This is a genomic window from Acinetobacter harbinensis, from assembly GCF_000816495.1.
Taxonomy (GTDB): Bacteria; Pseudomonadota; Gammaproteobacteria; order Pseudomonadales; family Moraxellaceae; genus Acinetobacter; species Acinetobacter harbinensis.
Genome location: NZ_JXBK01000001.1, coordinates 1,927,512 through 1,985,182 on the forward strand (window position 1 = coordinate 1,927,512; position 57,671 = coordinate 1,985,182).

The 57,671-nt window shown below is 41.5% G+C and carries 52 protein-coding genes, 3 tRNA genes and 1 pseudogene (1 of these 56 only partly in view); 19 read left to right on the forward strand and 37 right to left on the reverse strand.

The annotated features are described in order from the left end of the window. The 3 genes from ahpF to SE27_RS09030 all read left to right on the forward strand — a co-directional run. Nucleotides 1-1,057: alkyl hydroperoxide reductase subunit F (gene ahpF / locus SE27_RS09020; protein ID WP_039623919.1), on the forward strand; the 1,057-nt coding region annotated here is incomplete at its 5' end. A gap of 200 nt (nt 1,058-1,257) precedes the next feature. Further along, complete coding sequence (locus tag SE27_RS09025; protein WP_039622728.1) at nt 1,258-1,602, forward strand: hypothetical protein; 345 nt, start codon at nt 1,258-1,260, stop codon at nt 1,600-1,602. 785 nt (nt 1,603-2,387) lie between these two features. Further along, nucleotides 2,388-3,599, forward strand: a complete 1,212-nt coding sequence (locus SE27_RS09030; RefSeq protein ID WP_039622729.1) for a YeeE/YedE family protein — start codon at nt 2,388-2,390, stop codon at nt 3,597-3,599. Nucleotides 3,600-3,659: 60 nt separating this feature from the next. Here the strand turns inward: SE27_RS09030 and SE27_RS09035 are convergent, their stop codons facing one another. After that, nucleotides 3,660-4,181: a putative periplasmic lipoprotein gene (locus tag SE27_RS09035; RefSeq protein WP_039623921.1), complete on the reverse strand. Its 522-nt coding sequence runs from the start codon at nt 4,179-4,181 to the stop codon at nt 3,660-3,662. 291 nt (nt 4,182-4,472) lie between these two features. On the opposite strand from SE27_RS09035, the gene SE27_RS09040 reads away from it, so the two are divergent. Then, nucleotides 4,473-5,516 carry an NAD(P)H-dependent flavin oxidoreductase gene (locus tag SE27_RS09040; protein WP_039622730.1) on the forward strand — a complete coding sequence of 348 codons (1,044 nt, stop codon included), beginning with the start codon at nt 4,473-4,475 and terminating at the stop codon, nt 5,514-5,516. A gap of 72 nt (nt 5,517-5,588) precedes the next feature. Here the strand turns inward: SE27_RS09040 and dusB are convergent, their stop codons facing one another. Beyond that, nucleotides 5,589-6,605, reverse strand: coding sequence for a tRNA dihydrouridine synthase DusB (gene dusB, locus SE27_RS09045; RefSeq protein ID WP_039622731.1), 1,017 nt, complete (start codon nt 6,603-6,605; stop codon nt 5,589-5,591). An 82-nt stretch (nt 6,606-6,687) separates the two neighbouring features. Here dusB and SE27_RS09050 point away from each other — a divergent pair, with 82 nt between their 5' ends. From SE27_RS09050 to SE27_RS09060, 3 genes are all read left to right on the forward strand, one after another. After that, entirely contained in the window at nt 6,688-7,896 is a 1,209-nt protein-coding gene (locus tag SE27_RS09050; protein WP_039622732.1) for a DUF1615 family protein, read from the forward strand. After that, nucleotides 7,863-8,513 (forward strand): HAD-IB family hydrolase, encoded by a 651-nt coding sequence (locus SE27_RS09055; protein ID WP_039622733.1) that lies wholly within the window; start codon nt 7,863-7,865, stop codon nt 8,511-8,513. The genes SE27_RS09050 and SE27_RS09055 overlap by 34 nt, the downstream gene beginning before the upstream one ends. Before the next feature lie 180 nt (nt 8,514-8,693). Further along, nucleotides 8,694-8,897, forward strand: a complete 204-nt coding sequence (locus SE27_RS09060) for a hypothetical protein (RefSeq protein ID WP_039622734.1) — start codon at nt 8,694-8,696, stop codon at nt 8,895-8,897. A 42-nt stretch (nt 8,898-8,939) separates the two neighbouring features. Here the strand turns inward: SE27_RS09060 and SE27_RS09065 are convergent, their stop codons facing one another. Together SE27_RS09065 and SE27_RS09070 are read right to left on the reverse strand one after the other, a co-directional pair. Next, complete coding sequence (locus SE27_RS09065) at nt 8,940-10,034, reverse strand: fatty acid desaturase family protein (protein ID WP_039622736.1); 1,095 nt, start codon at nt 10,032-10,034, stop codon at nt 8,940-8,942. Between the two features lie 14 nt (nt 10,035-10,048). Beyond that, nucleotides 10,049-11,113, reverse strand: coding sequence for a ferredoxin reductase (locus tag SE27_RS09070; protein WP_039622738.1), 1,065 nt, complete (start codon nt 11,111-11,113; stop codon nt 10,049-10,051). Between the two features lie 139 nt (nt 11,114-11,252). Here SE27_RS09070 and fabR point away from each other — a divergent pair, with 139 nt between their 5' ends. After that, complete coding sequence (gene fabR / locus SE27_RS09075; RefSeq protein WP_039622740.1) at nt 11,253-11,948, forward strand: HTH-type transcriptional repressor FabR; 696 nt, start codon at nt 11,253-11,255, stop codon at nt 11,946-11,948. Nucleotides 11,949-11,994: 46 nt separating this feature from the next. Here the strand turns inward: fabR and SE27_RS09080 are convergent, their stop codons facing one another. Both SE27_RS09080 and SE27_RS09085 read right to left on the reverse strand, forming a co-directional pair. Beyond that, nucleotides 11,995-12,804, reverse strand: a complete 810-nt coding sequence (locus SE27_RS09080) for an alpha/beta fold hydrolase (RefSeq protein ID WP_039622742.1) — start codon at nt 12,802-12,804, stop codon at nt 11,995-11,997. Nucleotides 12,805-12,956: 152 nt separating this feature from the next. Further along, a complete protein-coding gene (locus SE27_RS09085; RefSeq protein WP_039622744.1) occupies nt 12,957-13,223 on the reverse strand; it encodes a PAAR domain-containing protein in 267 nt (88 codons plus the stop codon). A gap of 250 nt (nt 13,224-13,473) precedes the next feature. Here SE27_RS09085 and SE27_RS09090 point away from each other — a divergent pair, with 250 nt between their 5' ends. Next, nucleotides 13,474-15,021, forward strand: a complete 1,548-nt coding sequence (locus tag SE27_RS09090; RefSeq protein WP_039622747.1) for a PcfJ domain-containing protein — start codon at nt 13,474-13,476, stop codon at nt 15,019-15,021. Nucleotides 15,022-15,078: 57 nt separating this feature from the next. Here the strand turns inward: SE27_RS09090 and rapA are convergent, their stop codons facing one another. The 6 genes from rapA to SE27_RS09120 all read right to left on the reverse strand — a co-directional run bounded on the left by rapA (nt 15,079) and on the right by SE27_RS09120 (nt 23,370). Beyond that, entirely contained in the window at nt 15,079-17,916 is a 2,838-nt protein-coding gene (gene rapA, locus SE27_RS09095; protein WP_039622749.1) for an RNA polymerase-associated protein RapA, read from the reverse strand. Between the two features lie 143 nt (nt 17,917-18,059). Continuing rightward, the gene (locus SE27_RS09100; protein WP_039622751.1) at nt 18,060-18,704 is read right to left on the reverse strand and encodes an RluA family pseudouridine synthase; all 645 of its coding nucleotides are present in this window, start codon (nt 18,702-18,704) and stop codon (nt 18,060-18,062) included. Nucleotides 18,705-19,051: 347 nt separating this feature from the next. Continuing rightward, a complete protein-coding gene (locus tag SE27_RS09105) occupies nt 19,052-20,275 on the reverse strand; it encodes an acyl-CoA dehydrogenase (protein ID WP_039622753.1) in 1,224 nt (407 codons plus the stop codon). Between the two features lie 421 nt (nt 20,276-20,696). Then, nucleotides 20,697-21,998 (reverse strand): glutamate-1-semialdehyde 2,1-aminomutase, encoded by a 1,302-nt coding sequence (hemL, locus tag SE27_RS09110; protein ID WP_039622755.1) that lies wholly within the window; start codon nt 21,996-21,998, stop codon nt 20,697-20,699. Between the two features lie 39 nt (nt 21,999-22,037). Beyond that, on the reverse strand, nt 22,038-22,658 hold the full coding sequence (gene thiE / locus SE27_RS09115; RefSeq protein WP_039622758.1) for a thiamine phosphate synthase: 621 nt from the start codon (nt 22,656-22,658) through the stop codon (nt 22,038-22,040). A gap of 325 nt (nt 22,659-22,983) precedes the next feature. Beyond that, the gene (locus tag SE27_RS09120) at nt 22,984-23,370 is read right to left on the reverse strand and encodes a DUF962 domain-containing protein (protein WP_039622760.1); all 387 of its coding nucleotides are present in this window, start codon (nt 23,368-23,370) and stop codon (nt 22,984-22,986) included. Between the two features lie 259 nt (nt 23,371-23,629). On the opposite strand from SE27_RS09120, the gene SE27_RS09125 reads away from it, so the two are divergent. Both SE27_RS09125 and SE27_RS09130 read left to right on the forward strand, forming a co-directional pair. Further along, nucleotides 23,630-25,090, forward strand: coding sequence for a CYTH domain-containing protein (locus tag SE27_RS09125; RefSeq protein ID WP_039623922.1), 1,461 nt, complete (start codon nt 23,630-23,632; stop codon nt 25,088-25,090). Between the two features lie 164 nt (nt 25,091-25,254). After that, nucleotides 25,255-26,715, forward strand: coding sequence for a CYTH and CHAD domain-containing protein (locus tag SE27_RS09130; RefSeq protein ID WP_039622761.1), 1,461 nt, complete (start codon nt 25,255-25,257; stop codon nt 26,713-26,715). 37 nt (nt 26,716-26,752) lie between these two features. Here the strand turns inward: SE27_RS09130 and SE27_RS09135 are convergent, their stop codons facing one another. Next, nucleotides 26,753-27,385, reverse strand: a complete 633-nt coding sequence (locus tag SE27_RS09135) for a hypothetical protein (RefSeq protein ID WP_039622763.1) — start codon at nt 27,383-27,385, stop codon at nt 26,753-26,755. A 108-nt stretch (nt 27,386-27,493) separates the two neighbouring features. Here SE27_RS09135 and SE27_RS09140 point away from each other — a divergent pair, with 108 nt between their 5' ends. Next, nucleotides 27,494-27,889, forward strand: coding sequence for a DUF3144 domain-containing protein (locus tag SE27_RS09140; protein ID WP_039622765.1), 396 nt, complete (start codon nt 27,494-27,496; stop codon nt 27,887-27,889). A gap of 131 nt (nt 27,890-28,020) precedes the next feature. Then, nucleotides 28,021-29,085, forward strand: coding sequence for an amidohydrolase family protein (locus SE27_RS09145; protein WP_039622767.1), 1,065 nt, complete (start codon nt 28,021-28,023; stop codon nt 29,083-29,085). Nucleotides 29,086-29,228: 143 nt separating this feature from the next. On the opposite strand, the gene SE27_RS09150 is transcribed toward SE27_RS09145, so the two are convergent. The 3 genes from SE27_RS09150 to SE27_RS09160 form a co-directional block, all read right to left on the reverse strand. Next, the gene (locus SE27_RS09150) at nt 29,229-31,994 is read right to left on the reverse strand and encodes a M16 family metallopeptidase (RefSeq protein WP_039622770.1); all 2,766 of its coding nucleotides are present in this window, start codon (nt 31,992-31,994) and stop codon (nt 29,229-29,231) included. 132 nt (nt 31,995-32,126) lie between these two features. Continuing rightward, a complete protein-coding gene (locus tag SE27_RS09155; RefSeq protein ID WP_039623924.1) occupies nt 32,127-32,951 on the reverse strand; it encodes a PhzF family phenazine biosynthesis protein in 825 nt (274 codons plus the stop codon). Between the two features lie 153 nt (nt 32,952-33,104). After that, nucleotides 33,105-34,493 carry an L-cystine transporter gene (locus SE27_RS09160; RefSeq protein WP_039622772.1) on the reverse strand — a complete coding sequence of 463 codons (1,389 nt, stop codon included), beginning with the start codon at nt 34,491-34,493 and terminating at the stop codon, nt 33,105-33,107. Nucleotides 34,494-34,798: 305 nt separating this feature from the next. Here SE27_RS09160 and gloB point away from each other — a divergent pair, with 305 nt between their 5' ends. Next, complete coding sequence (gene gloB / locus SE27_RS09165; RefSeq protein ID WP_039622774.1) at nt 34,799-35,530, forward strand: hydroxyacylglutathione hydrolase; 732 nt, start codon at nt 34,799-34,801, stop codon at nt 35,528-35,530. A gap of 598 nt (nt 35,531-36,128) precedes the next feature. Beyond that, complete coding sequence (locus tag SE27_RS09170) at nt 36,129-36,332, forward strand: hypothetical protein (RefSeq protein ID WP_039622776.1); 204 nt, start codon at nt 36,129-36,131, stop codon at nt 36,330-36,332. A gap of 145 nt (nt 36,333-36,477) precedes the next feature. Here SE27_RS09170 and SE27_RS09175 read toward each other — a convergent pair. The 5 genes from SE27_RS09175 to SE27_RS09195 all read right to left on the reverse strand — a co-directional run bounded on the left by SE27_RS09175 (nt 36,478) and on the right by SE27_RS09195 (nt 39,218). Then, a tRNA-Leu gene (locus tag SE27_RS09175) sits at nt 36,478-36,562 on the reverse strand. 37 nt (nt 36,563-36,599) lie between these two features. After that, nucleotides 36,600-36,673: transfer RNA gene (locus SE27_RS09180), tRNA-Trp, on the reverse strand. A 36-nt stretch (nt 36,674-36,709) separates the two neighbouring features. Continuing rightward, nucleotides 36,710-36,794, reverse strand: a tRNA-Leu gene (locus SE27_RS09185). A gap of 107 nt (nt 36,795-36,901) precedes the next feature. Next, a complete protein-coding gene (locus tag SE27_RS09190; protein WP_081406892.1) occupies nt 36,902-37,747 on the reverse strand; it encodes a serine/threonine protein kinase in 846 nt (281 codons plus the stop codon). Further along, complete coding sequence (locus tag SE27_RS09195) at nt 37,707-39,218, reverse strand: DUF3336 domain-containing protein (RefSeq protein ID WP_039623926.1); 1,512 nt, start codon at nt 39,216-39,218, stop codon at nt 37,707-37,709. Before SE27_RS09195 ends, SE27_RS09190 begins: the two co-directional genes overlap by 41 nt. A 186-nt stretch (nt 39,219-39,404) precedes the next feature. Here SE27_RS09195 and SE27_RS09200 point away from each other — a divergent pair, with 186 nt between their 5' ends. After that, nucleotides 39,405-40,277, forward strand: coding sequence for an ATP-binding protein (locus SE27_RS09200; RefSeq protein WP_039622778.1), 873 nt, complete (start codon nt 39,405-39,407; stop codon nt 40,275-40,277). Between the two features lie 94 nt (nt 40,278-40,371). Here SE27_RS09200 and SE27_RS09205 read toward each other — a convergent pair whose 3' ends face one another. Further along, nucleotides 40,372-41,727 (reverse strand): esterase-like activity of phytase family protein, encoded by a 1,356-nt coding sequence (locus tag SE27_RS09205; protein ID WP_052251722.1) that lies wholly within the window; start codon nt 41,725-41,727, stop codon nt 40,372-40,374. 199 nt (nt 41,728-41,926) lie between these two features. Further along, nucleotides 41,927-42,943, reverse strand: coding sequence for a tRNA (adenosine(37)-N6)-threonylcarbamoyltransferase complex transferase subunit TsaD (gene tsaD / locus SE27_RS09210; RefSeq protein ID WP_039622780.1), 1,017 nt, complete (start codon nt 42,941-42,943; stop codon nt 41,927-41,929). A 146-nt stretch (nt 42,944-43,089) separates the two neighbouring features. Here tsaD and rpsU point away from each other — a divergent pair, with 146 nt between their 5' ends. Together rpsU and SE27_RS09220 are read left to right on the forward strand one after the other, a co-directional pair. Beyond that, complete coding sequence (rpsU, locus tag SE27_RS09215; protein ID WP_001136722.1) at nt 43,090-43,305, forward strand: 30S ribosomal protein S21; 216 nt, start codon at nt 43,090-43,092, stop codon at nt 43,303-43,305. 38 nt (nt 43,306-43,343) lie between these two features. Continuing rightward, nucleotides 43,344-43,790, forward strand: a complete 447-nt coding sequence (locus SE27_RS09220; protein ID WP_039622783.1) for a GatB/YqeY domain-containing protein — start codon at nt 43,344-43,346, stop codon at nt 43,788-43,790. Between the two features lie 75 nt (nt 43,791-43,865). Here SE27_RS09220 and SE27_RS09225 read toward each other — a convergent pair whose 3' ends face one another. The 14 genes and pseudogenes from SE27_RS09225 to SE27_RS09290 form a co-directional block, all read right to left on the reverse strand. Then, nucleotides 43,866-44,228 (reverse strand): hypothetical protein, encoded by a 363-nt coding sequence (locus SE27_RS09225; protein ID WP_039623930.1) that lies wholly within the window; start codon nt 44,226-44,228, stop codon nt 43,866-43,868. An 80-nt stretch (nt 44,229-44,308) separates the two neighbouring features. Then, nucleotides 44,309-44,676: pseudogene (locus SE27_RS09230) on the reverse strand (GFA family protein). Nucleotides 44,677-44,721: 45 nt separating this feature from the next. Then, nucleotides 44,722-46,131: a M48 family metalloprotease gene (locus SE27_RS09235; protein WP_052251723.1), complete on the reverse strand. Its 1,410-nt coding sequence runs from the start codon at nt 46,129-46,131 to the stop codon at nt 44,722-44,724. Nucleotides 46,132-46,251: 120 nt separating this feature from the next. After that, on the reverse strand, nt 46,252-47,220 hold the full coding sequence (locus SE27_RS09240) for a 2-hydroxyacid dehydrogenase (RefSeq protein ID WP_039622788.1): 969 nt from the start codon (nt 47,218-47,220) through the stop codon (nt 46,252-46,254). Next, nucleotides 47,217-47,876 carry a hypothetical protein gene (locus tag SE27_RS09245; RefSeq protein WP_039622790.1) on the reverse strand — a complete coding sequence of 220 codons (660 nt, stop codon included), beginning with the start codon at nt 47,874-47,876 and terminating at the stop codon, nt 47,217-47,219. Before SE27_RS09245 ends, SE27_RS09240 begins: the two co-directional genes overlap by 4 nt. 126 nt (nt 47,877-48,002) lie before the next feature. Then, on the reverse strand, nt 48,003-49,892 hold the full coding sequence (locus tag SE27_RS09250; RefSeq protein ID WP_148308929.1) for a M48 family metalloprotease: 1,890 nt from the start codon (nt 49,890-49,892) through the stop codon (nt 48,003-48,005). A 95-nt stretch (nt 49,893-49,987) separates the two neighbouring features. Then, nucleotides 49,988-51,526, reverse strand: a complete 1,539-nt coding sequence (gene purF / locus SE27_RS09255) for an amidophosphoribosyltransferase (protein ID WP_039622792.1) — start codon at nt 51,524-51,526, stop codon at nt 49,988-49,990. A gap of 24 nt (nt 51,527-51,550) precedes the next feature. Continuing rightward, complete coding sequence (locus SE27_RS09260) at nt 51,551-52,135, reverse strand: CvpA family protein (protein WP_039622793.1); 585 nt, start codon at nt 52,133-52,135, stop codon at nt 51,551-51,553. Further along, nucleotides 52,132-53,142: a quinone-dependent dihydroorotate dehydrogenase gene (locus tag SE27_RS09265; protein WP_039622794.1), complete on the reverse strand. Its 1,011-nt coding sequence runs from the start codon at nt 53,140-53,142 to the stop codon at nt 52,132-52,134. Before SE27_RS09265 ends, SE27_RS09260 begins: the two co-directional genes overlap by 4 nt. A gap of 90 nt (nt 53,143-53,232) precedes the next feature. Further along, nucleotides 53,233-53,712 (reverse strand): type II secretion system protein GspM, encoded by a 480-nt coding sequence (locus tag SE27_RS09270; RefSeq protein WP_039622795.1) that lies wholly within the window; start codon nt 53,710-53,712, stop codon nt 53,233-53,235. Further along, complete coding sequence (gspL, locus tag SE27_RS09275) at nt 53,712-54,851, reverse strand: type II secretion system protein GspL (protein ID WP_039622796.1); 1,140 nt, start codon at nt 54,849-54,851, stop codon at nt 53,712-53,714. The genes SE27_RS09270 and gspL overlap by 1 nt, the downstream gene beginning before the upstream one ends. Before the next feature lie 34 nt (nt 54,852-54,885). Next, entirely contained in the window at nt 54,886-55,341 is a 456-nt protein-coding gene (locus tag SE27_RS09280; protein WP_039622797.1) for a SixA phosphatase family protein, read from the reverse strand. Nucleotides 55,342-55,412: 71 nt separating this feature from the next. Then, a complete protein-coding gene (locus tag SE27_RS09285; protein ID WP_039622799.1) occupies nt 55,413-56,486 on the reverse strand; it encodes an NAD(P)H-dependent glycerol-3-phosphate dehydrogenase in 1,074 nt (357 codons plus the stop codon). 33 nt (nt 56,487-56,519) lie between these two features. Then, the gene (locus SE27_RS09290) at nt 56,520-57,095 is read right to left on the reverse strand and encodes a nitroreductase family protein (protein ID WP_039622801.1); all 576 of its coding nucleotides are present in this window, start codon (nt 57,093-57,095) and stop codon (nt 56,520-56,522) included. A gap of 224 nt (nt 57,096-57,319) precedes the next feature. On the opposite strand from SE27_RS09290, the gene SE27_RS09295 reads away from it, so the two are divergent. Next, nucleotides 57,320-57,671, forward strand: the 5' portion of a protein-coding gene (locus SE27_RS09295; protein WP_039622803.1) for a hypothetical protein. The gene runs 29 nt beyond the window's last position; the window shows 352 of its 381 coding nt (coding positions 1-352); the start codon lies at nt 57,320-57,322; the stop codon falls past the right edge of the window.

Here is a 57,671-nt window from a genome sequence, read left to right on the forward strand (position 1 = left end):
ACCGATGTTGTTCCAAAATGGTGAACATATTGGTCAGGGTCGTATGAGCTTAGAAGAAATCGTGGCCAAACTGGATAGCGGTTCTGCGGCCAAAGATGCCGAGAAACTCAACAACAAAGCAATCTTTGATGTATTGGTGATTGGTGGCGGGCCTGCCGGTAACACCGCAGCGATCTATGCTGCACGTAAAGGGATTCAAACGGGGATTGTGGCAGAACGTTTGGGTGGTCAAGTCATGGACACCATGGACATTGAAAACTATACCTCGGTACAAAAAACCCAAGGGCCAAAATTTGCAGCTGAAATGGAAGCGCATGTTCGTTCATATGATGTTGATATCATGAACCTACAAAAAGTCAGCAGCATTCAAGGCGCCAATGAAACTGCCGATGGTCTGGTTGCAGTGACGTTAGACAATGGCGCACAGTTAAAATCTAAAACCATTGTTTTATCCACCGGTGCGCGTTGGAGAGAAATGAATGTACCGGGTGAGCAAGAATATAAAACCCGTGGCGTGGCCTATTGCCCACACTGTGACGGGCCTTTGTTTAAAGGTAAACGTGTCGCGGTAATTGGTGGCGGTAACTCAGGTGTAGAAGCGGCGATTGATTTGGCGGGTTTGGTTGAGCATGTGACTTTGGTGGAATTTGACACCAAACTGCGTGCCGATCAAGTATTGCAAGACAAACTCAACAGCTTGCCGAACACCACCGTGATTATGAATGCACTGTCGACTGAAGTGATCGGAGATGGTACGCAAGTCACTGCCCTTAAATACCAAGACCGTGCCACGCAAACAGAACACAGCATTACGCTGGCGGGGATCTTTGTACAAATTGGTTTATTGCCCAATACCGAGTTCTTAAGCACCTCCAATATTGAGTTATCAAGCCGCGGTGAAATTGTGATTAACGATCGCAATGAAACCAATGTCAAAGGCGTGTTTGGTGCTGGTGACTGTACCACTGTGCCATATAAGCAAATTATTATTGCCACCGGTGAAGGGGCAAAAGCGGCGCTGTCTGCTTTTGATTACATTATCCGTTCTGGTCAGTAAATACATAAACTTTTGGCTAAAACCAAGTTAGAATAAAATTTGGCTTATATCGCAGCAACGATATAAGCCTTTTTTTCAATAGACTTTTTAATAAAATGTTACACATCATCAACAATTTATGATCTTTATTTAAACGTCTTTTCGCTTATATTCGCACTATCCCATTTATGCGGATCATACAATTAAAAGGAAATATGAGAATGAATAAATTACTTGTTGCTTTAGGACTTGCTGCCACGGTTGCTTTGGTTGGTTGTAACAAAGATAAAGCGCCTGAAACCGGTGCAACCACGGGTGAACATTTAGAAAATGCGGCCAATCAAGCGGGTCATGACATTTCCAATACCACTGCAGAAGCGGCAAATGACACAGCAACTGCGGTCGATCATGCAGCTGAAAGCACCACCAAAATGGCAGATGAAGCAGCTGTACGTGCAGAAGATGCCGCACATGATGCAAAAGAAGCAGCTAAAAAAGCCACAGCAGCCACTGCCGGTGCAGTTGAACAAGGCGCTGCCGATGTAAAAGAACGCGCTCAACAATAATTTAACGTTTAAAGTCAACAAAAGCTCCTGATCAGGAGCTTTTGTCGTTGAATCGCCGCGCCTGTTAACCTAAATTTATTTTATGTTGTATGCATTCAGCCGTTTAAGCACATATTTGAGCGGTCATATTTTCGTTATTCAGAAAGAGATGATGCACATCGTCTAAGATGGCTGCCAGTTCTAGCCGATAAAATCACAGGTTATATTAAAGAAGCCGACTGACCGATGAAAACCTAAAAATGAGATAAAGATTCCACGCGTGAACTGACCGAATTAATCCATATTTCGGTTTTACGTGGTTTAAGGTTTAGATGCGTCATACTTTGCCCATCACGTTGTAGCTCAACTTACAGCACATACTGCTCATGTACGCGATGAGATAGGCGTTGATGAGCATATGTTGCAAACCACCCAATCTTCTGCACTGCGTTTTTCACTGAGCGAAATGTTCCGGCTACTTTCTATTCTGATTAATCCCATCAATATCTGTTTAGCCTGATGATTGTTGATATTTTATGCTTAGCCGAATAAGGCGGATTGTCGAGTTATTTACAGAAAGCTCAATTCTTAAGGTCAAATTAGGCATTGTCCTATGCAGCATTCTTGTTATGGTCTTTTATACATGGACTGATGCACTGTTTAACACTTAAACACATTTATCTATTTTACTGATATAAAGCATCAGTTATTCTCAGCTAAAAAAGCATTTATGCGGCGCTAAAAAAATATTATATGTGAATAATCAATTAAAATATCCCGACTGATTTAATCAACTTTATACATTCATGTCTATTATTGCTGCAAAATCTAATCGTTCTAACCTGTCTGTTTGGGTCGCATTGGTTCTATTGTTCATCGGTACACTGGGCGCTTATCAAGTGGTCGGACTGAATCAAGCACTGTTATTTTTGGTCGGTGGCGCACTGGGTATGACGCTCTATCATGCCTCATTTGGCTTTACCTCTAGCTGGCGGGTTTTTATTAAAGAACAACGCGGCCGTGGCTTACGTGCGCAAATGATTATGCTGGCGTTGGCAGTCTTACTGTTTTTCCCCGCTTTAGGCGCAGGTGAGTTATTTGGTCATCCAGTAGAAGGCTTTGTTAGCCCCCTTTCCACCTCTGTCGTGATTGGTGCTTTTATATTTGGCATTGGCATGCAATTGGGCGGCGGCTGTGCTTCGGGCACACTTTATACTGTCGGCGGCGGTAGCGCCCGTATGTTGGTGACCTTACTATTTTTCTGTTTGGGTTCTTTAATAGCCACCACACATCTAGATTGGTGGTTCAACCTGCCCCATCTTGCGCCAATCTCTATTGTCAGCAGTCTAGGCGTCGTTCCAGCATTAATGGTGAGCTTTGCTTTATTTGCTCTTATTGCCGCAATCACCATTATTTTTGAAAAAAAACGGCATGGCACGCTTGAAGTAGAACCTAAAACGCAAGATATCGGCTTTAAGCGCTTCTTGCGTGGCCCATGGCCGTTAATTTGGGGCGGTATTCTGCTGACCTTACTCAATTTCGCAACATTATCTTTGGCCGGACGACCGTGGGGCGTGACCTCTGCATTGGCAGTTTGGGCTGCGAAAATCGCCAGTAGCGTCGGGGTTGATGTGGCCTCTTGGGCATATTGGCAGCAACCTGCAAACGCCAAAGCATTATCTGAATCATTATGGTTTGACATCACGTCGATGATGAACTTTGGCATTATGCTTGGTGCATTGTTAGCAGCAAGTTTGGCGGGTAAATTTGCACCCAATTTCCACATTGCCAAGCGCTCTTTAATTGCAGCGGTAATTGGCGGATTATTACTGGGCTACGGCGCACGATTGGCTTATGGCTGTAATATCGGTGCTTATTTTAGTGGTATTGCATCAGGCAGTTTACATGGTTGGTTATGGTTGATTTTTGCTTTTATCGGCAATGCGCTTGGGGTTAAATTGCGTCCGATCTTCTTTCCAGATGAGCGCCCAGAAGCTGAAAAACTCACTGGCTGTTAAAAAATTGTTATGTTAATGCTCAACAGCCCATCCCATTGATGGGCTGTTTTGAGTTATCTGTTAACTTTGTACCAAGGCATGCTTTAAATTACAGCCCAGACCCATAATTTCTTGGGCCTGACGATAAGAACTATAACGATTTAACACAAAATCATAAAAGGCTGCCGCGCTACTAAAATCTTTCGCCAAGTTCTGAGCAGCGACATGGGGCAATTGTATCTGCGGCATCAAATCTAAGTTCTGATTGCCCAAATGATACATCTGCACAAAATAGTCATTCATCATTTCACAATAGGCCTGTTTAACCGGTTTTAACGAACTGCGACTGACTGCATGTAAATGCAAGCTCTGTAGCTGATTAACGTCCAGTATCGACTGATCTGAAAAGGCAATATTATTATTTCTCTTAAATAACTGATAATCCTCAGACAACTGCTGATTTAAATGGTTAAAACGCTGTTGTAAAACGCCAGCATCCGCCACTTGATATTGCGTTATATCTAGCTTTACCGCTGCCTGCTCTGAAGATGAACAGGCGACCAACATGCTGCTTAAGATCAAAGTCACTAAAATAAATCGCATCACTAAAAAATTTCCAAGCATCGCAGTGTAATACGGCGATTATGCCAAAAACAGCGCATTAAAGTCATTCTTTGAAAATTTCTTATTTTTTATAGCTCAATACACTGTTTTAGATGTAAGTTTTCGCGAAAGCACATGCCGTGCTCTTTAGATCAAGCAAATTTTATTTTGATGACATTGTTTATTCAATGACAGCAAAAAACAGGTTTTCATGTCGTAATAAAATAATGAATATTATTTGCTTAATGCTAACGCCTTCGGCAAAGTAAGCATGACAAGGAGAAGCCCAACATGACCTTATTAAAACAATTTCAGATTAAACACCCTATTTTTTTGGCCCCCATGGCCGGTGTTTCAACACCAGCATTGGCGGCAGAAGTCTCCAATCAAGGTGGCTTAGGCTCGCTTGGTTTAGGCTCAAGTACTTTACAGGACGCGCGCCAACAAATTTTACAAACACAAGCGCTAACGCAACAGCCCTTTCAAGTAAATTTCTTTTGTCATCAAAGCGCTGCGCTTGATCAAGACGGCGCAAAGCAGTGGATTGAGTATTTAACCCCACAGTTTGAAAAATATCACGCCACAGCGCCCAGCGAATTAAAATGTATTTATCACAGTTTTTTAGACAATGACGATTATTTAAATTTGGTACTGGAAACTCGGCCGAAAGCAGTCAGTTTCCACTTTGGTATACCGCATGCCCATCAAATTCAAGCTTTAAAAGATGCTGGCATCCTGACCATGGTTTCTGCCACCAATTTAACAGAAGCACAAGCAATTGAAGCGGCAGGTATTGATGTCATTATTGCCCAAGGAATTGAAGCCGGTGGCCATCGTGGGATTTTTAATGCCAGCTTGGATAGCGCACTGATGACCGCTGATTTAGTTCAGTTATTCACTCAGCATTGCAATTTACCCATTGTTGCTGCGGGCGGCATCATGGATGGACGACAAGCACAGCGATTAATTAAGCTCGGTGCGGCGGCGGTTCAACTGGGCACTGCATTTGTGCAATGTAAAAGCTCGAATGCCAATGCAGCTTATCGAAAAGCACTGTTTAATAATCCCATTACCCAAATCAGCAGCAGTATTTCTGGTCGTGCTGCGCGCGGCTTAATCAATCACTGGCATCTACAAATTGATCAACCTGAACGTCCGACTGTGGCCACTTATCCGTATTGCTATGACTTAGGCAAGCAGCTTAACGCCGCTGCGCTAGCACAAGGTGATGAGGGTTTTGGCGCATTTTGGGCGGGAAGCAATGTCGTACAAATACGCGACCTAGAAGCAGCAGACTTAATTAATCAATTGGTGTTAGAGATGACCCAACATTAAGTATGTATCCATCATGAGAATTTCATAAAAACCTGTGTTGTTGCAGGTTTTTATAACCGTTTTTTACCGAGGTTACAGCACATCAATTACTTGCGCTTGTACATCACTTAAGATCTGACCTTGGGCCAGTAATTGATCAAAATATGCTTCGACCACTTTAAATTGTTGCGCGGTATTTTCAACTTGATACATACTTTGGCGAAACTCATTACTTGAACGCAAACCTTTGGTATACCAAGCAATGTGTTTACGTGAAATACGGCAACCGGAATACTCGCCATAAAACTCATACAGCTCTAACAAATGCCCCAATAATACTTCTTTTACTTCTAGAATATTCGGTGCAGCCAAATGCTGATTGGTCGCTAAATAATGAGCGATTTCACGAAAAATCCATGGTCGGCCTTGGGCAGCACGTCCAATCATCACCGCATCAGCACCCGTATAATCCAGTACATATTTGGCTTTTTCTGGCGTGTCGATATCGCCATTGGCAATCACAGGAATGCTTAATAATTGTTTAACTTCTTTAATGAGGTCATAACGTGCGGTATTTAAATACATATCTTCACGCGTACGACCATGTAGCGCCAGTGCAGCAATACCTGCCTGCTCTGCGCGCTGTGCCACGCGTAGAATATTTTCATGACCATTTACATAACCCAGCCGTGTTTTCAAGGTGACCGGCACATTGACTGCGGCCACCACCGTATCCAAAATACGCGCCACCAAATCTTCATCTTTTAACAATGCAGAGCCCGCCAATTTATTACAGACTTTTTTGGCTGGACAGCCCATATTGATATCAACAATTTGTGCGCCATTCGCTACTTGATAACGCGCGGCTTCTGCAAGCTCTAAAGGATCAGAGCCCGCAATTTGTGCAGAAATGGGGGCAAGTTCACCATCAAAATTGGCGCGATATAAACTCTTTTTACTCATGCGTAATGTTTGGTCTGAAGTCATCATTTCACTGACCGCATGACCTGCACCAAAGTACTTACACAACGTCCGAAATGGACGATCCGTAACACCTGCCATGGGCGCAACAATTAAATTATTCGACAGCTGATATGGACCAATATACATATAATTTCATCACTTTTTCAACCGGCATAGTATACTGCATCTGCTGTATCGGCTCATCCTTTTGGAATATGTTTTCACCCTCATGAAAAAAAGTCTTTTGCTTTTATCTGCTGTTAAATCCTTCAGTATTTTAACTTTGTCGGTTATTTTGGCGGCATGTGGTGACAATTCTTGGTGGTCAAAAAACAATCAACCCACATTAGATGCCGATCAAATTAAACAGCTATTGCCCCCTCGAATAAATGAGCGCAGCGCATGGGCCAAAGATATTTTTGATATTACCGAGCAACTTGATATTCCCCAAACCAAAGAAAATATTTGCAGTATTGTGGCCGTGGCCGATCAAGAGTCCAACTTCGTGGCCGACCCGCAAGTTGCAGGCTTAGGTGAAAAAGCGGTTAAAGAAGTTGAAGATCGTTTAGATGAAAAATTTAAGGATAAATTAGGCGATGCCATTGGTGGAACATTAGCTGGCTATTTCCAAGAGGTTTTAAAAAACCAACCCAGTCCAGACAATAACTATTTAAGCCAAATGCGTCGGGTTAAAACCGAACGGCAATTAGATGAGTTATATCGTGAAATTTTTAGTTATATGTCGAAGCACTATCATGTCAGTGCATTAACCGGTGCAGCAAAATTAGTCGGACAAGATTTTGCAGAGAAATTAAATCCGGTCACCACATTGGGTTCTATGCAAGTGCATATTGGTTATGCCAAAGAGCATAAACGTCAAAGTGGCAATATTGCCGCATTACGCAGCGATTTATACAGTCGATATGGCGGTTTGTATTACGGTATTCATCGCTTAATGATGTATCCTGCGGATTATAATAAGGCCATTTATCGCTTTGCCGATTATAATTCAGGTATGTATTCCAGTCGAAATGCAGCCTTTCAAAGTATGTTGAATGCGTTAACCAACACCAAACTTGACCTAGATGGTGACTTATTACTTTACACGAAAGATGGCTCAATTCGCTCAACTATCAGTCAATCTGAACGTGAACTTACCAGTGTTTTTGCCAGCAACAATATGTTAGTTACACCACGACAAATCCGCACTGACTTAAAAAAAGAAAAGAAAAAAGACTTTGAAGATACAGCAACTTATCGCGCTGTAACCAAGCTATATCAGGAGAAAATGGCCAAAGAACCAATGTATGCTATCATGCCAGAAGTGGTCATTTCAGGCCCTAAGCTAAGCCGTGACTATAATACCAATTGGTTTGCAACGCGCGTCAATGGAAGATACCAATCATGTATGCAACGAGCAAAAAGAATAAAAATCTAGCCCTGTTCGATTTTGATGGCACTCTGTGCAATAAAGACAGCTTCACGGGGTTTATTTTTCACGCCTTATCTAAACGGCACATTGTTAAACAAGGCATTAAAATTCTGCCGTGGATTCAAGCCTATTATTTAAACGCATACTCAGCGCCTGCTATGCGTTCTAAATTGTTTCGCGCCATGTTTACCGACGCCAATGCGCTGGAACTCAATACTCTGGCACAAGAATATGCAGCGCAGCTGATGAGTCAACTCAATAGCTCATTGTTTAAACAATTAAAGCAGCACCAAACTTTAGGTGATGATGTGGTCTTGGTTTCAGCCTCGATTGATATCTATTTAGAATCTGTGTGTGAATTATTAGAGATTGACTTAATTTGCACGCAGACTGAAACCATCGACCATGTTTATACCGGTCACTATGTCAGTCCAGATTGTAGCTCTGAACAAAAAAGACTGCGGATTTTAGAAAAATATAATCTAGACGAATATGCCAGTATTTATGCGTATGGAAATAGCCATGAAGATAATGAAATGCTAGCGCTCGCTGATTATTGTTATATGGTCGGCCGCGATAAAGCTCTTCCCGAACTGGCTTTGGCCATTCAAATTGCTATTTAACTACACCATAAAAACAATGAAGTTACTTTTGCTAAACACTCATAATATTTAATCGTTATTAAAATTAACGTGCTGTTCTATTGATATAAAATGCAATTTATCAGAAAATAAACCGTGATACACTTCACTAAATTCGCATTTATAGCGGTATTAAAACCGAAAAATTAGGATATCACGTCGATGAATCTTTTTACCCCACCTAAGCTGATCAAAGGTCTGCATATTCGTTTTGGCGAAAATCCTGTCGTATTATTGTCTCTGTTTTCCACCTATGCCACGCAAGATAATTGGTGTCCACACGACATTCTCAATGTCATTGTGCAGGCTAAAAAAGGTAATTATATGAGTTTAATTAAAATTTTAAGAGCGCATATCCAGCATTAAAAAAGCCACCTCATTTGAAGTGGCTTTTGTTTAATCTATAGTCTATTTTTTAAATGGGAACGCAAATTTAACAATACGTTTAATCACGCTACCATACTGCTTAACCAAACTGGCATTGTTGTAGTTCAAACCATATTTCTCACAAACCGCTTGTACTTTCGGTGCGATTGCACGATAGCGGCGGGCTGGAATATCTGGATATAAATGATGTTCAATTTGATGACTTAAATGACCGGTCAAAATATGGAACGCCTCTGAACCGGTTAGATTGGATGAGCCACGGATCTGACGCATATACCAATGTCCACGGCTTTCATCTTTAAGGACATTCTTTGGAAAAACTTCTACATCTTTGGTGAAGTGACCACAAAAAATGATACTAAACGTCCAAAGATTACGAATGCCATTGGCCACCAAATTACCGGTTAAAACCGGTAGCGCAGCAGGGCCGGCAATCAGTGGGAAAAATATATAATCTTTAAAGAGTTTTTTGCCCATTTTTCGCTGTAAAGGCGCCCACTCTTGTTTTAACTCTTGTTTGCTTTTACGTCCCATCCACACTTTGCCCAATTCAAGATTTTGAATGGCAACGCCCCATTGGAATAGCGCAGCAAACGGAATCGCATAAAGTGGTTGTAACAAATAGCCCGCTTTCCAACGTTGCTCAGGGAAAAGGCGCAATAAACCATAGCCAATATCATCATCCATCCCTTTAATATTGGTATAGGTATGATGTTTAAAATTGTGGGTTTCACGCCAATTGTCTGCGGTACCAACAATATCCCACTCATAACTTGGACCATGGAATTTCGGATCGTTCATCCAGTCGTATTGACCGTGCATGACATTATGACCCAACTCCATATTTTCCATAATTTTGGCAAAACTTAATAAACCGGTGCCTAAGACCCATGCCGGTGGAAACCAACCTGCAAATAAACAGGCGCGACCGGCAAGTGAGCTATAACGCACAGTAGAGTAGACACGGCGAATATATTTGGCATCTTTTTCGCCAATATCATCTAATTCTTGTTGTTTAATTTCATCCAACTCGCGCGCTAAACCATCTAATTGAGATGGCGTCAACTCGCCGTTTTTAGGATTTTTAAAATATTGCATTTTAACGGGCATATTCATAATATTTAACTCACTTATAAATCAATGATGAGATCAGACTGCGCTGAATTAACACATATTTTCAACAGGTTGCCCGGCTCTGTATTTTCTCCACCATCGACCAAGTTTTTAGTTGAACCTTCCACTTTATTACATACACATTTATGACAGATTCCCATTCGGCAACCATGTCTTGGTTTTATATTTTGTTGCTCTAAACTGCTTAAAATCGATTGCCCTTTGGGAATGATCAGTACTTTTTTAGATTTAAGCAGGGTCACATTAACAAAACCGCTTTCGGCTGCCGCTAAGCTAGACAAGCTAAAGGCTTCACTCTTGAAATTTTGCGCCGTAGTAAACAACTGTTCAGCTTGAACCACAAATCCTGATGGGCCACACGCATACACGGCACTGTGTTCAAGATTTGAAATTAAGTCAGCATGAGCTCCATTTAAGCGTTCACCAGCATCTTTTTCTTGGGTATAAAAAATCTGATATGAAAAATTTGGATACTGCTGCGCCAACGCTTCAAATTGCGGTTTAAAGGCAGCATCAGCATAACAGCTGACCCAATACAATAACTGTACAGGTGCTTGCGTCATTTGCTCATTTTTTACCAAGGCTTGAAACAAACTCCACATCGGGGTAATACCGCTACCTGCGGCCAGCAATACCAAGGGCTGTGGCTGTTCGGGTAATTGCATATCACCATAGGGCTGCCCGAATTCCAGAATATCACCGACATTTGTGTGGGTTGCTAACCAAGAACTCACTTTACCTTGTGGCACAGCTTTGACTGTCAACATGACATGTTGCGCATCGAGTTGGGTCAAACTGTAACTGCGTTCATAGCGGATACCGTTGATATTGACAAAAATTGGATGATGCTGCCCTGCTTGTCCCATTTTAAAATGGCGATTGCACTGCAAGGTTAAACTGACCATATGCTCAGCACGTTGCTCTTTGGCCACCACTTTGCCTAAGGCTTGATTTAACGACCAAAGGGAATTCATTTTTTGTAGCCAAAAATTAGCCGCATGCTGATCAATATTTTCAGCCAAGGTATTTAAGGGAGATTTCATTTTTTCTAAAACATGCATAGTGATTACCACGCGATTGGACTTTAATTATTATACACATGTATATATATTTGTATATACATGTGTATTATTTCTATTCATTTCCCAAGTGAAGTAGCAAGCGCTATACTATAGGAGTATCTCTAATGCTTTGAAAAATATGAATCCATCTGCAATTGAAAAAAATGTTGATGCCAGTTGTTATGAAAAAAAATCCCTCCAACCCGCCGTTGTAATACGTACTGTGGGTCGAAAAGCCACCATAACCAAAGAAGAATTATTCCAAGCTGCGTTAAGTTTAATTGGCCCGCAAAAAAGTATTTCCTCTTTAAGCTTACGTGAAGTTGCACGCCAAGCAGGGATTGCACCGAATAGTTTTTATCGACATTTTAAAGACATAGATGAACTGGCCATCGAACTGATTGATCGTTCAGGTCATGTATTGCGTCAAATTTTGCATCAAGCACGCTTAAAAGCCTCGAAACAAAACAGTATTATTCGTAGCTCTGTAGAGGTTTTTATTGAACAGCTCGATGCGGATGAGGGCAATTTAAGTTTATTGCTACGAGAAGCCTATACGGGCTCTGCCTCTTATAAATTGGCAGTCGAACGCCAACTTAATTATTTTCAACAAGAGTTACAAGACGACCTGATTCGTTTAGAGCGCTTGAATAACAGCAAGTTATATCATCCAGATTTGGTCGCCAAAGCCATCACCCAGTTGGTGTTTAATATGGGGGCAAAAATGATTGATATTTCTTTAGTTGAACGTAAAGAAACTGCGGAACACACCATGATTATGATCCGCATGATTTTAGAAGGTGCGCGTCACTTAGATGAAGCTCGAATTCGCTAAGCAGTAACCATTAAGATGACGGCTATGGAGAAATCATCCTTCAGCTTTAATCCTGTTTTTGTGCAGCAATGATTTTTTTCACCAACGCGGCCGTCTTATCTGGCTGTTCCAACGGGAACATATGCCCGCCTTGCATCAAACTATAGTCAATTTGATAGGTCTTTTGCATGGCCTGCGGAAAACCTTGCTTATAAAAGGGACTCTGCTCTGCACTGATCAGATGTACTGGCACGTTCGGTGCTTTTCTTGGCGTACGCCACCACCACGCAGGAACGGTACGGAAAATTTCCGCTTCCAGTACTTTAGGCACAGTTAAGGTGAGTCCACCACGGATGGTATCTTCCTTCAATCCACATTCCAAAAAGTCCTGAAAACAGGCTTCATCAAAATGCCGAAATAAGGCATTGTGACGCATAGATTGATAGGCATGATTGTAATCCGGCCAATGATCAGTGCGCTTTAAGGTCAGTCCTGCCGGAGTAAATTGATTAACTGCTTTTAGACCCAGTTTTTGCACCAACTCAAATACGATAGATTTTGAGCCAATCACAAAAGGTGGATCCATAATCACCAATTGAGAAAACAAATCAGGGCGTTTATAGGCACTCATTAAGGTTAACAATGAACCAAAGGAATGCCCCAAGCCCACCACTTTTCGACCATCAAATTGTTGTTCAATATCATCAATTATTTGATCGACCAAATAACGCCAATCGTGATTAATCGGATATTGTGCATCCATCGCAATCATTGGAATGGCTTTTAATTCAAAGTCAGCATTAAAATGCTTAAAAAACTGTTGGTAACTGTGAGCAGGAATACCATTGGCATGGGTAAAATGAAGTGCTGTTTTCATATTATATTCATCTAATGATGCAGCTTAAACGAAATTAAGCCCTTAAGAAGATTCAGCTTACGCAAAAATTGCTTCAAATTAAATGAATAAACTCAAGATAAGCTGACTTAAGCGTCGTTTTTGACTTTTCTTCACTTTATCTTCTGATCGAGTTATTTTTGTGACACCACCAAGGCTTGATTGGCTAAGAAAGTTGCACCGCAAGTGGTTTTATCACCCACAATAACCACAGCACGCCCTTGCACCACAGTAGACTGATCGGCAGCAACCGCTGCAACCATCACTTTACATTTTGGGCAAAAATGTTTCATGCCGTTTAAATGTACCGCAATGCCATTGATGGTAAAGGTATTTTCACACTCTGTGACAATGCCGCCGTGCGAGGTATTGGAGCCTAAAGTAATTAATGCTTTCATCATTCTTATTTCTAGTTATTCAACTTGAGGGAATTTTACACGATCCAGATTCTTTACTCCAATCTGATGCAACTTTTTCTGCTTTACTGACGCAAATGATGTAAAAACACTAAAATTTAAATCTTAACGGCTCATGACTATAAGTAAATATAATCAATCAAAGAATAGAAATGCTTGGATTATTTTAATGTCAAAGTCTGAATTAAAGCGCTAGAATCGTTAAATAATTCAAAAGTATGTGTGCGCGTCTTTTATGGATTCTTTAATCAATAACAAGCAATTGGCACTTTTTAATCAGACCTTACTTGAAGCTTTTCAACACTTCAAGATTCGGCTAGATTCACATTCCAGCGCGCCTGTTGAATTAAAAGTTGAACCATTTTTTGAGCTGACAGCCGATCCGAAACAACAATCGATTTGGTGCATCCACGCCTACTATAAACCGCTCGCCGCGCTGTTGCCTTCTACCGAAATTTATCAGTTTTTATGTCGGCTGTTACAGCATAGAGAGATTACCACGCAAGATCGTCAAGAATTCATCAGCATTGTTTGTCATTACACACAAAATCAGCTGTGTGATGATATGAATCAAGCACAATTGTTTGCCTGTTATCGTGCGGTCATGGCAAGTCTTTCTGGCCAAGCTCGCCAAGAGAATAATCACGAGATATCTCAACCCATCCTCATAGATGCTCAAAATCTACTGGATTATGCCAATCATGCTTGCCTGCAAATACGCCAAGTGCTGCTTGACCATTTTTCTCAAACTGAAATTCTGCGTTGGTATTTTTTAATCTATCATAATTTTACCCCACGAAGTTATTACCTATTTGAACAGTCGTTATTGCCGGTTCTGCCTGAATTACGGCGCTGGGAAATGGAACATCCCAATCGTGCAGTATGGTTCTTATTCTTTAAAGATTTAGATCATATTTCAGATCCGAGCTATTTTAGCTATGTGCATTTAATGAGCTTACAGCATCTGGGTAGCCCTATTTTTCAGCATCAAGGTCATATCAAAAAATTATTTGCTTTGCCAAGCGAACAATTTATTCAAACCTTACAACTGGCTTTTAATAGCAGCGTTGAACGTCCTTATTTAGCGATGATTTTAATCAAAATCACTTTAGAAGCTACGCCTGAGCAATTAGAGCAATTCAGTTCTTTAAGCTATTGCTTGGCGATGGATCATCAATATGATTATCAACCGGCATATATTGAACAATATGTGCATGCTTTAAAGCTCTCCTTGGAATGCTTTATGGCTGCCAATCAAGCATTCGAATTGGAATTCACCCTAAATGACTTTTTCTTTGGCAATCAAATTCAGCATAACATGCAAACCAATCTGCCCAATATTGCCTTGGTACATCCTAAAATGACTTTGAAAAGCGCAGCCAAACACAGCAATGCTTGGCATCGTTTAAGTCAACATTTACAAGTCCAACAACATGCTTTTACTTTTGCACCATATCAACTGGAAATGCATGAAGCACAATTTGAACTGATCCATTTACCTGAGCAATTACAAGCAGAAGCACAGCAGATGCAACACTGCGTACTGAGTTACGCCCAAAGACTAAGTGAGGAACGTTATTATTGTTTCCGCGTTCATTATGCCGATTTTCGAGGCACGCTAGGTGTGGTTTATCATCCTGAACATGCCACATATGAACTGAATCAACTGATGGGCATACGTAACACGCCGGCACCTGAACACCTACTGCGTATTGCCCAAGTCTTTACGCATCACCTAACTGTGGAAGATATCGTGTTTCAAAATCTAGCGGCCAATAGCTAGCGCGGTCTATCTAGGCATAAAAAAAGCACCCGAAGGTGCTTTTTAAGGGCTGATAAATTAAGGTTTAACCACCACCAACACTTGAATGGCTTCAGCCGTCACCGACAAACCATCGAGTAAGCCAATCCCTTGTTTTTGAAGACGCTGTAAACGAGAAATTTCATCTTCACGAATACTTGGATTAAACTGCTTTAAATAGGTTAAACGATCAATTTCATATTGCCATTTGTTGCCATACACTTCTTTCGCTTGTTGCTTAAAGTTCGGCAATGCCGCTTTGGCAATATCGAGCGCTTGATTATAACGCTCTTCAATAAGATCACGGCGCGCTTTAACCACCTGACGGCAACTGTTGCTATCTAAATGATGTAAATACGGCTTTAAAATACTTGAATCAATTTTAGCCGATAAATCTTGCCCTGTTTCACTGAGCAATACACGAATCATTTGCTGCGGTAAGCTAGAAGGTAAGTTTAACGCTTTGGGTGCAATCACATCCACTTTAAACCAAACTTCCAACAAGACCGAACCTTGTTTAAGTGCATTAGATTTTAACAGCGCTACGTTGGTACTGCCAAAACCTTGCGTATTAATCATCTCCATCACACTTTCAGTGAAAGGATGTTCAAGGGTCAAATACTGGGCATCTTCACGTAGTTGTGCTTGATCACGATAAAACGTTGCGGTCATGCCATCTTCATCAAGCGACAAACCTTGCACTTGCATTTGATCGGTAGGCTTAATGATCACTGTGCCATTGCTTTGCTCATCAAAATCAATATTGGTGGCGGCCATGAAACGTTTAATAAACACCGGCAATGGTGAATTATCGTCATAATCTTCAAGTGCTTGTACAATTTCTTGTGCCACAATCGGACGACATGAGTTGTATTCTAGCAAACGGTCACGCCCTGCTTGTAGTTCAGACTCTAAGGCTTCACGCTGTACACCGACATCGTCAAGCAAGTCTTCAAACTGTTGACCTAAGTCGGCCACCAAGCAGTTTTTTAAGGGCACAATAAAGTTTTCTTGTAGCGTTTGCGCAGTTGGCGAGATATTACTAAAGATATTTAAACCTTCGTTATACCAACGGAACATGCGCTCTTGCGCAGTACCAGCCAAATAAGGCACATGAATTTGAATACGATTTTCTTGACCAATCCGGTCTAAACGGCCAATTCGCTGTTCTAAAACGTCAGGGTTGATTGGTAAATCAAACAAGATGAGATCTGAGGCAAACTGGAAGTTACGGCCTTCTGAACCAATTTCAGAACACAATAAGATTTGTGCGCCATAGGAATCTTCAGCAAAATACGCGGCGGCCTGATCGCGTTCAAGCAAGCTCATGCCTTCATGGAACATGGCGGTACGAATACCCGCATGTAAACGTAGGACGTTTTCTAAGGCTTCAACCACCGGGCCACTGCGAGCAATCAGCAATACTTTTTTATGTTTAAGCGCAGTACGCAGCATTTCCATCAACCACATCACACGTGGATCGTTTTCCATCCATGCGCCATCCAGCTGAGCTTCTTCAGGCCACATTTGTTCACGTAATTTACCGTCTTTTGACCATGTTGCAGGTGCAGCTAAAGCCACAGGTTGACAGTCACGTCCCGGGAAACCTTGAATCGCTTCACGGGTATTACGGAATAAAATACGTCCGGTACCATGACGATCTAACAATTCATGAATCGCGCGAAAACGTTGCTCTGGCTCATCTTGAATACTATGCCCAAGCAACGCCTGAATAGCAGATAAATGTTCTGGCTCTAAAGGTAGGTCAGACATCAACACTTCAGCAATTTTAGCGGTGTGATGATACTGCTCTTCTTCATTTAGGAAACGATCAAGTGAACTAAAGCGCTGCGGATCGAGTAATCGTAAACGGGCAAAATGACTTTCTACCCCCAATTGTTCTGGGGTTGCAGTCAGCAATAACACACCCGGAGTTTTTTCAGCCAGCTCTTCAATTAAGTCGTAACGATCGTTGCCGCCCTGTTCTTCACTCCACGTCAAGTGATGCGCTTCATCGACGACCAGTAAATCAAAACCAGCTTCTAAAGCTTGTTCACGTAAATCATCGTGATCGACCATTAAGTCTACACTGGCAATAATACATTGCTCAGTTAAAAATGGATTAAAGTCAGGATCATGTTCTTTGATGGACGCAGTACGGGTTAAATCAAATAAGGAGAATTGCAGATTGAAACGGCGACGCATTTCAATCATCCACTGATATTGCAGTGAATCAGGCACTAAAATCAGAATACGTTCTGAACGACCTGTTTTGAGCTGTTGATGAATAATGAGGCCCGCTTCAATGGTTTTACCCAAACCCACTTCATCGGCCAGTAATACACGCGGTGCAAAGCGTTGACCCACTTCATGGGCAATATACAACTGATGCGGAATAAGGCCGACACGTGCGCCAATCATGCCACGCAGCGGACTTAACTGCATATTGGCTTGCATCAGCAAAGCTTCAATACGCAAGTCATACCATTCTTTATAATCAATTTGACTGGCCAACAAACGATCTAGTGGTCGCGACAATTGAATATGTGCGCCGACACGCGTTTCATTTAATGCCTTACGCTCTTCTGTGCCATCGTCTAAAGTACGCATGACGTTATAACGCACCACACCATTGCGATCTTCAAAAGACTCCACCAACCATTTGGTGCCTTCTTGGTCTTGTAATTCATCTTTAATATTAAACACAATACGCGATAAGGGCGCATTGCTACGTGCATAGACACGCGTTTCATCACTTTTCGGAAATAAGATGCTAACCGATCGTTCATCTACATCAATAAGAACCCCTAAACCCAGCTCCGTTTCTGTATCTGATAACCAACGTTGACCAATAGCAAACTGATGCAATTTTTCCACCTTTATTTAAAAATGAGGACACTTATTTTAAGCTTAATACCTGATGGGTATTTGAGCAAAGAAACAGGCCTTTAAGCAATATATTTTGACATAAAGCGCACTAAAATGTACGCAAATCCGATAATGATTAAAAAGTTTCTGACTTAAAAAGGAACCGGCGCATAAAAGGCAACTTCCTGCTCGGTTTGAGGATGATAAAAACTCAAACGTTCAGCATGTAAACACAAACGCTGCGCCAATTGCTGCTGTGCTGTACTGGCATATAAGGTATCGCCAATAATAGGATGGCCTAGGTATTGCATATGTACACGAAGCTGGTGAGATCGACCAGTGATGGGGGTTAACTCCACACGGGTCACCGCCTGTCCTTGAATTTCGAAATGCTCAGTGGCTTGCCAATGCGTGAAGGCAGGCTTGTGATGGGTCGCGTCGGCAATATGTAATGGCGGGTGCTCAGGATCATAAATCACCGGCACATCGACCGTGCCTTGACCGTCTAGATGCCCCGCCACTACAGCTTGATAGGTTTTTGATGTTTCGCGCTCTTGGAATTGACGAGAAATGGTTTTTTGCCCCCATTTGCTCAAACCAAAAACCAAAATACCGGAAGTATCACGGTCTAAACGATGAATCAGTAAGGTGTTAGGTTCTACTTCTAAGAGTCGATTGATGACGCAATCGCGTAAATCTTCAGTCTTACCGGGAACGGTGAGTACGCCTGCAGGTTTATGGATCACCATAAAATCTTCATCACGATGGATCAGGTGTTCGGTTAGAAAATTACTCAATATTCAATTCCAAGCAGATCACGAAAACAAGCCGGCAATGATAGAAAGCTTGGCACAAAATTACAATGCACAATGCGCTAATTGCCGATGGTTTTTCCGATTTTGATAAAAAATTGTTTTAATACAGTGAAAATGCAATTTTGATCTGTGCTTTAGCCGATAAAAATCCAGCTGGCGTTATATTCAATCAAAGAGGTGCCCTGAGCATTTAGAATAAATGTTGGCTTAAAACAATTGCATAAGCCATGCAGAGTGAGTCTTTGGTGTATCAAATATCCATTTTTAAAAGGCCATACGACCCTAGAATACGCATATATAAGCATTTTAGGGAGGTTAATTATGCCAAGTTAATTACTAAAAGCGGCAATACCGGTCTGTGCACGGCCTAAAATTAAGGCATGGATATCGTGGGTCCCTTCGTAGGTATTCACCACCTCTAAATTGACCAAGTGACGTGCCACGCCAAACTCATCACTGATGCCATTGCCGCCCATCATGTCGCGGGCAACACGAGCAATATCTAAAGCCTTGCCACAGTTATTGCGCTTAATCAGTGAGGTGCCTTCAACCGAAGCAAGGCCTTCATCCTTCATGCGGCCAAAACGTAAAGCGATTTGTAAACCTAAGGCGATTTCAGTCTGCATATCGGCCAGTTTCTTTTGAATGAGTTGATTGGCGGCAAGCGGACGGCCAAACTGCTGACGATCCATGGTATAGCGATGCGCCGTATGCCAACAGAATTCTGCTGCTCCCATGACGCCCCAAGCGATGCCGTAGCGTGCACTATTTAAACAGGTAAAAGGACCGCGCAAACCTCGAATTTCTGGAAAGGCATTTTCTTCAGGAACAAAGACGTTATCCATAACAATCTCACCAGTAATGGACGCACGCAAACCCACTTTGCCGTGAATCGTCGGTGCAGATAGCCCTTGCCAGCCTTTTTCTAAGATAAAACCGCGAATCTCTCCAACATTGCCGGCAGTAGATACTTCTTTTGCCCAGACCACAAAGACGTCTGCAATCGGGCTATTGGTAATCCACATTTTTGCACCGCTTAAACGATAACCACCGTCTACTTTTTTAGCTCGACTCATCATACTGTCAGGGTCAGAGCCGTGATCTGGCTCGGTTAAGCCAAAGCAGCCAATAAATTCACCTGAAGCAAGTTTCGGTAAATATTTTTGTTTCTGCGCTTCTGAACCAAACTCATTAATCGGCACCATCACCAATGAGCTTTGCACACTGGCCATGGAGCGATAGCCTGAATCGACCCGTTCGATTTCGCGAGCAATTAAACCATAGCTGACATAATTTAAACCGGCACCGCCATATTGTTCAGGAATGGTCGGACCTAACAAGCCCAATTCACCCATTTCACGAAAAATTGAAAGATCGGTTTTTTCATGACGGAATTGCTCCAGTACACGCGGCATCAGCTGACCTTGACTATAAGCCGCAGCCGCATCACGAATCATGCGTTCTTCTTCTGTCAATTGACGCTCAATTAAAAAAGGATCTTGCCAATCAAATGGAAAATGTCGTTTCTTAGCTGTATTTGTGATTGGATTCATTGCTTTTCTATCCCTGATTGTCTTCTTAATCCTTCATTCGATGCTAAGCTTAGCGGGTAAAAATTTCAAATGATAAATTCGTACCCAGATATTCCATTTAAGCATCGCTTGCTTTTTATCCTGCTTAAAAACCAAGTTCAGCTATCCATTCAAGTTTAGATAACGCAATTTTTATTTTTGGTTCTGTAGGATCTATTGCTAGTGCAGTCTAAAAACCAGATAAAAATAACTTTCAATTTCGATCAATATTGATTTATACAGTAATTTTAAATGTAACGAGATTGTCTTAACGATTGAATTTTATAATGATTATTTTAGTCGCAGATTAAAATTTAAAGCATAAATTCATATTAAATTTCAATAGTATCAAGGCCGCAAGCACTCAGTCTGGCTAAATGCTTACGGTGTGGATCAATACAGACTACCCTTTCATTTCAGCAAATGTCTCTGCTGCGGCCTGAATAGTAAAGGCAATATCTTCATCACTGTGTGCCGCTGACATAAAACCGGCTTCAAATGCAGAGGGTGCTAAATTGACACCACGTTTAAGCATACCGTGGAAAAACTTACGAAAAGCAGCCACATCGCATTTCAACATCGAGTCAAAACTGGTGATGTCTTGTTGGTCGGTAAAATATAAACCAAACATACCACCGGCTTGCTGCGTTCTAAAGGCAATACCGGCTTCATCTGCTGCGGCTTGTAAACCTGCCAATAATTTTGCCAATTGCGCTGTCAGCTGTTCATAGAAACCATCAACACGTAAATGTTTAAACATTTCAATTCCAGCACGCATCGCCAATGGATTGCCTGACAATGTGCCTGCTTGATACACTTTACCCAGCGGTGCAATACATTCCATCACTTCACGTTTACCACCAAAGGCACCCACCGGTAGACCGGCACCAATAATTTTACCTAAAGTGGTTAAATCTGGAGTCACGCCATAATGCGCTTGCGCACCGCCTAAAGCCACGCGAAAACCGGTCATCACTTCATCAATAATAAACACTGAGCCGTGCTCATCACAAACATCACGTATGGCCTGTAAAAAGCCATCAATCGGTTTCACCAAGTTCATGTTGCCAGCAACCGGCTCTACAATCACACCGGCAATTTCTGAACCAAATTTTGCAAAGCATTCTTTTAGCATTGCAATATCGTTATACGGCAGCGTTAAAGTATGTTTGGCAAAGTCAGCAGGTACACCGGCTGATGTGGCTTCACCTTCACCATTGGTCAACATGCCCGAGCCTGCTTTAACTAAAAGCGAGTCTGAGTGACCGTGATAACAGCCTTCAAATTTTACAATTTTGTCACGCCCCGTATAGCCACGCGCCAAACGAATTGCGGTCATGGTCGCTTCAGTACCGGAGTTGGTCATGCGTACCATTTCAATAGATGGCATGATTTCACAAATAATATCTGCCAACGTGGTTTCATGTACGGTTGGCGCACCAAAGCTTAAACCGTCGACAGCGGCCTCTTGTACCGCTTTGATAATGGCAGGATGCGCGTGGCCTAAAATCATCGGTCCCCATGAACCGACGTAATCGACATAACGCTTACCATCGACATCGTATAAATACGCACCTTTGGCTTTTTCAATAAAGACAGGCGTACCACCCACGCCATTAAAAGCACGTACCGGTGAATTGACCCCACCTGGAATATGTTTACTGGCTTGTTTAAACAATTGTTCTTGCTTTGGAGATAAGCTCATGAAGGTACTCGACTAAAAATTAAATCAATCAAAAATATTTTATGCTGTCGCTTGAAAAAGTGCAGACCATTCATCTAAGCGTTTAGGGATGGCATACATAGGCAGTCCCAATATATCACTAATCACTGCGCAATAATCTGCACCAGATTCAATCACTACTTTTGAATTTTCAACGGTTAAACCGCCAATCGCACAGAGTGGCACGTTCAGTTTTTCTTGGGCAAGTTTCAAGGTTTCTAAGCCAATGTTTCCTGCTTCAGGTTTGCTGTCGGTGGCATAAATTGCACCAAAGGCCACATAATTTGCACCGTCACGAACCGCCTGTGCAGCCAGTTCAAGTGAGTTATTACAGCTGCGACCAATCAACACACCTTGAGGCAAACGCGCAACAGCTTCAACGATTGAACCATCATCTTGACCCAAATGTACCCCTACACCGTATTTAACCGCCATTTCAAGATCGTCATTAATCACAAAAGGTACACCGTATTCAGCACACATGGCTTTCATATACTCAATTTCATAAAGCTGGTCTGCTTTGGCGACTTGTTTACGACGGTATTGCAAGACGGCAATGCCACCGTTCGCCATTGCCCCTTCTAACTTCGCCAATAAAACCTCTGTCGGATCATCATTGGTAATGAGATATAAACCACGCATAAAAAAACTGCCAAAATTTAAACTTGTTCTATTATAGGCCGAACATCTAACAGATTCAGTCTATTTAAAGAACAATAGCGCGCTTACCTCAACTTAACCGTCAACAGGCGCATAAAAAAAGCCTAGAGAAGGTCTCTCTAGGCTTGGAAAACTTTAAAATTGGATAATTACTCAATCAAGCCAAAACTTAATCCAGTAAACAATGATTCTATTAATAGAATATTCACTCTATTAATGCAAGTCTTTGCACAATAAATTTTACTCTTTTTTACCTGACAGTAAATTCTTTCAGCGTAATACGCTGAAAAGGCCATCAATATCGGCTTTATTCAGTCGATATTTTATCTAAATCATGATTTATTAGGCTTAAGTTGCCACGCACCACATCGGAGAACATGCGCCAATCTGAAATAAAACTATACAGCGGTTGTTTAAAACTGGCCGGTTTATTTTTCTCAAAAACAAAGTGTCCAATCCATGCACATGCATAGCCTGACAGTAAGCCATACAGCAGATATTTAGGTTTTTTTTGCCATAGGGCTTTGCTAAAGCAATACAGTCCGACACTACTTCCAAATACATGCAAACGGCGACTGATTAAATGGTGATGTTCAGTTAAATAGAAGCGGTAAAACGCATGATAATTTTGAATAGGCAGCTGCGGTTTTAAGGCTAAATTATGGGCTGTTTTTAGGGTTATCGGGGCATTCATGTGCGTGGCTCATATTATTTTCATTTAACTTAGCGCATATTTCATCCAAATAGAAGTCTAATTTTGCCTTGTACACCAAGTAACGCGCGCACAATCCTTTCGTCAAGTCTTACATGCAAAAGCATTTCCGCTACAATCGCCTATTGAATATTAAAAACACCCTGCCAGTGCGCTAAAGACGAAATTCTATCACCAAGTCGCACGGCAAAATGAGGCATTTCAATGTTGCAGTGTACTCAAAAAATTAGGATGAAAGATGATGGTCGAAGTTGAGTTAAAATTTCAGATTCCTGAAGCACGACGTAATGCGTTACTCAAAGCATTAGATGCTAAAAAATCGCAAATCATCCCACTTAAAGCAAAATATTATGATACGCAAGACGGTCTACTTTCGCAGCACGGCGTGGCTTTACGACAACGTCTTGAAGGTACGCGTTGGGTTCAAACCTTAAAAGCTGCCGGCAAAAGCCATGTACATCGCTTTGAACATAATTATGATTTAGGCGAACTTGAAGATGCACCGGAACTGGATTTAATCATTTACACAGAGCATGCTGAAGCAGAGCAGATTTTAAAGCACGCCTTAGGCGACTCACACGCCGAACTGAAACTACAATTTGAGACGGATATTCAACGTACTTTTCGCGTGATGCACTTTGAAGACACAGAGATTGAAGTCAGTTTAGATGTCGGTGAAGTACGCACTGCAACTGCCCAGCATGCCATGCATGAAGTCGAATTTGAACTTAAAAGCGGTTCGGTACACTCTCTTTTGGCTTTTAGTTTTGAATGGGTGAAAAAATATCAATTGTGGTTAGATGTGCGTAGTAAGGCTGAAATAGGTCATCTGCTGGCGCGTCAGCAAACTGTCAGTCCTGCAAGCATGTGCAAAGAATTTACTTTAAGCAAGAAAGATGCGGCCAATAAAAACTTACGTCTACTGATTGCGCAACAACTGCAACATTTATTGCCTAATATTGCGGCTATTTCTGCACAGGTCGCAGAAAAAGAACACATTCAACAAGCACAACTGGCGTTGGAGCATCTACATTTAACGCTATTGTTGTTTAAAGACTGGAACGCTGCGATTGCAGATAAATGGGCCATGCAAATTGGCGCCTTTAAACAGCAGTTTGAGCATTTGCAGCACTTAGAGCATATGCAAAATACTTTGGGTAAATTTTTACAAAATCCCAATACCGCAGCGAATCTCAGTAGAGACATCTTATATGCCAAAGAAAAGTTATCTCACTTGGTTCGCTCTACGCAAAACGTGCATCATTATTTAGAATTATTGATGTTTAGTTTAGCGCAAGACGATGCCGCTCAAACACATGACCTAAAGTGGTTTGCCCAAAATACATTGCAAAATCAGTATAAAAAACTGCAAGACAGCTTAGTGGCAGCAGAGATTACTGACTTTGAAAGTTTAGATAAATTAGCCAGTAACATTCATGAATTAAAATTTAGCTTTGCTATTTTAACCTCCATTTATGATGTGAAAAATTTGCAAAAATACAGTAAGGCTTTAAATGATGCACAACTTGCGGCCAGTGAGTATCAAATCCTTGCATCTTCGGCCAACTATATTCAGCAAACTGAACTTGAAGCCAGTGACTGGTTTGTATTGGGTTGGCTGACGGCCAAGCAAGAAGTCTATGCACAAAGTTTACGAGAAGCGACTGAACAATTTTTAGTGAGCCGAAAATTCATTAAATAATAGAGACTATTGTAAGCATAAAGCGTATTGCCTGACATTGACGACTGCACAAAATGATCGCGGCTCTACGCTTTATGCTTACAAGCCAACACTGCCCTTTTTTAAGCGCTCGTTTACAATCAAACTCATAATAACAGCGGCGTAAAAGTTGCAGGAGTTTAAGCATGAACGAAATAGAATTAAAATTTCAGATTCCCCTTACTGAGCAAAAAAGACTGTATCAATGGTTTTTGTCTAAAAATGCCCGCTCTGTTGCTTTGTATGCAAAATACTATGACACGCCCGAGCGACATTTAGCCCAACAGCACATATGCTTGCGCCAACGTTTGCAGGGTAAAACGTGGATTCAAACCTTAAAGGCTCCAAGTCAGCATCAACTAAAACGTTTTGAATTAGAAATTAATTTGGGTGAGCTAGATAATCCGGCATTAGATTTAAACATTTATCACGCGCATCCCAAAGCCCAAAAAATACTTAAACACAGCCTAGCCAAGCAAGCCAAAAACTTGACGGTACACTTTGAAACTGAAGTGAATCGCTTGGTGCATTTGGTTCAGTATAAACAAGCAGAAATTGAGATAAGTTTAGATCGCGGTGAGATTCGGCAAGATCTGCGCAGCCTAGCCATTTATGAAATTGAATTTGAGCTAAAACAAGGTTCTGTACACCAACTGATTGAATTTATTCAGCCGTGGATCAAAGAATATCAATTGTGGCTCGATGTTCGAAGTAAAGCACAGCGCGGAGATGCGTTGGCACAGGATTTAGACGTATCCGCCGTGCAATTTGCCATGCCACTGTATTTAAAGCAGCAAGATTCAAGCGCTACGGCTTTTAAAAAAATGCTGAATAATGCGCTACAACATCTACTGCCCAATGCTACAGCGCTGGCGGCCAAGCAGTATAATAGCGAGCATATTCATCAGACCCGTGTTGCCATTCGACGCTTAACAACGATCTTGCGCACTTTTACTGAGGAGGCAAAGGCTGTAGATGCCAACTGGCAAGCTCAGCTAAAGACCCTGTTTCGTCAGCTGAGTTCAACTCGTGATCGTGATGCTTTAACTGAAAGTCTATTGCCAAAACTGCTTGCGGCAGGTGCGCCTTATGTTGAGTTCCCCCAAATTGCTGAACCACAGGCGGTGGTAATTGAAGATATTTTTCGCACTGTAGACACGGTGAATCTTATGTTGGCTTTATTGCAATTCGTGCATCAGCCGGCTGAAAAATCCAAAAAACCAATATTTAAAAAACAACTCAGCAAAAAATTACAGACATTACATCGGCAAATTTGTACCGATGCCGCGCACTTTTTAGAATTAGATGATGCATCACGACATCGCACACGTAAACGAGTCAAACGCTTACGTTATGTGGTGGAATTGCTGGCTGCGCTTTATACAGCAAAACAGGTCAAACAGTATTTAAAAGCCTTAAAAGTCGTACAAGAAAATTTGGGAGAATATAACGACTTAATCGTGGCTGAAACGCTGTTTCAAAGTATTGTGCAACGTAAACAGAAAGTTTGGTTTATCTTAGGTTGGATTGCCAATGAGAAAACCTATGTTTTGCAACAGGCACAGCTACATTTAGCCAAGTTGTCTAAAACCAAGACGTTTTGGTAATGAACCGTTTAGCAGGCATTTACAGTTGACTCATGTATTAGCGATATTTACCAAAAATTTTCCACGTCTCATTGTCCGCTAAAGGGTCGCTATAACTGTCATTACGCTGTTTGCGCGGTTTGTCTCGTGCATCAACCAATTCAAAATGTGGTTCAGTGCTCAATACAATTCCATTGACATAAAATCGCGTTCGTGTGTATTCACTTTGCCCATGCTGAAACACATAGGTACGCAAATCGACAAACTCCCGATGAGCCACCAATACCGCTGTGTCATCACTTTCCAGCCAAGCATGCATTGCTTGAATTTCTGCTGCTGTGTATTGCCCACATTTTTCCACTAGACTGCCTACACCGCGAAAGGTTTTAGACTCTTTGGCACGGGTTTTATTAATACGAATCCGATCGACATGAAAATAAAATAACGGCAAATTTAGATGGCTCGGCAAATGAATCGCATCTAACACTTCATCTTGCATAAAGGGCTGAAATAAATCCTGCGCCCTTTCAATCAAACCACTCCATTGCCGATAATAGTCGTCCACCTCTATTTTCGAGGCATAGTAAATGGGTAATCCTTCGACATTGGCTAAATTTTCCGGTGGCCAAATGGTTTGCCTTAATAAGGCAATGTCACTTTTTAAACGCTGTACCGCAATTGCATCTTGCATTTAATGCTCTCTTACATACTTAGGCTATTTTTAGATTAAGCCAAAGGTTTAGTTTCTGCAAGCCTTTGCCTATAATATGCCATTAGATCGTTTTTGTAGGAAAAGTTCATGGTTCAAAAGATTGAAGCAACAGATGTAACCGAAGAAGAAGCGTTAAATGCTGCTTTTTTTGAACGTGCAGATGAATTTATTAAACAAGCCAATGATTTTTGTCGCGTTGAAAAAGGTTCGCCAGTTAAACCCACGGAAATACGTGGCCAAGTCAGCGCGGCAATGCTGTTTGGTACGGCGCGTTTTAACACGTGGGTAGCCGCCAATAACTTTAAAGATGGCAATGAGATGCGGGATGCCAAAGATCAAGTGATGTCGTATATGATGCAGCAATTCCAAATGATGCTTGAAGACAACTATGATGAATACTGCGAACAGTTTGAAAACTATTTGCGCTTTCGTCATAACGAAGAATTCCATGCCAATAAACACAATCACGATCACAAGCATTAAGTCGTAATAATCGAGTAAAAAGCCTGTCAGGGCTTTTTTTAGCTCTGCTATTTTTTGGATAAGTGGTCATTTAAAGACCTGACACTTTGCAGTATGGTAAAGAATAGACACTTGCGGATTGAAGGATAGAGATGCAATCACTCGACTTTGCCATTATTGATGCACACATCCACCAATGGGATCCTTATCACACGCCACATGCAGCCGCTTTGGCCGTGAAATTATTCGGGAAACATCCTTATCTGCTGGATAAACTCATTCGCTGGGTCAAATCGGATGATTTGATTGAAACCATCGGCCTAACTCAGCACATTAGTGCGCCGTATTTACCTGAAAATTATCTACATGATATTGGCCATTATGCAGTTGAACAAGTGGTACACGTAGAAGCCAGTTGGCATAAAAATAAAGGCAAAGGTGTGATTGGAGAAACCACGTTTATTGAGTCGCTGCCCTTTAATTCAACTACGGTAAAACTGGGCGCAATTGTGGCAACGGCCGATCCACGTGATAAAAATTTCAAGAAAATATTGCAGTTACACCAACAAGCCTCAGCGCGCTTTAAAGGCATTCGCAAAATGGCAGCAGTGCATGATGATAAAGCCATTCATGCTTGGACAGATGAACCACATTTATATCGCAATAAACAGTTTTTAAAAGGTTTTGAAGCTTTGGCGCAATCCAAGCTCAGTTTTGATGCTTGGGTTTATTCCACGCAATTAAATGATGTGATGGCCTTGGCACAACAGTTTCCAGAAACGCCTATTGTACTGGATCACTTTGGTACGCCTGCGGGACTTTTTGCGCCTGTGGGTAAGCTGACTGGACTGACTCAAATTGCGCGTGACAACATTTTAATGCGTTGGCAAGAAGATATGGCGGAATTGGCGCTCTATCCCAATGTGTATACCAAAATGTCAGGTTTATTTATGCCGGTGTTGGGGCACCAATTTCACAAACAAGGTCGCCTTGCCAGTCGACAAGAAGTGTATGATTTAGCCTCGCCCTTGATCAACCATGCACTTAACTGCTTTGGTGCGCAGCGTGTCATGTTTGCCTCTAATTTCCCGATGGATCGGGTCAGTAGCTCATTGGTGAATATCATTGATGCATTTAGTGATGCTGTGGTCGCGCATGACCCGAATGCTTTAGAGCAAGTCTTTCATCACACGGCGAAACAGTTTTATGCCCTTTGAGAAAGCTTTATCTAAAAAGAATATGCATGCTCTTAAACAACTCAATCATCTTTTTCAGTCAGTTTAATTGAAGACCCTTAAAAAATGAGCAGTCAAAGGGAGGCATTCGCCTCCCTATGGTTTAGTGCCTATAAATATTGATGTTACTTTGCTGCTGTACCGTATTGATCTGCCATCACTTCTACCAATTGATCTAGCTTGATGTATTTTTTAATCACCTGATCTACATCGGCTTTAGTGAGTTTTGCCAGCGCTTGATCACGTTTTTCGCGGAACAATAAGTTACGCTTACGCTCTAATTGCGGTAACAGCATCAGATGAATATTGCGCTCATCTTCTAAAGCGGTCACTCGCTTTTTCAGTATATTGGCTTTAGCCGCTTCTAGTTCTTGTTCGGTCACACCTTTACTGAGTAAGTCAGTTAACACTTGATGTACGCCTTGGGAAACTTGTGCTGACTTACCGGCGGTATAATTGGCCTCAATGGTTAAAGCACCAGAGTTAATCCAGTCATCTAAGTCTAGATCACTGCCAAAGCCATAGACCAAAGCATTCTTTTCACGCAACTGCTGCGCCAAACGTGAAGACAACTGCGAGTCACCTAAAATATAACTAAAGACCATTAATGCAGTGGCATCAACGTGATCTGCTCCCACAGGAAAGGTCAAAATAGCCTGATAATTCCCAAATTCACGCTGTTCAGATAACGCATGAACTTTTTGTGCAGCATAGGCTTGGTAATCGGAACTCAGGCGCTGATACGGCATTTTGGCTGTCCAAGCACCAAATTCTTTTTGCAGTAATGCCAGCATGGGTTTGGCTTGATAATCGCCGGTAACCGCAATTTGTGCATGCTGACTGATAAAAAACTGTTGATATAAGCTTTTCACTTGTGCAACGGTGGCTGCTTGCAGTTGTTTCTTGGCCAACTCAGGTTCAAAGTGATAGCGTAAATCGCCCGGTTGGTAGGTTTCAAGTAAGCGAGTCAAGGTCAGTGCCGCGACAGTTTCTGGTTCAGTATAAGGGCGATCCAACATCGATAAACTTTGTGATTTAATTAAATCGAACTGAGACTGTTCAAATTTAGGATGATTCAAGACCGCTAAGATAAACTTAAAATAATCGGCAAATTGATCCTTTTTTGCCACCACTTGAATATTAATACTGTTACCCGATACGCTCGCCACTGCACCACCGCCCACTTCAATGGATTTGTCAGCAATCTCTTGCAGGCTATGTTGCTCTGAACCACGCAACAGCAAATATGCCATCAAGTCTAAAACCTCTCCTTGATTAAATAAGGATTTTTCTGTGCCAAAATCAATTGAAATGGTGGCATAGGTTTTATCATCACGCGTTGACGTCGGATATAACGCATAGGCAATCCCATTTTTTAAACTGCCACGCTGAATTTTTTGTTCGGTATTGACCAAATATTGTTTAGAGCTTTTCACATATTCAGCCACTTCCTGCTGATACACTCGCGTATCTTTGAGCGGTTCTTCAGCAACTGCCGTTTGATCTAAGCTTTTAGGCGTCTCGCCAGACAGCTTTTGCTCTAAAGCTTTTTTCTGATCCTCAGGTGTTGGTCGAATATCGCCAGAGACACGATGTGCCGGAATTAAAAACTCGGTCAAAGTCTGATTAACTTCATTCAGCTTTAATTTTTGAATGCTGTCCAAATCAGTAAAATACTGCGCCCAATTTCCCTGATAAGACACATAATAATCACTTAAGCGCCCACCCAGTGCGGCCGCATTATTGGCAATATTATCTGCTTGGTTCTGTATTAAATTTTTGACCCGTTTTAATTCCACCTCATTAAATGGCTTGCCCTGCTCTACAGCAGAAATCAGGGCCGTTTCTACCTTTTTAGCATCATGATTGGGTGCATACATTGCTCCCATAAAGACCAAATTAAAGTCTCGATCTAGCCAAGTACTCGACTGTACCGCTGTGCTTAAAGCGGTTTCCACCATACTTTGATATAAATGCCCACTCGGTTGCATGGTGTATAAATACGGCACCAGAACCAATGCCGGTTTAATTTTTTCATTTTTACCATTTAGATAGATATTAAATTTGGCTAAATCACTGCCCTTTTGGACCAAAAAATTACGTTGTTTAATTTTTGAAGCATCTAATAGCGCAACTTTCGCCTGCGCCGGAATAGATCGCGCTTGAATTGGACTAAAATTTTGATCAATTTGCTTCAGCACTTGAGCCTTATCAAATTTACCGGAAATAATCATCACCGCATTGTTTGGTGCATACCACTTTCGATAAAACTCATTTAGTTCAGGCATTTTAATTGACTGTAATTCTTTTAAATCGCCAATCGGCAAACGCCCTAATGATTGATTACCATAGGCCGATTTCCAGACCTGATCAATCATCACTGCAAATGGCTGATCCATGCGGATTTCACGCTCACGCTCGACAATGGAGATTTCCGAGGGCACAAATTTATTTTGTAGCACCAACTTATCCATGCGCTCTGCTTCTAAATGAATCACTTCATTAATGGCCGACTGCTCAGGACGAATAATATTGGTGTATTTGGTCGAGTAATAATCGGTGCTGGCATTGGTCATTAAGGTGTATTGATCCAGACGGCGCTGAAATTCATCTCCCTGAATATTTTCTGTGCCTTTAAAAGCCAAATGTTCAAGTAAGTGCGCCAATCCTCCTTTACCTTGCGGATCATTTAACGATCCGGTCAGATAAACGGTATTCATAAACACCTTACTTTCTTTGTCATTTTGCGCCAAAATCACGCGAAAGCCATTGTCTAACTTATATTCTTCAATCTTCTGTTGAGATTTTACCAAAACCGCTTGTGACCAAGCGCTGCTACTTAAACCGATAAACAATAAAGACAGGGTCAGTTTTTTAACCTGTATAAGCATAATTATTCCAATCTATTCGGTTATATTAATGTTGATTCGGATTACATCTTAGAAAATGATTTTACTTTTGAGTAGTGTTGTTTTGAAAAAACAGCCGCTTATTTCAGCGGCTTTGTCGTAGATTTATATTCTTTAATCTAAGTATAATTCTGCTTGCATATACAATTTTGCATAACCTGAAATTTCAATACGTTCGTCATCCAGAATCTTACAGTACAGTTTTCCACCTCGTGCGGAGGCTTGATAAGCTAAAATATCTTGCCGGTTTAATTTTTCTGCCCAAAGCGGCGCAATAGCCGTATGAATTGAACCGGTCACCGGATCTTCATCAATACCATTGGCTGGGGCAAAATAACGCGATACACAATCATAATGCAGATCTGGCGCAGTAATCACCACATCTAGCGGATTAACCTGTGCAGTAATGGCCGTTCGAATTTTTCCCAATTGTTTAAGTAATTCTAAATTTGGCACCTCATCTAGCACATCTTGTACATGGTGATATTCCACAATGTAGGCTTGGCTGTTTAAATAAACATTTTTAAATGGTTTGCTTAGCGCTTTAGTTAAAATTTCCGGATAATCTTCAACTTTCTTGGCACGGCGCACAGGAAAGTTCATTTTTATTTTGCCGTCTGCCTGTTGGCTGACCACAAAAATACCTAAATTTTTCACATGAAATTGAATGGTTGATGCTGTGGTAAAGTCCTTAAACAAGACAAAACTACTGGCCAAGGTGGCATGACCACAAAAATCCACCTCGGTGGTTGGGGTAAACCAACGAATCTCATAATTTTCTGCATCAATGATTTTGACAAAGGCTGTTTCCGAAAGATTATTTTCTAAAGCCAAGTTTTTCATTAAGCCGTCATCTAACCATGATGGCCCGACAATCACTGCCGCAGGATTACCTTTAAATAACGCATTTGTAAACGCATCGACCTGATACATTTTAATTTTCATTTCGCTTCCTCTTTAAGGGACAAAACAGCCGACTCTCGTTAAACCACCGCGTTATGAGGCATTTAAGATTCGGCATAAACAGGGTCTTGATCATGCAAGGCTGTTTATACCTTTGCTGTCATTTACAATGAAGCCTTCTCTCAATCTTTAGACTTCTTTTAAATCCACCGCATCATTGTCAAAAATGGCTTTATCGGTTTGACCCAACAGTTGACTGGTCACCATACCGGCGGTCATTGAACCATCTACATTTAGCGCTGTACGCCCCATGTCAATTAATGGCTCAATCGAGATCAGTAATGCCACTAAGGTTACCGGTAAGCCCAACATCGGCAAAACAATCAGTGCAGCAAAGGTCGCACCACCGCCAACGCCAGCAACACCCACAGAACTCAAGGTAACCACACAGACCAAGGTTAGCATCCAAATCGGATCAAACGGATTAATCCCAACCGTAGGAGCAACCATGACCGCAAGCATAGCCGGATATAAACCGGCACAGCCATTTTGCCCAATGGTGGTTCCAAAGGAAGCTGAAAAACTGGCAATTGACTCCGGCACCCCTAAACGTCTGGTTTGCGCCTCAATATTTAACGGAATACTGGCCGCACTGGAACGACTGGTAAAAGCAAAGCTCAGTACAGGCCAAACCTTCTTAAAAAACTGCACAGGATTGACGCCACTGATGGATAAAATAAGCGCGTGCACCATAAACATAATGGCCAAACCGACATAGGAGGCCAACAAAAAGCCGCCTAAATTCAAAATATCCGCCAGCTTAGAATTGGCCACCACTTTGGCCATAAGAGCGAAAACCCCATACGGAGTAAAAGTCATAATCAGCCGTACCAGCTTCATCACCCATACTTGTAAAATGTGTATAGCCGCGACGACTTTTTGACCTTTCTCTGGATCGGTTTTAATCAGATTTAAACCGGCAATACCCAACAGTACGGAAAAAATAACCACGCTGATGATTGAGGTCGGATGCGCACCGGTAAGCTCTGCAAATGGATTACTGGGAATAAAGGATAAAAATAAATCGGGTACGTTCAACTCTGAGACTTTACCGGCATAATCGCCTTGAATCGTATTCAGACGCTCAGTTTCTGCCGTGCCTTGTACCAAACCTAAGGCGCTTAAGCCAAATAAGCGTGTTACTAGAATTCCGACACACGCTGCAATTGCGGTGGTAAACAACAAAATTCCGATACTAAAAAAACTGATTTTTCCCAAGGACCCTGCATCATGCAAACGGATAACCGCACTGAGGATCGAGACAAAAACCAATGGCATCACCACCATTTGTAAAAGTTTAACGTAACCATTGCCCACCAAGTTAAACCATTGAATGGTATCTTTTAATACGGGAGAATTTTCACCATAAATAAAATGTAAAACCAAACCAAACGCCACCCCTAAACATAAACCCACCAAAACTTTTTTGGCTAAGCTCCAGTCTGTTTTTCGCGTACGGGTTAATAAAAGTAATAGCACAAAAAATGCGATGACATTTAATATCAAAGGCATATTCATAGTTCTTCCCAGAGGATAAGCTGACTGCATTATAAAGCAAAAGCAAAGCCTGCTTTTAAACTCTTCACATCACTGCACATGCTATTGGGCCAATCAGTCAAAAAACCAGCACTAAGCGCCAAATCCTCATTCCGTCACAGCTTAAAAACCGTTAAATAAAACTTTAATATTTAAGCTTGGAAGCGCTCTGATCTCGCTAAATACAAGCTAAAAATCGGCTAAAAAAAGTTTTTATGCCCGATGACTAGAAAAAAAGCTGCTTTAACGATAGCTTATCCTGATCTGTATGATTGATGGCATAGCTTATGAAATTTAAAATCCATATGATTGATGTTAAAAATCAATTACAAAACTATATTTGGTTGTTAGAGCATACAGCCAGTGGCGAAGTGGTGGTGATTGATCCAACCGAAGCCTCTTTAGTTGAGCATTACTGCACAGAACATCAGTTAAAAATCAGTCAAATTTGGCTTACCCATTGGCATAAAGATCATACCGGCGGCGTACCGACACTTTTACTCAATCGTAATATTGCCGTGTATGGCCCACGCGAAGAACTCAGCAAAGTGCCCTTTATCAGTCATCCTCTGCAAGATAAAGCCCATATTACTTTTCACGATTTACAGGTTGATATTATTGCTGTCCCGGGTCACACCTTGGGTCATATTGTGTATTTTATTGATGCACTAGATGTCTTGTTCTGCGGCGACACCCTTTTTGCGATGGGCTGCGGTCGTGTGTTTGAGGGAACGTATGAGCAAATGTATCATTCACTGAATCGTTTAGCAGCACTTCCTGCACGCACCCAAGTTTACTGTACCCACGAATATACCTTGGCCAATGCTCAATTTGCACTGCATGTTGAAGCAGATAATCTGGCGCTTCAACAGCGCTATGAAGACGTCAAAGCACAGCGTATGCTCGGCCAATCGACCCTACCCAGCACAATTGCGCTGGAATTAGAAACCAATCCGTTTTTAAGAGTCGAAAGCGTTGCAGAATTTCAACGTTTAAGACAATTAAAAGATAATTTTTAATTTGACCGAACATTTCTAATGTAAGTAACCCCTCTCTATAGATCGTCGCATTCTCTATACAGCTGTATATTGGCACCTGAATTTACCGATGCTAAAAGTAGATACGACGATCCTCATTCAAGATTTTAAAGCCCAGTTTATACGCGCTTATGTAGGCAGTTACACCTTAAAATCTGCATTTTTTATATCTTTAATCTGCCAAAGATAGCCTGTCCAATCGCTTTATGCAGCTGTATTGGCAGGGTAAAAACATGAAATCAGGAAAAGCTGATGAAAATTGAGCAACAGCCGATCAAAAATTGTATATAAATATTTCTAATAACCCTTACGCAACAATCGCTCCATCTTTCAAATATTATCAATAAAAATTAAAATATATAATTCAATACTCTAGAGTAGATTAGCCACAACCAATGTCATTAGTATGCTGGTTATTTTTAAAGATTTTTGCAGCATTTTAACGGCGATTTTGCCGTTTTACAGTCTAAAAAATATGCATTAAAATTACTTTTAGATCAAAATACAAAACTCCCCCTTTAAAAAATACAGCATATCCCTATTATTAATTTAGTATCCAATATGAACAAGGAGTCCTGTCGTGAAGAAAGTTGTTAAGGCAAAAAATTTAATTGCATTTCGTATTTGGTTAGAAAATATAGGCTATTCGGTGAAATCGCTTACGGATAATCGTGGTTTTACGTTTAGTTTTAAAAAGCAATACGGTCTGGTGACTTGCGACTTAGCCGGTAATTCACTGGCCATGCAACTGGGAGAAGAGTTTGAGGATCACTTAAAAGCTTAAATCCTGTTTTAATATTTTGTATCTCTATAAAAATAATTTACTCAATTTTTAATTATAATTAAGCCCATGATTGGGCTTATTTTTTTAGCATTGCTTTATTTTAGGCAATAAAAAAGCAAGGTTTAAATACCTTGCTTCAATATGATGGTGGGGACGGAGAGACTCGAACTCTCACACCTTGCGGCGCTGGAACCTAAATCCAGTGCGTCTACCAATTTCGCCACGTCCCCATCAGGATACCAACTTAACGCTGGATTTTTAAAAACTTGGCAGAGGATCAAGGACTCGAACCTTGACGAACGGTTTTGGAGACCGTCATGCTACCATTACACCAATCCTCTATTTCCTTAACAATCACACTTACGTTGATCATTAAGTGGTGGGGGCGGAGAGACTCGAACTCTCACACCTCGCGGCGCTGGAACCTAAATCCAGTGCGTCTACCAATTCCGCCACGCCCCCAATGGCTGTGTATATTATAGAGATCGATTCCTGATGACAAGACCTTTTTCTAAAAAATCGCTCTGTTTGTTTAAATAAAAAACAAAAACACATTTTTTGTCTTTTTCTTAAACATTTTCAGTTATTAAGCACTCTTTTACACGCTGCATATCGATAAAGCGATGTTCTTTTTGCTTGGCCAACATTCCCGTTAATAGCGTTTCGAACTGCAAAAGATGCGGTGGCAGCTGAATCTGTAAATACTGACAATGCAAATATGCCCAATCTTGATAGTTTTTTGCAGCTAAACGCTGCCCTGTCAACCATTCATACACAATTATGCCTAAAGCATAGATATCCGTTTGTACGGTTTTTTCTGCGCCCTGAAAAAGCTCGGGGGCCATATAGCGTGGAGTGGCAGTTAAACCTTGCTGTACTGGCGTTAAATTTAGACGCTGCGCCTGCTCAAAATCAATCAGGCAGGTCTGCTGTTGGTACTGGACAAAATGCTGTTTTTTTAAATCGCCATGAATCCAACCGCGTTGATGCAATTGTTGCACAGCTTCAATCATATCCATGAGCGTGGTTTTTATTTGCCAAACGGACAGCGCCGTACAATGTGTTATGCGCGGTGCAGCATCACTGAGAATTAAGGTGGTCTGCCCTGCGGGTATATATGGATGTACGGCCTCAGCACAGCGTATGATTTGACTGGGCAATAAAATACAAGGCCAATGAGATTGCGTCATGCCCTGCCGATAAAAATCCAGTTCGTTTAAAAAGCCCACAACATAATGTGGATGAGCACTCAGATCTTGGGTTTTTAACCAGTACTGCTGCTGTTGATATTGAAAACGATACAATGCACGCCCAAAGGTTAAACTTTTCGGCGGTGTAGATAAAGTCAGAGCAAGTTGAGCCAAATCGTCAATATTAAACTGCAATAAATTCCGCTCTTTTTTGCGCTGGATCATCTTGATAACTTAACAATTCTAAACAATGCTGAATGGTTTTACCCACGCGCGCATGGGTTTCAATCGAGGATATTTTCGGCCATGTCGCCCGCTCACCTTCACGCTGCAACAATTGAAACAAATAAGGCCGCGGATTTTGCAACATATAGCTATAGTGGCGCAGACTGTAATTCCCGACAATATTGAGGTCGCCATAATAGCCTTGGTTAAACACCCCATAACTATGATCTAGCAAACGTCTGACTGGTGGAATCTTGCCCACACGGCCACGAGTAAAATCAACAATGCCCTTACTAATCACCTTACTTTGGCGACGAATAATTCGTTCTGGCCAACTGAGCATATCCTGACGATAGCGCTCTGCATCCGTTTGCATAAATGGCACAATATGCGGATTCACTTGACTGGCAATGGTGTAATTTAAATTATATAAGCGCGCCATTTTCTCTTGTGGGAAATCACTGCGTACACTGCCATCCACCCAGCGTGCATCTGCCATATAGGGAGTTAACTGCCCATCATGGCGTTTACTGGTCAGCTTCACCGGCGGAAATAAGATTGGTACTGCACAAGAGGCGAGAACTGCACTCCACACCAATAAATCAGGTGATGTATAGGCATTCATGATTCGGGCTTGTTGCGAGCTATCATAGGGTGCAACTGCGACATTAATATGCAGCCCCGACTCTTTAAAGGCTTCAGCAAAAGTGATATTGCCTAAATTTTCAATCAAGAAGTTTTTTAAGTACTTCACATCAGCAAGACCACCATTGTTCTTTAAAATCTCGCTAATTTTACGAAAATGAAAGGCTTCACTAAAAAAGTTTTCACCATGTAACAGCCCTGAAATTTCTGACGGTTTTGAGGTGCCCAGCATCGCGGTCATAATCGCACCTGCACTGGAACCGGATAACACTTTTGGCATTAAATCCTGTTCCAATAAAGCCTTACATACTCCGGTATGGAATAAGCCTAATGTTGCTCCACCGGAAAACATCAGTGCTGGTTGTCCATAGGCTTTTTTACAATGCTGAAAGAAATCAATTTTCTCGGTCAGCGATAAACATTGACAGGCAGCCGAAGCCACAAAGGCCAAACTTTCGCTGACCTCCTCGACATAATCTTCAATAATCTTTTTGGTGCCGACATAGGTTGCGGTAAACAACATCGGATGGGCAATATTGGCGATATCGTAGGTTAAACCTTCACGCAATAAATACATCAAATCATGCGTGCGTTTTTGAAAGCGATAGCGTTTTAACAGACTTAAACGATGGGCAATAATCTCGGCATCAAAATACGGTGAGCAATTGTCATATTTCCATTCTTGCGCACCGGATTCCTCATCTATTTTTAAGGCCAGCATTTTCCATTCCTCATAGGATTCGGACTTTTCCAGCTGACTTTTTAATTTTTTTATACGATAGGCTTGATGCGGATTAATATCTTGTGTTAAATCTTTAAATAGCATATCCATCCCCAATATTTTCATTCTTCTTACCTACCTATCATAGGGTATCAAGCCTTGTAATGACAGCAGCTCCAGTGATTATTCAGTACTGGACATGCCAACCCAATTGGTAAATGATGCCTATTTGATATACAGTTCTCAAGTAAAATCATCCTTTTTTCTCTTCTATTTATAAGCTGAATTTGTATGGCCACTCTTGATTTACCTGACAGTATTTTACAAACGCTCGAAAATGTATTGCAACAACTGCAACAAAATTTGCCTGAACTTAGACAACCCACTGATTTTTCGGCATCCGCTTATAAATGGCAAAACCAACAATTAAAAGCCATTCAACAACCCAAGAAAATCTATCTAGACGATTTAAAAGGCATTGGGCGACAAAAAGAAAAGGTGATTCAAAACACCTTACAATTTTTAAAAGGCTTACCTGCCAATGATGTCCTATTGACCGGTTCACGCGGTACCGGCAAGTCCTCTATTGTGCGGGCATTGCTGAATGAATATGAATCGCAGGGATTACGTTTAATTGAAATTGAACGTGATGATTTGTCGGATCTGCCGCTGATTCAAAGCTTGCTTGAACAACGCCCAGAGAAATTTATCGTCTATTGTGATGATTTGGCCTTTAATGCTGAAGATGAAAACTATCGCAGTCTAAAAAGTATTTTAGATGGCTCACTACAGTCCGGTTCCAGTAATTTTATTATCTACGCCACCAGTAACCGTCGTCATCTATTGCCTGAATTTATGCATGAAAATACGCCCATTAAACGTATTGATGTGCCGCAATACACAGAGTTACATCCACAAGAAGCCATTGAAGAGAAAATCTCACTGTCGGATCGTTTTGGTTTATGGTTGTCTTTTTATCCGATGGATCAAAATTTATATTTAGAGATTGTAGAGCACTATTTGGCCAAAGAAAACCTAGCACTTAGCGCTGAGGTTCGCGCAGAAGCCTTAAGATGGTCGCAAAGTCGTGGTCAACGCTCTGGACGTGCAGCCTATCAATTCTCTAAACACTGGATTGGTTCAGAAGGCTTAAAAAAATTATAAGCACAGATTAAATGACGATATATCAATCAAAAATTGAATGTTTGATGTAAAAATAAAGAGCAGCGGGTTTAATCAACAGCTGCTCTTTATTCAGTTATTCAGCACTTGGAGTTAAATCTAAACCATCCATAATATATAAAGTATTGCTATCAATCATGCTTTGATCCACATCTAAATATTTTTGCTCTAACACCCCATCAGTTTCAGAAAACCCATAATCATCATCATTAATCACCGCTAAATGCTGCTCATCAATCACCCACAGCCCTTCGACTTTATCATGCGGATAGTCCAAGCGTTCAACCAAATCCACCAGCAAAGTTTTACTGACAGGCAAAATGCCATGCGCAGCCAAACCGCTCCATCCGGCTGTTAACACATACTGCTCTACTGTTTGCCCATCGATCATTAAACCCAGATTTACATCTTGTTGCATCGCGCTTGACGGCTGAACTTGCTCCAAGTCTGTAGCGGCATTTAAATTAATTTTATACACCCGCTTAAAAGCCTTCGGATTATCCTTATAAAAGTCATCGTCGCGTTCTGCCACTAAAAAATCAGTTGAATTTAATGCGGTAATTGCAGTATTAGAATGTTGTTTTGAATCTGCTTCTTGCTGATAGAGATATTGCGAAATGGCTTTGGTCTGCAAATCAATCAGTATAATTCGCACCAAATCGGAGCCTGCAACCGATGCATCTGGATTACTCATACTCGATTGCATAATGCCAACTAATTTTTTCTGATCAGGGGTAATAGTCAATCCTTCCATACCGCGATTTTGACGTCGATTGGCATATTCCGCGGGCAGTAAATAACCGGACTTTCTACGCATGTCTTGTGGATAGGCATTGATACGGTCTATTTCCACGCCATTTGCATCAAAATGCACAATATGTGGACCATATTCATCACTTACCCAAAAGCTGCCATCCTTTAATGCCACCAACCCTTCAGAGTCAAGGCCAAACTCATCGTTGCCTTGAGCCAAAACACAGCCCTGTTGATCGTAAGCAATTTCCTTACTGGCACCAAAATGCAGATTGGGTAATCCGCTAATTGTTTGACCTTGTGGATTTTTTAATAAAATTTCTTTAATTTTAGCAATTGTACCGTTTGCTTGTAGTTCAAATAAGCCAATTCTTGGGGTATAGGTTGGATCGAGAAATATTTTCCCATGATCGTGATTCACATTATAGGTGGTATTCGGCCCACGATCGGTTAAGGCATAGAATTGATTTTTAGCAGTTGGATGTGCAGATAATGCTGAACCAAAACCGCCATACCTAAATTCAATAAAATGACCCGACTTTGCAGCATCGGGAATGTTATGAATATCCAAGATGTCGTAACTCAGCGATACGCCTGTTGCAAATTTCTTGTACATCTGCACTTGCGCGTCATCACTTAAATGTTGCTCATCTTTGGAGGTGTTTTCGTCTTTATACATGATTTTTAATCCTTTATTTATTTTTAGTCATGAGCCATTACTATAAAAGGATTGAAGCACTTATCCTGCATTTTGTCATCACTGCGTTATCCATCCTATATAACTCAGCTACACAGCACTACAAAAGTCAAACTATAGAAAAAACAGCAATATTCAGCATAAAAAAAAGAGGCTTACGCCTCTAATTAAGATTTCGATTTTATATCGCTTCAGGATTGGTTAATTCCGTCATCGGCCAGCGCGGCGTAGTGGTGACCGATAAGCCATCACATTGTCCGGCCTTTAAACGCTGATAACCGGCAAAAGCAATCATCGCGCCATTATCGGTACATAGCGCAGGTTCTGCATAATAAACGTGTGCTTTTATTTTGGCTAAATCTGCTTCTAAGCGCTCACGTAAGCGCGTATTGGCACTAACACCGCCTGCAATCACCAGACGCTTTAAACCACTTTGTTTCAATGCTTTAACTGATTTTTTAACCAAGGTATCGACCAAGGCTTCTTGAAATGATGCGGCGATATCGGCTTCGCGGCCTTGTCCAGCCACTTTTTTTAATTGAATCGATACTGCTGTTTTTAAACCACTAAAGGAAAAATCTAAACCTTGATGCAACATCGGACGTGGAAAATCAAAGGCGGTGGCGCTGCCCTGTAACGCTAATTTTGCGATATTCGGACCACCCGGATACGCCAACCCAAGCATTTTGGCCACTTTATCAAATGCTTCACCAGCGGCATCATCAATCGACTCACCCAGCAGTTCATATTGTCCAATACCATGCGCGGCCATCAGTTGGGTATGTCCACCAGAGACCAATAAAGCGACAAACGGAAATTCCGGTGGGGTTGCCGATAACAATGGTGCCAACATATGACCTTCCATATGATGCACGCCAATCGCAGGTTTATTTAAAGCAAAAGCAAGGGTTCGACCAAATAATGCACCCGTCATTAAAGCGCCCATTAAGCCCGGACCACGCGTATATGCAATCGCATCAATGTCTGATTTTTTAAGTTGGCTTTCTTCAAGTAGCTGATTCATGAGTGGAATAAGTTTGCGCACATGATCACGCGATGCCAACTCTGGCACCACACCGCCATATTCGGCATGTAATTTAATTTGACTGTATAACACTTGAGCTCTTAACCCCAGTTCACTGTCATAAAGTGCCAAACCGGTTTCATCACATGAAGTTTCTAAGCCAAGAACGATCATTAAACTACCTTTTATTGATATCTAAATATTGCTAAAGCCATTATAGACTTGTGATATGAGATGTAAATGAGTAAAATACTGGCCTTCACTTGTGATCTGGCGCAATCGTGCGGCAGATCTTATCCATAACTTAATGAGGATTCTTCATGCCACAAGTTAAATTGAAAGAAGGCGAACCAGTAGACGTAGCTATCCGTCGTTTCAAACGTTCATGCGAAAAAGCAGGCGTTTTAGCTGACGTTCGTAAACGTGAATTCTATGAGAAACCAACTCAAGAACGTAAACGTAAAAAAGCTGCTGCAGTTAAACGCTACCAAAAGAAATTGGCGCGTGAATCTGTACGTACAACTCGCCTTTACTAAAATTAATTTGTGACTGATTGACTGCTTGGAATATATAGATGACGACTTTAAAAACCCAAATTACTGATGCATTAAAAACATCGATGCGTGCCAAAGATATGGCAACAGTAACGGTTCTGCGTGGTCTACAAGCAGCAATTAAACAAATTGAAATTGATGAACGTATTGAGCTTGATGAAAGTCGGGTTCTTACGGTCATTGAGAAGCAAATCAAACAACGTAAAGAATCGATTAAAGCCTACGAAGGCGCTAATCGACAAGACTTAGCTAGTAAAGAACAAGCTGAACTTGAGATTATTTCTCAATTTCTACCAGCCGCTATGACTGAGGAAGAACTTGATTCTATGATTGCGCAGACTATTTCTGCTCAACAAGCTACTAGCATTAAAGATATGGGTAAGGTGATGAATTCTCTACGTCCGATCATAGCCGGACGTGCCGATCCTGCACAGGTTTCAGCCAAAATTAAAGCGAAACTTGCATAAACCCCACCTCTTAAGTCATTATTTCTTCAACGTTGAACTGCCTTTATGCAAAGACAGTTCAAAAGTTAGTTGGATTTATTTAAAATCACACTGCAGATTATATTTCTTCAATACAAACATCTCTTTTGATGACATCACTTGATTAATCACATCTTGTTTGGTCATCTGTCTAAATTGACGATCTAACGACTCTCTGTTTTGATCAGCCGCCTGATACAATTGCTGAATATAAGTATCGACAATGGCACAAAATTTTGTCTGTTGCTCTGGCGTAAAGCTGCTTTGCCGCGCATCTAAACTACTAAAAAAATTGCGGGTATCTTGCTTATATTGAGTAGAGGTTTTTTCTACCGCTGCCACATATTGTTCTACACTTGCAAAAGCTGCATTCGATGTAAAACACCCCGCCATTAAAAGATAAAATAATATTTTTTTCATAGACCAATCAATACTGTGCATGGTTAAAGTCAAAATCCAAAGCAAGATTATCATAAAGTTAAGCATTTTAATGCCTGATTTTAATCAGCTATATGTAAAAAATAGGCTTTGTGTTGCACATAACTCTGCACTGTCGGTGCCGGTAATTGACCATGCGTTATCGTTCCTAAACGCAAACGTATAACAGCTGGCAAATCAACTCGATAAGAATAAATAGGACTAGCACAGACTTGACAAAAAACGCGGGCTTTATCGGGACTATGGAAATATTTTTTAGAGATTCAACCCCACTCACAATTTCAAATTTAGCGTAATCTAAAGGACTATTCCAAGCAAACAGGCTACCTTGTGCACTTTGACAATGCTGACAGTAACAAATGATCGTTCCTTCAATCTCTGCATGATAACGATAGCTCACCGAACCACATAAACATTGCCCTTCAACCATAACCTACATCCTTTTTTTATTATTCACTGTAAACATTATTTCAAATTAAATTCTGAGTTGGCGCTCTGCTTGCATCTCATTCAGGCGGATTTTAACTTGTGCAGACAACAGTGCATTATTTTTATCTTTGACTAAACGTTGTGCATGCAACAATGACTTAATCGCATTTTCTTCCCAGCCTGACCAATATTCTACCTCTGCCCGATAACGCAACACATTGATTGCTCTCAGCGGGGATTGCTGATCAATATTTGCCGCTTGCTGCATCAGACGCCATGCTTGAACATCACGTGGATTTTTACTGCTAAAGCGCTGAATCAGGGCAATTGCAGCACTGGCATTTTTCTGCCGGATAAAGACTTCTGCTAATTTAAAGGCTAAAGCCCGATTTTCTGGCATAACGCGTGCAGCGGACTGAATGCTATTATAGGCCGCTGTGGTTTGATTTTGCCCCAAATAAATATCAGTCTGAATGAGCATTAATAGATTATTAACGCGTTGTTGCGCTTTGGCCTGATCTAAAATTTGCTGCGCCAAAACATAATCGCCCTGTTTTAAATAAAAAGCCGACAAGGCTAATTCGCCAGCAAAATTCTTACGTTTGGCTAAAATTTGTAGTTGCTGCTCAGTCACTTGATTCGAAATGACCATGCTATACCATTTCAAAATTTCAAAGTCTTCATCAAGCAAATTTGATTGTACTTTGGGCAGTTGATTGGCTCTTAACCGTGCCTCACTCATACGCTCTGTGGTTAGCGGATGAGTAAACCAAAAATCAGGTAAAAAACTCACTCGACTGGTGGCACGGTGCATGACTTCAAAAAAATCTGCCATACTTTGTGGATTATAACCGGCAGCATACATATATTGCATACCAATACGGTCGGCCTCGCGCTCTTGATTGCGACTATAATTAAGCTGTTTATCCATCAGTGCTGCTTGCGAACCCAACAATACTGCGGTACCAACATCACCATCTGCCTGCGAAGCCACCAATGCGCCAACCAAAAGCCCCGCTAAAGTCAGTAAACCCTGCCCCTTAAACGCTTCTTGTGAACGACTATAATGACGCTGTGATACATGGGAGACTTCATGCGCCATAACGCCGGCGACTTCATCAATATTGCGTGCAGAGGTAATCAACCCCGTATTGATGGCGAATAATCCACCTGGCACCGCAAAAGCATTAATTTGAGCATCATTGATGATGACCAGACCAATCGGCTGTCCCAACTGAGTTTGACTGAGAATATTTGAAAATACCGTCAGCAATTGATCTTCTAACCAAGGATCTTGTAGCACCGGCATTTGCTTGTGTACTTCGCGAAATACTTTTTCACCAATGGCTTTTTCTTTTTGTTGATCAATAAAACCTACGCCACCACCAATCTCAGGCACATTAAATGCAGAAGACACATTGGCATAGAGGTGATTGGGGGCCGCCAACGTGCCCATAACAGCGAAACTACAGGTCAACCAAAACCGTTTCAATGTCTATTCCTAAACTACTTTTCTCAATTTGTTAAACTGTAGCATTGAAAATTGCAGAAATTTGCAATGAAGTGTTATTCAATTTTAGCAAAATGAAGGATTAACCAAATAAGTGGGCGTACGCCCCTCAAGTGCATCGACCAAATTACGATAAGCCAATTCAGCCATTTTTTGACGGGTTTCTGCCGTTGCTGAACCAACATGCGGTAAGGTCACCACATTGTCTAAAGTAAAGAGTTCCGAGGTCGATAACGGCTCTTTGGCATAAACATCCAGTCCGGCAGCAAAAATTTTATTCTGCTTAAGGGCTTCAATTAAAGCAGACTCATCCACCACGGAACCGCGAGAAATATTCACCAATACGGCATGTGACTGCATCTGCTGCAACTGATCTGCTCCAATGAGAGCCTTGGACTGAGAGTTTAAATCGACTGCCAATACCACAAAATCAGACTGTTGCAATAACGCATTTAAACTACAGTAAGTGGCATTTAACGGCTGCGCCAATTCTAATTTTTCACGGCGATTGTGATACAGAATATTCATATTAAAGCCATGAAAACCACGGCGCGCAACCGCCGCACCAATATGACCCAATCCAATGATGCCTAAGGTTTTCCCAAAGATATCTTGCCCAAACTGTGCCTTAGCTACAGTACGTGTCCAATTACCTTGTTTGGTCCATTGGTCTAAATAGGCAGCTTTACGCGCGCCCGTCATTAATAAGGTAAAAGCCAAGTCGGCAGTGCTTTCAGTTAATACATGCGGCGTGTGTGACAACCAAATTTTTTGTTGATTCAGATAAGCCAAATCATAATTATCATAACCCACACTCACACTCGAAATAATTTTCAGCTGCTGTGCGGTGGCCAAATTATCAGCATTGAGTAAACGCCCTGCCCCAATCATGCCATCTGCATCTTGGGCATGTTGGCGAATTTGTGCATTCACATCACCATGTTTGGGATTGATCAGCACCACTTCATAATCTGCTTGTAATCGTTGAATGATTGCATCATCTAACTGACTAAAGACCACCACTTTTTTATTCATATTGCATCCGTGCTGTGATTCGATTTTTGCATAAACTGCCACAGGCGTTTTTTTAATAAGGGTTGGTCGAGCATTTCTTGTAAACTGGCCAATTGCATACCTTTTGCATGCTTGAAATAGCCAGATTGCCCCAAGAAAAGAATATTTTTATCCACACTGAGCGCATCTAAAAACCCTTGTACATAACTTTCTGCACCGCGTCCATCTTGAAATTCAAGCAAAGGAAATGGCCATTGCAATAGCGCGTATTCTGCCGATATTGCTTGCTGAATATTATTCCAAAGTTGCTGTTGCTCGCTACTCATCGAGGTGGCATCGACCACAATCACGCAATGTGGCAAGGCAAAAGCTTGTAATTGAAAAGCCGCTACCTGTGCTATGACCTGTGGCTCAAGCACAGAGAGCGGCTCTGCTTGCAGCTCAATGGGCTGAGCCAAAGATACAACCGGCGCAACTGTTTGAGTTGGCTCCGCCTTGAATTGAACTTCTACAGCAGGAATGGCGGCTGCTTTGCTCACGATGATTTCGGTTATATCTTCAACTGCGGCCTGATCACGCCAAATGCTCGAAGATGGCATTTTTTGACACAGCGCATCCTTGGGAATCCAAATATCAATTCCTAATGCTGCCAATATGTCACGCTGATGCCCGATCATGTTTTTCCATCACCCATTCAATGTTTAACATTCTAACGAGATTAGCCAGTTTTTGCTGCGCTTTTCTTGGCACTTTTTAAGCAGACAGTTGAAATCCAATCTGAGCCTAAACAGAGTGCAGCTATTTTAGACAATCATTAAGCTATTTTTTTTCTGCATTTCTTCAATAATTTCACGTGTTTCAAAACCTAATCGCCAATACAGCAATTGCAAAACATCCAGTTCATCTTGGGTGATAATTCGGTCATTCCACAAACATAATTCAGCAATACTTAAAATCGCCAAACGGTCGCGAAGCAATAAGCCAGCAATATCATTGAGAATTTCAGCCAAGTCGATCGGCTCATCAGAGATTTCTGCATAGAGTTCCAACTCATCTGCGCTTAAGACGCGCTCTAAAATTGCTTGTCGTGCTTCTAGTTGATTGTGACTATTGATTTGCTGTACATGCAATAACGCATCAATTAAGCGCACGATATGCGGTTTAACTTCCTCCAATGACGTTGGCGTATGTAACGGCAAAAGCTTTAATTCATATTTCACCCGTTCAAGCAGTAATGCATCTAACAGACCAATTTCACCATCTTCTTGAATAATACGTGCCAGCTTCATTAAAAATTGCCGTGCGACTGTGGCCGGCATCGCGCCAATATTTTTACAGGCATCATAAAAAATAGAAATATGCACACGACCATCCAAATGCAGCAAGGCATCTACAATTGCGCGACTGACTTCCGCCTCGGCAGGAATAAATTCACGGTATTGCCGAATCATTAAGATAGCCACCATCACCTCGCGTGAACCCGTGGCCGTTTGTAATGCACGTTGAATGAGTTCAGGACGCAGCATATTTCTACGCACTTCGACATTTAAGGGCTTAATCGCATCTTTAATGGCAAAACTAATCGGTGATAAACGCAATAGTGGCAAGGGTTGCGGCGAACTCCACGGTGCATAGACTTCAGTGTCCATTTCATCTAAGGAGCGAAACAAACTAAACAGTGGTTGATTGCGTAATTTTTTTAAATTTTCCAGTTGTAAGTCTTGCACTAAACCTGGATTTAATTCATAAATTCGCTGCTCGATACTCGGATGAATATTCAGCCAGTTTTGTGGACTTAAGGAGTTGGCAAAACACATATGTGCAATCGACTCTGCATATTCACTGTGAATTTGCGAACCTGAATGATGTACATAAATTCTTAACAAGGTTTGAATAATCGCATCATTTTGAATTAAGCGTTTGGTCTTTTGGTCATTGCGGAAGGTACGCCCACCCAATGATACATATTTAATCAAGCGCGTAATCAACACACCCAAGCTACCAATCAGCCAAATTAAACCACCCACCGCGACAAAGAAAGTAGCAAATTTATGAACATGAGCTTGACCCTGTTTGGTAAAACCCATTTTGGCAATTTTACTACCCCACTGACTAAAACTGGTCAGACTGCTGTATAAAATTTTCAAATGGGTATTTTCAGCGGTTTCACCAGATAAAATTTTATTAAACTTATGGCTGAGTAAGCCATATAACTCTAACTCATCCAGATTTTGTAATGCTCCCCAAGTCAAAATAATGACTATATCGCGTGGATAAAACCCAGCGGTCAGTGCATTAACCCCCACTTCATCAGGCAAAACATACACCACAGGCGCTTCAATTAAAAAAGTATCTGCCAATTGCTGAGTAATTTTTAATGCTGCACTTTCTTCAGGAATACTTTCAATTAAACTTAAGCGCCGTGCGCCCAACTGTTTTGCTAAAGAATGCCCGCCCAAACGAAATACGTAAAACTCATACAGCACGGAAAGACTCATAACACTGAGCAATACTGTAATTAAATAAGGGCTTAAACTATGCCAAAAAATAGACTGGGTTGGATCAATATAAAAAACCAACAGTCCGGCAATGCTGTTTAAAATGAATAGCGTCAAAAAGACCGCAAGTAAACAGACACTTGCAGACCAAATTATATTTTTATTTTTAATGAAAGAATAACCTACACCATTCAATGCAAGGATCCCTTTATGACATGGTTTTTGTGTATTCATCATAAATTAAAAAAGCGGGAAGATCCCGCTTTTCATATTCAGATGTAAGAAGAATATTACTCTTCTTTGACCCCAGTTAAATCTACAGATGCTGCGTCGATATTCACATCGATATAACCATCAATATCTTTTTTAGCAGAATCGTTGCGTTTACGCTCAAGCTCTTCTAAATATGCCGCATCAATACCGCCTGCCACATAAATTCCATCAAATACAGAACAATCAAATTCCTGTAATGCCGGAACTTTACTGGTACGCACTGCACCTTTTAAATCTTCCAAATCTTGAAAGATTAAACGATCTGCACCAATAATTTCGCGAATTTCTTCCACACTGCGTCCAGATGCAATCAACTCATCTTTGGCAGGCATATCAATACCATACACATTTGGATATTTCACCATCGGTGCAGCCGAAGCGAAGAATACTTTCTTCGCGCCTGCGTCACGTGCCATTTGAATAATTTCATTACAGGTGGTGCCACGAACAATAGAGTCATCGACCAGTAAAACGTTTTTACCTTTGAACTCAAGCTCCACCGGATTCAGTTTTTGACGCACGGATTTTTCGCGCTGCTGCTGACCCGGCATAATAAAGGTTCGTCCAATATAACGATTCTTCATAAAGCCTTCGCGGAACTTAACACCAAGAATATTGGCCAGCTCTAACGCTGAAGTACGCGAGGTGTCTGGAATAGGAATGACCACGTCGATATCGTGCTCTTCACCCCATTCACGCGAGATTTTGTACGCCAATTTTTCACCCATTTTTAAACGGGCTTTATACACTGAAATACCATCAATGGTGGCATCGGGACGTGCAAAATAGACATACTCAAAAATACACGGACGATATTCAGGATTCGTTGCACATTGCTGACTGTACAACTGACCATCTAAAGAGATAAAGATGGCTTCACCCGGTTCAATATCACGTTCCACTTTAAAGCCTAACGCGGTAATTGCAACCGATTCAGAGGCAATGATATATTCCATGCCCTGTTCAGTTTCACGTGAACCATAAATCAGTGGACGAATACCATTGGGATCACGAAAACCCACTAAACCATGGCCGGTAATCATCGCCACAACGCCATAAGCACCTTTACAACGCTCATGCACCCGAGACACCACATCAAAGATATCTTCAGGCGATGGATTTAATTTGCGACTTTTTTGCATTTCATGGGCAAAAACGTTCAACAAAACTTCTGAATCTGAATCTGTATTCATATGACGAAGATCTGTTTTAAACAAATCATCGTGAATTTCTTCAGCATTGGTCAAATTACCGTTGTGGGCCAAAGTAATCCCATACGGTGAGTTGACATAAAACGGCTGTGCCTCTGCACTGCTTGATGAACCCGCAGTCGGATAACGCACATGCCCAATACCACAGTTACCTAGCAAGGCACGCATGTGACGGGTATGAAACACATCACGCACCATGCCATTGTCTTTACGGAGGAACAAACGTCCTTCATGACAAGTTACTATTCCGGCTGCATCCTGACCACGATGCTGTAACATCGTTAATGCATCAAACAACATTTGGTTAACAGGTGATTTACCAGCTATACCAACTACTCCACACATAGCAACCTCGCAAACACGCTAGGATTAATAAAAAGGATTATTTGTTGACTCATCTGTACGCGCTGTAGGTTTTGGCGTTTTATCAGAGGAGGAATGAGAAATTTTAGGCGCATTGTCAGATTGAATATGACTCAATGCGTCAGTCGCTACATCTTTAGACAGCTTACTGGCCCACGGCGCATAAGGCAGAAGCAAATACACAAATTTAGATTGTTTCCAATACGGTGAGCTTTCCACCCAAGGTTGCATCCCTTGCATGGTGATCAGCACAATTAATAAGCCCTTTAACGAGCCAAATGCACTTCCTGCTAAACGGTTTAATGGGCCAAGTCGAAGTGTCTTTAAGAGTTTATTTAAGAACGCAGTCACCATCCACGTTAAAACCACAATCAACAGAACAATAAAGGCAAAAGCGGCTATTTTTTGCACCACAGGATCTTGACTTAATGAGGCCATCGAAGGTGCCAAGATGGTGGCATATTTTGCACCGACAATCAGGGCAAAAATCCATCCCACCAAGTTCGCAAAGGCAGTAACCAATCCTTGTCGCAAACCGTTGAGCCCTCCAATGATTAAGATAACCAGTATGACAATATCTAAGGTGTTCATAGCGCTTTTAAAGTGTTCACACAATCTTCAATAAGCATCGGACCGGTATAGATTAGGCCACTATAAATTTGTACAAGACTGGCACCGGCCTGTTGTTTGGCAAGGGCTTGTTCACCTGATAAAATCCCTCCAACACCAATCAATGGAATTTGACCTTGCAACTGCGCAGCAAAAGCAGCCAAACAAGCCGTACTCTTTTCAAATACTGGCGCACCCGACAAACCACCTGCTTCTTCAGCATGTTGCAGAGTTTCTACCCCTTCACGCGACAAAGTGGTGTTGGTGACAATCAAACCATCAATTTTAAATTGAAGCAATTGTTTGGCAATAAATTCGATATCGCTAGGTGTTAAATCTGGCGCCACTTTAAGCACCAAAGGCACATAATGTTGATGTAATTCTGCCAATTCAAGCTGGCGATTTTTCAATGTTTCAAGCAGTTCAGTCAGTGCATCGCCACTTTGTAAACTACGTAAATTTTTGGTATTCGGTGATGAGATATTCACTGTAATGTAGGAAGCGTAATTATAGACTTTTTCTAGACAAATCAGATAATCATCGACGGCATTTTCAACCGGCGTATCGGCATTTTTGCCAATATTAATCCCTAAAACACCTTTAAATTTAGCGGCCTTTACATGCTCAACCAGTGCATCAACGCCTTCATTGTTAAAACCCATGCGATTAATAATGGCTTTGGCATCGGGTAAACGAAATAAACGCGGATGTGGATTGCCCGCTTGTGGCCGCGGCGTAATGGTACCAATCTCAATAAAGCCAAAGCCTAATGCAGCCAAGGCATCAATATATGCGCCATTTTTATCTAAACCGGCAGCCAGCCCCACAGGATTAGGAAACTCAATCCCCATACAGGTAACCGGCTTAGCAGGAATGTTTGATCGGATCAAACGCATGCGATGAGCTGATTTCAACAAGGATAGTGTCAGCTCATGTGCACGCTCTGGTGCTAAAGAAAACAACAAAGGGCGTGCCAGAGAATATAACATATCTGTAAAAGTCTACCGCTTTTTAAGTCGCCATATTATAGGCACAGGCTGTACAAAACACCATGCTTCATATCGCTTTATTTTCAGCAATTACTGGACTAGTGCGGTTAATTTAATCTGTTCATTTTCAGAAATTAACTCCATTTTTTCAATACTTAGCCCCATTTGTGCCAATTGTGTTAAAAAGTTAGCCAAAATTGCATAATTCGCGTGTATCGCCACCAACTGAATCTGCTCACCCGATTGTTGTGAAGCCACCGACAGTCCTTGCTGCTGAGCCACACGCTGCACTTTTTCGGCAGCCGTTAACTGTAAATCATCGACAGGTTTCATGGTCACGGCGTTGCTTTGCATCCAGACTAAAGTGTCTTTTAAATCATTGACACGATTTTGTTGTTTGTTAGCAGCAGCATGCATAAACCATAAACTTGCAGCAATAGCCGTGACTAAAACAACAATGCACGTACAAACCAGCACATATCGATCCCGAACCGGCAGTTGCTCCAAATAATCTGTCACTTTTTCAATAGATTGGTCTATTGAGCTATGTAATTTTTGTGCAGTTTTCATTATTGTATTTTCACCAAGCCAATTGCACCCGCACCATTGGGCTGAATATTGCCCAATTCCACTTTAAAGCCCTGCTGATTCAATTGCTGGGTTAAATTTTGCAATACAGCAGACGAATTGGCTTTAAGCTCCATGGTTAAAATTGCGCTATCATAATTCACACGACTGGCCACAATTTGATTTTGCATCAAAATTGGCCCGACACGACTTAACAGCTGTAAGGCCTGAGTATTGGCATTTTTATTTAGACGCAGCTGACTCTCAAATTGACTCTTTAAATTCTGTTCAGTCACACGGCTATTTTGCCCAAACCAATATTTATACTGCTCCATCGCCTGTACCGCAGTCTGATCGGCTACTTTTCGATATTGATACCAACGTAAAGCATCATAAGCAAACTGTGCCACTAAAGCCGCGACCAATACAGCAGCACAGGCCTGCCAATAGCCCGACTTTGTACTGCTGTTTTTAGCTTTAGGCAGAACATTAAAAGGATGATTTTTGGTTTTTTTGAAGTGTGGCGGCGCATAATGAAATGACTCGATGTGCTCATGCGTTACCATCGCCTCAAGACTCTGCATCTGCTCAGCACTAAAATTACTGATTTTATAACGCTGATCAATCGACTGATAATCTAGAAATAAAGCCAAATCATCGATTGAGTTACCAACAAACTCACGCTCACGCACCAATAAACGTCCAGAGACATTGGCTATCACGATTTGTCCAACGGCTGGAGTGGGTAAGATGAGAAAGTCAGGCAATAAAGCCATCAATTTGACCGGAATTAAGTTCAAAGCATGCTGCAATGTTTCCACAGTACTTTTGGCCACACCCAAAACCACCAATTGATCAGGATCTTGAAAATGATGGAATACTTTCATGGCATCAATCGGCAATACCACAAATTCTTCGAGTAGATATTTAACTCCATCCACCCCTAGCTTCTTATATTGTGTTTTGGCCAGTGTTTGCTGCAACAGTTGCACCTCACGACTTGGAAAAAACACCACAGCCTCTTGACCATGAAATTCTTGTGTGTCTTGAATTAAATGCTCAAGACTGGAGGCCTGATACCAGCACTCTCCACTTGACCAGTGCCAAACCCCATTGGCTTCAGGCATCCATAAATACAACATTAATATTTTTCTGCCGTTTAATTTAATTAATATTTTAACTGTTCGGAATAAAGCTTTCTAACTGGGTCGACAAACCTGCCGCAATCACAGCTTGCTCATAAATGCGTGCTTCTGCCAAAGCATACGGATGAAACGACTCAGTGGTTAAAATTTCTGCCATATGCGCCACAACATTCATATGACAGACCACAACAATGGCCTCATAAGGCAACTGTGAGAGCCAATCCAGCGCTGCTTTAGCATCATCTTCAGGTTTAATTTTATTACAGATCATGACCGGCACATCAGGGAAATAGGCCTGCACATAAGCCAAGGTTTGTTGTGCGCGCAGCAATGGGCTGACCACCAATACATCCGGCTTAATTGTGTCTTTTAAATACTCTGCGGTGTGCTTTGCTTGGCTAGAGCCACGTGCGCTCAGTGGGCGTTTATCATCATTTCCATTGACTGCTGCGAGCGCTTCGCCATGACGAATTAAAGTCAGTTGCATTTTTAATTTCCTTATTTTTCAATATGCAGACATTATTAGCAAACTCTATGACAGAGCCGTTTATTTTACAATTACACTGCGTGATGCGGTAATACAAATTCCACATCACTGCGATGTCCATTTTTCATTAAAGACAGCGCAATCGTTAAAGGCGGCGCACCTTCAAAAATCACTTCATACAATGCTGCGGTAATGGGCATATACACATCCAGTTCTTCTGAACGACTACGCACTTGCACAATGGTATTGATACCTTCTGCGGTTTGACCCAATTCTTCAGTGGCCTGCTCTAAACTTTTGCCTGAACCCAAGGCAAAACCCACTTGATAGTTACGACTCAGCGGACTGCTACAGGTGGCGAATAAATCACCCACACCAGAGAGTCCTAAGAAAGTCAGCGGATTGGCACCTAACTTCACCGCAAAGCGGCTCATTTCAGCCAGTGCGCGCGTTAAAATCATACTTTTGGTATTTTCACCGACCTTATAGGCTGCAGCCATCCCCATGGCCACCGCATAAATATTTTTTAATGCGCCGCCCAGTTCCACACCATGCACATCATCGCTTGCAAATACGCGGAATAAGGCACTGTGTAAGGCTTGCTGCACCGCATAGCGTACCAATTCCGACTCACTGGCAATGACTGTTCCCGCAGGTTGACCCGCCATAATTTCTTTGGCCAAATTTGGACCTGACAGCACACCATAGGGCACTTCCGGCAACTCTTCACGAATAATATCACTCATAAAATGGAAGGTTTTAGCCTCAATACCTTTGGTGAGTGAAATCACCGCTTGTGAGGTAATAAACGGCTGAATCTGTTTGAGCACATCGCGAAAAGAATGACTCGGAATGGCCACCAAAATAATATCGCGATCACGTACAGCGGTTTCTATATCAGAAACTGCTTTTAAACCGGCCTCTAAAATAAAATCAGGCAAATAGCGTTTATTGACATGTGCGTGATTCATCTCCGCTGCCGCAGCTTCATCGCGAATCCAAATAATTGTGTCACAGCCATTACGTACCGCTGTATTGGCCATGGCTGTACCAAAACTTCCCCCACCCAATACCGTTACACGTAGTGCTGTTTTTTGATTCACAACCACCGGTTCAACCAAATCGGAAAATTTCAACTCTGCCATTATTTTTATATCTCATCTAATCATTGGGTAAAGTTATTGTTTCCAATAACTCACATAATTTTGTGTGTCTATTTCGCTGCGTGCAGCAATTGTCTTGGCTGCCGTGCCAATATAAATAATTCCAGCAATTAAATCATCTTCGGCAAGTCCAAAAGACTGTTTCAATAATTTTGATTCCACCACTGCGCCGCTACGCCAAATACTGGAAAAACCTTGCGCTTGTAAAGACAATAAAAGATTTTGAATGGCCGCACCCGTACTTAACACTTGTTCAAAGTGAGGCACTTTGGCATGTGGCTGAAATTGCGTTAAAGCCAAAACCAACAAAGGCGCACGCGTTGGATGATTTTTAACCCGCTCCAAGGCAACAGCATCAGTTTCACCCAAATCAGCCAAAGCATCAGACAATAACTCACCAAACATTTTACGCTGATCCGACGAAATCACCACAAACCGAGTCGGCTTCAAACGATGATGATCTGGCGCTGTCAATGCCGCTTGAAAAGCTTTTTCCAGTTGTTCAGCACTCGGTGCAGGCTCAAGCAATTGCCCAACCGACTGACGCTGATGAATATTATGATGAACCGTATCTGTCACTAAATCCGCCATTGATTTCGATGTCTACATACTGAAATATTTCCACAAGATTAGCATATTCCTCTTGCGCCGCTCTACACAGATTCATTCAGGCTGAAAGTTTAATTTAAACCACAAGTCCTTTGTCACACAGCAGAACCATAAAGCTGCATATTTTATACAACTCTTACTCAAATAATTCAAAAAGTTATGCTCAAATAGCTTTTATTGTATTTAAAACAAATAAGGGGAAAAACATGAAGCAACTTCTGACACTTGCATCGACCGCAGCAATCGCGCTTGCTTTAACCGCCTGCGCATCCAACCCAACCACATCCTTGGCCATTCAAAAAGAAAATAATCAATATGAAGTCACAGGTGTGGGTAAAACCAGTTTAATTTCTAAAAACAACGCGATTACTGCTGCCAACAATACCTGTGGTCGAAAAGCCACGCCCATTATCATGGATGAAAAAACAGGCTATAACGGTGCATTAAAAGATATTGTTGATGAACGCACCGGCCAAATGATTCAAGCAGCAGCCAGCGTAATTGGCTCTTTAGCAGGAACAAATACGGATATCTCTCGTAATGAAGACTATCAAACCG

Excerpts from the sequence above, each read along its gene's own strand:
- fabR (WP_039622740.1), top strand. The coding sequence starts at position 11,253 with ATGAATCCATCTGCAATTGAAAAAAATGTTGATGCCAGTTGTTATGAA.
- SE27_RS09120 (WP_039622760.1), bottom strand. The coding sequence starts at position 23,370 with ATGAATGCCCCGATAACCCTAAAAACAGCCCATAATTTAGCCTTAAAA.
- hemL (WP_039622755.1), bottom strand. The coding sequence starts at position 21,998 with ATGAGCTTATCTCCAAAGCAAGAACAATTGTTTAAACAAGCCAGTAAA.
- SE27_RS09050 (WP_039622732.1), top strand. The coding sequence starts at position 6,688 with ATGAAAAAAAGTCTTTTGCTTTTATCTGCTGTTAAATCCTTCAGTATT.
- SE27_RS09030 (WP_039622729.1), top strand. The coding sequence starts at position 2,388 with ATGTCTATTATTGCTGCAAAATCTAATCGTTCTAACCTGTCTGTTTGG.
- SE27_RS09140 (WP_039622765.1), top strand. The coding sequence starts at position 27,494 with ATGGTTCAAAAGATTGAAGCAACAGATGTAACCGAAGAAGAAGCGTTA.
- SE27_RS09285 (WP_039622799.1), bottom strand. The coding sequence starts at position 56,486 with ATGGCAGAGTTGAAATTTTCCGATTTGGTTGAACCGGTGGTTGTGAAT.
- SE27_RS09145 (WP_039622767.1), top strand. The coding sequence starts at position 28,021 with ATGCAATCACTCGACTTTGCCATTATTGATGCACACATCCACCAATGG.
- SE27_RS09065 (WP_039622736.1), bottom strand. The coding sequence starts at position 10,034 with ATGAATATGCCCGTTAAAATGCAATATTTTAAAAATCCTAAAAACGGC.
- SE27_RS09290 (WP_039622801.1), bottom strand. The coding sequence starts at position 57,095 with ATGGCGGATTTAGTGACAGATACGGTTCATCATAATATTCATCAGCGT.
- SE27_RS09195 (WP_039623926.1), bottom strand. The coding sequence starts at position 39,218 with ATGCTATTTAAAGATTTAACACAAGATATTAATCCGCATCAAGCCTAT.
- SE27_RS09225 (WP_039623930.1), bottom strand. The coding sequence starts at position 44,228 with ATGAAAAAAATATTATTTTATCTTTTAATGGCGGGGTGTTTTACATCG.
- SE27_RS09260 (WP_039622793.1), bottom strand. The coding sequence starts at position 52,135 with ATGAACACCTTAGATATTGTCATACTGGTTATCTTAATCATTGGAGGG.
- SE27_RS09090 (WP_039622747.1), top strand. The coding sequence starts at position 13,474 with ATGGATTCTTTAATCAATAACAAGCAATTGGCACTTTTTAATCAGACC.
- SE27_RS09085 (WP_039622744.1), bottom strand. The coding sequence starts at position 13,223 with ATGATGAAAGCATTAATTACTTTAGGCTCCAATACCTCGCACGGCGGC.
- SE27_RS09240 (WP_039622788.1), bottom strand. The coding sequence starts at position 47,220 with ATGAATAAAAAAGTGGTGGTCTTTAGTCAGTTAGATGATGCAATCATT.
- SE27_RS09205 (WP_052251722.1), bottom strand. The coding sequence starts at position 41,727 with ATGTATAAAGACGAAAACACCTCCAAAGATGAGCAACATTTAAGTGAT.
- gspL (WP_039622796.1), bottom strand. The coding sequence starts at position 54,851 with ATGTTGTATTTATGGATGCCTGAAGCCAATGGGGTTTGGCACTGGTCA.
- rpsU (WP_001136722.1), top strand. The coding sequence starts at position 43,090 with ATGCCACAAGTTAAATTGAAAGAAGGCGAACCAGTAGACGTAGCTATC.
- SE27_RS09200 (WP_039622778.1), top strand. The coding sequence starts at position 39,405 with ATGGCCACTCTTGATTTACCTGACAGTATTTTACAAACGCTCGAAAAT.
- SE27_RS09135 (WP_039622763.1), bottom strand. The coding sequence starts at position 27,385 with ATGCAAGATGCAATTGCGGTACAGCGTTTAAAAAGTGACATTGCCTTA.
- SE27_RS09190 (WP_081406892.1), bottom strand. The coding sequence starts at position 37,747 with ATGATCCAGCGCAAAAAAGAGCGGAATTTATTGCAGTTTAATATTGAC.
- SE27_RS09150 (WP_039622770.1), bottom strand. The coding sequence starts at position 31,994 with ATGCTTATACAGGTTAAAAAACTGACCCTGTCTTTATTGTTTATCGGT.
- SE27_RS09105 (WP_039622753.1), bottom strand. The coding sequence starts at position 20,275 with ATGAATCCAATCACAAATACAGCTAAGAAACGACATTTTCCATTTGAT.
- SE27_RS09220 (WP_039622783.1), top strand. The coding sequence starts at position 43,344 with ATGACGACTTTAAAAACCCAAATTACTGATGCATTAAAAACATCGATG.
- SE27_RS09125 (WP_039623922.1), top strand. The coding sequence starts at position 23,630 with ATGGTCGAAGTTGAGTTAAAATTTCAGATTCCTGAAGCACGACGTAAT.
- thiE (WP_039622758.1), bottom strand. The coding sequence starts at position 22,658 with ATGCGTGGTTTATATCTCATTACCAATGATGATCCGACAGAGGTTTTA.
- SE27_RS09070 (WP_039622738.1), bottom strand. The coding sequence starts at position 11,113 with ATGCATGTTTTAGAAAAAATGAAATCTCCCTTAAATACCTTGGCTGAA.
- SE27_RS09280 (WP_039622797.1), bottom strand. The coding sequence starts at position 55,341 with ATGCAACTGACTTTAATTCGTCATGGCGAAGCGCTCGCAGCAGTCAAT.
- SE27_RS09265 (WP_039622794.1), bottom strand. The coding sequence starts at position 53,142 with ATGTTATATTCTCTGGCACGCCCTTTGTTGTTTTCTTTAGCACCAGAG.
- SE27_RS09060 (WP_039622734.1), top strand. The coding sequence starts at position 8,694 with ATGAATCTTTTTACCCCACCTAAGCTGATCAAAGGTCTGCATATTCGT.
- SE27_RS09160 (WP_039622772.1), bottom strand. The coding sequence starts at position 34,493 with ATGAATATGCCTTTGATATTAAATGTCATCGCATTTTTTGTGCTATTA.
- SE27_RS09055 (WP_039622733.1), top strand. The coding sequence starts at position 7,863 with ATGTATGCAACGAGCAAAAAGAATAAAAATCTAGCCCTGTTCGATTTT.
- gloB (WP_039622774.1), top strand. The coding sequence starts at position 34,799 with ATGAAATTTAAAATCCATATGATTGATGTTAAAAATCAATTACAAAAC.
- SE27_RS09270 (WP_039622795.1), bottom strand. The coding sequence starts at position 53,712 with ATGAAAACTGCACAAAAATTACATAGCTCAATAGACCAATCTATTGAA.
- tsaD (WP_039622780.1), bottom strand. The coding sequence starts at position 42,943 with ATGATCGTTCTTGGCTTAGAAACTTCATGTGATGAAACCGGTTTGGCA.
- SE27_RS09235 (WP_052251723.1), bottom strand. The coding sequence starts at position 46,131 with ATGGGCACGTTGGCGGCCCCCAATCACCTCTATGCCAATGTGTCTTCT.
- SE27_RS09035 (WP_039623921.1), bottom strand. The coding sequence starts at position 4,181 with ATGCGATTTATTTTAGTGACTTTGATCTTAAGCAGCATGTTGGTCGCC.
- SE27_RS09040 (WP_039622730.1), top strand. The coding sequence starts at position 4,473 with ATGACCTTATTAAAACAATTTCAGATTAAACACCCTATTTTTTTGGCC.
- SE27_RS09130 (WP_039622761.1), top strand. The coding sequence starts at position 25,255 with ATGAACGAAATAGAATTAAAATTTCAGATTCCCCTTACTGAGCAAAAA.
- SE27_RS09245 (WP_039622790.1), bottom strand. The coding sequence starts at position 47,876 with ATGATCGGGCATCAGCGTGACATATTGGCAGCATTAGGAATTGATATT.
- SE27_RS09080 (WP_039622742.1), bottom strand. The coding sequence starts at position 12,804 with ATGAAAACAGCACTTCATTTTACCCATGCCAATGGTATTCCTGCTCAC.
- dusB (WP_039622731.1), bottom strand. The coding sequence starts at position 6,605 with ATGTATATTGGTCCATATCAGCTGTCGAATAATTTAATTGTTGCGCCC.
- SE27_RS09025 (WP_039622728.1), top strand. The coding sequence starts at position 1,258 with ATGAATAAATTACTTGTTGCTTTAGGACTTGCTGCCACGGTTGCTTTG.
- purF (WP_039622792.1), bottom strand. The coding sequence starts at position 51,526 with ATGTGTGGAGTAGTTGGTATAGCTGGTAAATCACCTGTTAACCAAATG.